The following is a 57671-nucleotide window of genomic DNA, read 5'->3' as shown; positions in this document are numbered from 1 at the left end:
GATCACCCCAACCTCCGCTTCGGCCGCCGGCACCGTCGACGCCGTCTCCGTCCAAGTGCAAGCCGCCTCGCCGGCCGACACTTTGATCGAGAAGCAGGCGGAGCACTTGCAAACCGAACAGGTAGAGAGCTATTGGAACAAGCTGATGAAAGAGTATGGCGGGTATTTTCCGGACAGCGCGACACCCAAATTCATGGACATGCTGGTACCAGGCAAACAAGGCTTCAGCTTCCGATCGGTTCTGACCGCTTTTGTCCGCTACTTCTTCCACGAGGTGCTGTACAATGGCAAGCTGCTCGCCTCCATCGTCGTTCTCACCGTGTTCAGCATGATCCTGGAGACGCTGCAGACCGCCTTCGAGCGCAATACGGTCAGCAAGATCGCCTATGCGATCTCCTACATGGTGCTGCTCCTGCTGGCGGTGAACAGCTTCAATGTCGCCATCGGCTATGCGAAGAACGCGATCGAGAGCATGATCCACTTCATGGTGGCCGTCATCCCGCTGCTCCTGGCGCTGCTCGCTTCGATGGGCAATGTCGTCACCGTTACGGTGATGCACCCGCTGATCATTTTTATGATCCACACGATCGGCACCCTGATCTACACGATCGTCTTCCCGCTCTTGTTCTTCTCGACGCTGCTGCATATCGTCAGCTCGGTGAACGACAAGTACAAGGTGACGAACCTCGCCAATCTGCTGCGCAACGTGAGCGTAGGGCTGCTCGGCGTAGTGGTCACGGTGTTCCTGGGGGTCATCTCCGTGCAAGGCGGGACGGGAGCCGTAACCGACGGGGTGACGCTCCGCACGGCCAAGTACATCACCGGCAACTTCGTACCGGTGGTAGGCCGGATGTTCTCGGATGCGTCCGACACCGTAATCGGCGCTTCGCTGTTGGTCAAAAATGCGGTCGGCATCGCTGGCGTCGTCATCATCGTCTTCCTGTGCGCATTCCCGGCGCTCAAAATTTTGACGCTCGCGCTCATCTACAACGTAGCGGGAGCGGCGCTGCAGCCGCTCGGCTCGAATCCGATCGTGTCGTGCCTGCAGACCATCGGGAAAAGTCTCGTGTACGTATTCGCGGCGCTCGCCGCCGTAGGCCTGATGTTTTTTCTGGCCATTACCATCATCATCACCGCCGCCAACATGACCGTCATGATGCGGTAGCGCGGAGAGGGAGGAGCGCCCGTGATCGCCTGGTTGAGCGACTGGCTGAAGCAGATCATCATCGTCATCCTGCTCGCCGCCTTCGTCGATCTGCTGCTCCCGAACAACGCCCTGCAGCGGTACGTGCGAACGGTACTCGGCCTGTTCATCCTGCTGACGCTCTTGTCCCCGCTCTTCACCTTGTTCCAGAAAAGCCTGGACACGCGCGCCATGCTCGCCTCCGTCGAGCAGCTGCCGGCCCTGATGGACGGCAAGGGCCAGACGGGAACCGCGGTCATGAAGCCGCTCGACGCGGTGCTGGAGGAAGCCGGCAAGCTCAAGGCGGCGAACGAGCAGCAGACGAAGGAGCTTGTGCAAGCCCGGGTGGCCGAAGAAGTGAAGAGCAGCCTGGAGACGGTCCCGGGGGTCAGAGTGAAAAGCGTGCAAGTCGACATTCAAACGGACAACAACGGAAAGCCTGAGCTTCGCATTGTACAGGCGATCCTTTATCCCATAGATGGGGCTGCAGGGACCGCTTCGGACCCGTCGCAGCACGCGAGCGGTACGCAAGGAAGGGGAATGGCGCCCGTGGCGCCGGTACAAATCCAAGTGCAAGTGGGCGTTACCGAAGCCGGGAATGCCGTGAGCTCCGCCTCCCGTCCCTTGACGGAAGCCGAACTGCAAGCAAAATCGCAACTATATGAGCTTCTGACGCAGCAATGGCAGTTGAAACGGAACCAAATTCAGTTGAACTACGAATCGGAGCAGCGGAAAGCGAGGTGAGCTCATGAAATGGTTGCAAACATTGGAAAAATGGGTCGGAGGCGGTCAGGGCGGAGGCAAACGCGTCACCGCACTGCGATGGCTGCTTTTGATCGGCTTGGTCGGCTTGGCCCTGATGCTCATGAACGGATTCCTGAACGTGAAACAGCTCGATCCGCTGCCGGAAGGCAGAGCGTCTCCTCCCCCCGACGCCCAGCAAACGTTCCTGAACAAGGATCCGAAGGATTCGGCCGGTTTCGGCGACTACGAGCACGCCTACGAATCCGCGATCCGGGACATCGTGCAGTCCATCGTCGGGGTCGGCGAAGCGCAAGTGATGGTTACGATCGAATCGACGGAAGAGAGAGTCGTCCAGACGAATACGAAGGATACGCAGCAAATGACGAACGAGAGGGACACGAACGGCGCGAGCCGCAATGTGACGGAAGTGACGCGCAGCGGTGAGGTTGTGCTGTACGAGCTGTCCGGGAATCAGACGCCGATCGTCGTGAAGATCATCAAACCGAAAATCCGGGGGGTCGTCGTCGTAGCGAGGGGCGCCGAGAACCTCACCGTCAAACAGATGGTTATAGAAGCCGTCAGCCGGGGCCTGGATGTGCCGCCTCATCGCATCTCCGTACTGCCCCGCAAGCAATGAGTCACCCCACAAAGTGACGTGGGCCTTCGGAGCTTAATCGCATTAGTCGTCCAAGCTCTTCCCATATCCCATACCATATTCTTAGGAGGAATGAAACAATGAACGCGAAACGCCAAACGGTCTGGTTAGTGTCGATGCTTAGCTTGATGGTAGTGTTGTCCGCTTACTATTTGTTCACCGAGGACGTGAAGGAAGTCGACGTAGCCGCGAGCCAGCTGCAGGGCAGCGAGATTAAGGTAGATACGACCGGCACGGCCGCCACGGGGGCGACCTCCCAGCCTACTTCCGCTCAAGTGTCCGGGACTAAGTCGGGTACGACGGGTACTACCGGCACGACAGGAACGACAGGAACGACTGGCACAACAGGCACAACAGGCACAACAGGCACAACAGGCACAACAGGTAAAACCGATGCGCAAATCATAAGCCAGGTGTCCACTACCGCCACTTCCGGCTCCGACTTTTTCAAAGCCCAAGCGATTAAGCGCAATGAAGAACTGAGCGTGCTCACCGAGAAATGGATGAACATCAGCCTCGATTCTAAAAAATCGACCGAAGAAGTGTCCCAAGCGCTGACCGAGCTCGAGAAGCTGCAAGATCAAGAAGCGCGCGTTTCCAATTTGGAAGATCTGCTCGGCAAAGACTTCAGCAACGCGCTCGTCCTGCAAGAGGGCAGCAAATGGAAGGTCGTCGTGCAAGCGGCTAAGCTCGAGAAGAGCCAAGGCGTCTCGATCGTCGATCTCGTGATGAAGGAATTGAACGTCGGTCCGGACAAAATCACGATTCAATACGTCAAGTAATAAGGGCCTCATTTAGCAATAAGACGTTGCTAGGGCTTCGGTCCGCCTATGGCCGAGGCCCTTCGCCGTTTTTAATTATCGACCGGATTTCCGTTTTCGGCAAAAGTTCCGACGGTTCATCAAAGGATTCGACATCGGGGATGTAGAATTGCATTAGGGCTGTCCTGCCCATGAGGGGGACCCGGAGCCTGAAGAATGCGATAATGGCAGTTCCCTCGGCGGCCGGTGTGAGGTATAATCATCTTTATGTGTTATTCACCGTTGTGATATAATACATTCATTGCTCGACACCGGGACATGTTTCCCAATTCTTGAAGGAGTGAAACTTGGAATGTTTAAACTGAGCGAAATAAAAGAATTGGTCAAACTGATCGATCAAACCTCCGTATCGGAGTTGGAAATCGAGAATGAGGGAACCCGTCTGTTTATTCGCAAGCCTGGGAAAACCGAATCGGTCGTCGTCACGCACGCCCCTACGGTACAACCTGTGTATACAGCGCCGACGGCAGCGGCTCCGCAGCCTGTGGCAGCTCCGGTACAAGCGGCCGCCCCGACGGCTCCGGCCGAGACTCCGTCCGATAAATCCACAGCCGACCTACATACGATCAAGTCTCCCATGGTCGGCACGTTCTATAAGGCGTCCGCCCCAGGCGCCGCTCCGTATGTCTCTATCGGGGACAAGGTAAGCGAGAAGACCGTAGTCTGCATTCTGGAAGCGATGAAGCTGATGAATCCGATCGACGCCGAGATCCGGGGCGAGATTGTCGACATCCTGGTGGAGGACGGTCAATTGGTTGAGTACAACCAACCCTTGTTCTTGGTGAAGCCGGAATAACTGGAGGGAATCGGGTAACATGAAGTTTCAGAAAATATTGATTGCGAACCGAGGCGAGATCGCCGTCCGCATCATTCGCGCTTGCCGCGAGCTCGGCATATACACCGTGGCGGTGTTCTCCGAGGCGGACCGCGAAGCGCTGCACGTTCGGATGGCGGACGAGGCGTATTGCATCGGTCCGACTCTTTCCAAGGAAAGCTACTTGAATTTCACGAATATCATGAGCGTGGCTACGCTGACCGAATCGGATGCGATCCACCCGGGCTACGGCTTCCTGGCCGAGAACGCGGATTTCGCCGAGATCTGCGAGTCGTGCAACATCACGTTCATCGGCCCGTCGCCTGACGCGATCAACCGGATGGGCGACAAGTCGGTAGCGAAACAGACGATGAAGGACGCGGGCGTCCCGATCATTCCGGGCTCCGACGGCCTAGTCGAAGACGTCGAGGAAGCGGTACGGATCGGCCGGGAGATCGGCTATCCGATCATTATTAAGGCGACCGCCGGCGGCGGAGGCAAGGGCATCCGCATCGCGGAAGACGAGGAAACGCTTATTCAGCAAATCACCCAAGCCCAGCAGGAAGCCGAAAAGGCATTCGGCAACTCCGGCGTGTACTTGGAGAAATATTTGACCGGCATGAAGCATGTGGAGATTCAGATCATCGCTGATAGGCACGGCAACGTCGTGCATCTGGGCGAGCGGGACTGCTCGATCCAGCGCCGCCGCCAGAAGCTGCTCGAGGAAGCGCCATGCCCGGTGCTGACCCCCGAGATTCGCCAGGCGATGGGTGAAGCCGCGGTACGCGCAGCCCGCGCGGTCGATTACTCCGGAGCGGGCACGCTTGAGTTCCTGCTTGGCCCGGACGGCCGATTCTATTTCATGGAGATGAACACGCGGATTCAGGTCGAGCATCCGGTCACCGAGATGATCACGGGCGTCGACTTGATCAAGGAAATGATCCGTGTGGCCGAAGGCGAGCCGCTGTCGATCACCCAACAGGATGTGAAGATCAATGGCTGGTCGATCGAATGCCGCATCAACGCCGAGGACCCGGAGCGCAATTTCATGCCGTCCGCCGGCCAGATCGGCTTCTACTTGCCGCCAGGAGGCCCCGGGGTCCGGGTTGACAGCGCCGCTTACCCGGGCTATACGATCTCCCCGCACTATGACTCGATGATCGCCAAGCTGATCGTCTGGGGCCATACGCGCGAGGAAGCGATCGACCGGATGCGGCGGGCGCTGGCCGAGTTCGTCGTGGAAGGCATCCATACGACGATTCCGTTCCATCTGAAGCTGCTCGACCACAACCTGTTCCATGCGGGGACGTTCGATATCAAGTTCCTGGAAGAGCACGATGTGAACGATCCGAACTCCTGAGCTCGATACAAAGCGTTTCCTCGCGATTTGTCATAAAATTTGTGAAATGGTATAGTAATGAAATAAGACAGGCATTAGAAGGTCCACGAAAGTTTCTGGGAGTCTTGAATCCGGGGTCCCCGGAAAGTAATAGGAATAATCTCAGAAGCTTTGCTTCACTTTCTGGGGAATAATTTGTTGGAGGTGGTATGATGAGTACAATGGCTGCTGCGGATTATGAGAAGACGGACATCGGCACGATTCAGATCGCTCCGGAAGTGATCGAAGTGATTGCGGGTCTGGCCACGATCGAAGTGCCCGGCGTTGCCGGCATGAGCGGAGGGTTCGCCGGCGGGATCGCCGAGCTGCTCGGCCGCAAAAATTTGGCCAAGGGCGTGAAGGTCGAGGTCGGTCAGCGCGAAGCTGCGGTTGACGTGAACATTATTATAGAGTTTGGCAATCGGATTCCGGAAGTGGCGGCGGAGATTCAGCGCAACGTGAAGCATGCGATCGAATCGATGACCGGGCTCCATGTTGTCGAAGTGAACGTGCATATCCACGATGTGCATTTCAAGACGGCCGCGAAACCGGAAGAAGAAGAGACGGCTTTGCAGCGAGTCAAATAATTCGCTTGTCCAGAGATGAGCTTAGTCCGTGCGCACACTCAAGCTCTGGCCAAGCGCTGCGAGAACCCCCTAACGACTGTCAGGGGGTTTACTCCATGCCGGGAAGGGGACAAGCATCGTGGTAAAAATTTTGGATCGGCTGCTCCTGTTTATCTATACGATCTTGGTGGGAGTTGGCCTCATCTACATACTGGTCGCAGCATTCGGCTTGGTTCCATTCGATACGGCGAGCGATGTTTTATACGATTTGTATTACGAGGGTTCCACAGCCTATCCGGTCATTGCGCTCAGCTTGTTCGCGCTGCTCGTGTCGTGCCGGTTTTTCTACGTAGCGGTTCGCCGGGGACGGTCCCAAGTGCCTTCGATCGATCAGCGGACCGACTTCGGCGACATTCGCATCTCGCTCGAGACGGTGGAGAACTTGTCGCTCAAGGCGGCGTCGCGCATCCGCGGGGTTAAGGATCTGAAAGCCCGGATCTCTGTTACGGACGCAGGCCTGGAGATCGTAATCCGGGCGCTCGTCGACGGAGAGAGCTCCATCCCCGATTTGTCGGAGGAAGTGCAGCGGGCCGTGAAGAGTCATCTCGAAGAGGTGACCGGCATTCCGGTCTCCCGGGTATCCGTGTTCGTGGCGAATGTGACGCAATCCACGACCTTTAAGAGCCGTGTCGAATAGGAGGGATCTTGTCCGTGCAAGACGAATGGTGGGTACGGCACAAGGGTAAGCTTGTCGGAGCGGCGGTCGGTCTGTTTCTCGCGATCATCTATTTGTTCTTCGGCTTCTGGGATATGCTGGTCGTGGCTTTTATCGTCACGGTTTGTCTGTATGTCGGGAAGATGATCGACGATCAGGAGCAGCTCCCGGACGTGGACGATTGGCTGCGCCGGATCGGCGATCAGTGGAGGAAGTTCCGGTAAATGGTTTTGTAAGGAAAACCCTTTGGATGGCGTTTTACGCATTTTTCGCACTTAGGGCGTGAGAAAAATGGTGGAGCGCGGTCCGTAGGGTTTTTCTTTTTTTTGAGCCGTTGTCACTTTGTGGGGGTTCTTGGCAGAGGTTGTTTGTGAGGATCTAGTTATTTTTGGTATACTAAAGCATAATGGATTGAATTCGTGTGTTGGAGGATTAGCATGAAGCGCAGATTGGCGAGAGAAATTGCCGTGCAGAGCTTGTTCCAGATGGAGATGAACGGAGTGTCGGCACAGGAAGCGATCGACACGATCGTCGAAGAGGCGGGCCGGGAGAACGAGACGGACTTGACGCTTACGGAGGGCGAGACGATCTCGACCGAGTACATTCATCAGCTCGTGGAAGGGACCGTGACCCATATGCGGGCGATCGACGAGGTGCTGACGGAGTATTTGAAGGGTTGGAAGATGGACCGGCTGTCCCGCGTAGACCGCCAGATATTACGGCTGGCCGCGTACGAGATGCTGCATGGGCAGGAAGTGCCGCCGAAGGTCGTCATTAACGAAGCGATCGAGCTGTCCAAGCATTTCGGTACGGAGGAGTCGGGCAAGTTCGTGAACGGCGTATTAGGCAAAATGATCAAGGAGCTGCCGCAGCTGCAAGGGCGGTAAGCGGCCTTGGATCGATCAACAGACTACGAGGGGGAACGTGTAGTGTCCGCGCAGATCATTAACGGAAAAGAAATCGTGGCAGACATTCGGGAAGGGCTGAAGCAGGAAGTCGAGGCGCTGATCGGCCAGGGGATTCGCCCGGGTCTAGCGGTTGTCCTCGTGGGCGAGGACCCGGCTTCCGCTGTGTACGTACGGAGCAAGGCCAAAGCCTGCGAGCAGGTCGGCATTCATTCCGAGGTGTACAAGCTGCCGGAGGAGACGTCCGAGCAAGAGCTGCTGTCGCTGATCGACAAGCTGAACCGAGACGCGAACATTAACGGCATTCTGGTGCAGCTGCCGCTGCCGAAGCACATCCATGAAGATGCCGTCATCGACGCCATCTCGATCGACAAGGACGTGGACGGGTTCCACCCGATCAGCGTGGGGAACCTCGTCATCGGCAAACCGAGCTTCCTGCCCTGCACACCGGCCGGGGTCATCGAGATTATCAAGCGTACCGGCGTGAGTATGGCAGGCAAGCGCGCAGTGGTCATCGGGCGCAGCAACATTGTAGGCAAGCCGATGTCGCTCCTGCTGCTGCGGGAGCATGCGACCGTGACGGTGTGCCATTCGCGCACGGCCGACATGGCGGCGATCGCGCGTGAGGCGGACATTCTCGTCGTCGCGATCGGCAAGGCGAAGTTCGTGAACCGCGACTTCGTGAAGCCGGGAGCGGTCGTTATCGATGTCGGCATTAACCGGCTGGAGGATGGCAAGCTGGCGGGCGACGTGGACTTCGACGATGTCGTCGACATCGCCGGCCACATTACGCCGGTGCCGGGCGTCGTCGGGCCGATGACGATCACCATGCTGCTGAAGAACACGGTCGAAGCGGCGAAGCGGGCAGCCGGGCGGAAGTAGTTTGGCTGGAGAGGCCCATGGAGACGGGAGGGGAACCGGGGTGGCCCAATCCATCTTATCGATCAAGGATTTGAACCGCTACATCAAGATGAAGCTGGAAGGCGATCAGGTGCTGCAGGACGTGTGGGTGAGGGGGGAGATCTCCAATTTCACCCACCATTCCAGCGGACACATGTACTTCACGCTCAAGGATCCGGACAGCCGGATCAAGAGCATCATGTTCGCCTCGCAGAATCAGAGACTCGGCTTCATCCCCCGGGAGGGGACGCGCGTCATCGCCCGGGGGAATATCTCGATCTACGAACGGGACGGGCAGTACCAGTTCTACGTCATGCAGATGCAGCCGGACGGCGTCGGCAACCTGTACTTGGCGTTCGAGCAGCTGAAGAAGAAGCTCGGCGACGAGGGGCTGTTCGCGGCGGAGCGCAAGCGGCCGATTCCGAAGTTCCCGCGCGCGGTAGGCGTCATCACTTCTCCGACGGGGGCGGCCGTGCGGGATATTATCATCACGCTGCAGCGACGTTATCCGTCGATCCCGATCCTGCTCTATCCTGCTATCGTGCAGGGGAACCAGGCGGCGCCTTCGGTCGTGCGCGGCATTGAGGCGATGAACCGGCTCGGCGAGGTCGACGTGCTCATCGTCGGCCGGGGCGGCGGGTCGCTCGAGGAGCTGTGGGCGTTCAACGAAGAGATCGTCGCCCGCGCCATTCGCGCCTCGCGCATCCCAGTGATCTCGGCCGTCGGCCATGAGACCGATTTCACGATCGCGGACTTCGCGGCGGACCTGCGTGCCGCCACCCCGACCGCGGCCGCCGAGCTGGCGGTGCCGCATCGGCTGGAGCTGCGGCAGCACCTGCAGCATTTGCGGCAGCGGCTGCACCAGGCGCAGCACGCGCGCCTGCGGGCGCTGCGCGAACGGCTCGCACGGCTCCAGCGGTCGCCCGTGCTCACGAACCCACGCCGGCAGCTCCAGGCGCCGGCGCAACGGCTCGATCGGCTGCGCGAGCAGCTCGCCTATCGCATCGCCGGGCAGCTCGCTCGGGGCCGGGAGAAGCGGATGCGCCTCGAGCGGGCGCTATCCGCGTTCAACCCGACCGAGCAGGCCATCTTCGCGCGCCGTCGGCTGCAGGCGACGCAGCGGCAGCTGCAGCAGGCGATGCAAGGCGCCTTCAAGGACAAGAAGACGGCATGGGCGGCGCAGATGCGCCACCTGGACGCGCTGAGCCCGCTCAAAGTCATGTCGCGGGGCTACAGCCTCGTGTACGACGAGAAGGAGAAGCGCCTGCTGAAGTCGATCAATCAAGTGCAATTGGGAGATATGGTCAAGATTACGCTCACGGACGGCAAGCTGGACTGCCACGTGTGGGGGATGGAGGAGATGCCGGATGTCAAAACCGAAGGATGACGCGGAGCTGAGCTTCGAGCAGGCGATGGAGAAGCTGGAGCAGATCGTGAGCCGGCTGGAGAACGGCGACGTGCCGCTCGAGCAAGGGATCGAGCTGTTCCAGGAGGGCATGCGGTTGTCGCATCTGTGCGGTCAGAAGCTCGAGCTGGTCGAGCGGAAGATCGAAACGCTCATGGAGGAGAACGGCACGTTGGTCAAAAAGCCGTTCCAGGGCGCTCAAGAAGACAAAGGGGAGCAGAACGGAGGATAGACCGCTTGAGCCCATTCACGATTCAAGATTACATCAAGACCCGGGCGGCTCGAATCGAGACCGAACTTACACGCTCGCTTCCGCGGGAATGGGACGTACCGCGCACGCTGCGCGAGGCGATGGACTACTCGCTTATGGCCGGAGGCAAGCGGCTGAGACCGATCCTCGTCCTCGCCGCCGCGGAAGCGCTCGTCGGCGAGGAGAAGGCGGAAGCTGCCATGCCGGTCGCTTGCGCGATCGAGATCATCCATACGTACTCGCTCATTCACGACGATCTGCCGGCGATGGACAACGACGACTATCGCCGCGGCCGCCTGACGAATCACAAGGTGTACGGCGAAGCGATGGCGATCCTCGCGGGGGACGGCCTGCTGACGCACGCGTTCTACAGCGTGGTCCAGGCGTCGCGCCTGCATGGGGTGCCCGCGAATCGCGTCCTCGCGATCGTCGAGGAGCTGTCCATGTTAGCGGGCGCGAACGGGATGGTCGGGGGCCAAGCCGCGGATATGCAGGGCGAGCAAGGCATCACGCAGCTCGAGGAGCTGGAGTATATCCACTTGCGCAAGACGAGCGACCTGATCGTGTTCTCGCTGCGCGCAGGCGGACTCGTCGGCGGCGCGACGCCCGAGCAGCTCACGGCGCTGCAGACGTTCGGCCAATCGATCGGACTCGCTTTCCAGATTCAAGACGACATCCTCGACCTGATCGGGGACGAGCAGAAGCTGGGCAAGCCCGTTAAGAGTGACGAGAAGCAGCAGAAGGTTACGTATCCGTATTTTATCGGGCTGGAGGCGTCCAAGCGAAAGGTCGAGGAGCTGACAGAACGGGGCAAAACGGCGCTGCTCGGGGCCGCACTCCCGCAGCCGGAGCGCCTGCTGGAGCTGGCCGATTACTTAGTGCATCGAGACTATTAAAGATCAGTCTTCCGAAACCCGGAAGGCTATTTTTTATTTTCACCCATAACAAGTTTAGTACAAGATATTGACAAGATATATACATTTGTTAGCTGATATGCGACAATGAAAATGTGAACCGGGGAGGGGTTTGCAATCCACTATTTTGTAAACGGTTACATATCTGGTAAAAAAGGAGGAATTGTAATGTTATTCGTTCAAAAACGCCGTACGCGCTTCATGCTCTGCATGGTGCTGCTGCTTGCCTTGCTCGTTCCGAGCGGGGCGGCATTCGCCTCGGGTAACCCATGGTACGACGACTATGTCGCTTACAACAATGTCCACGAGAACGACTACTACAACACTTCGGATTCCGCGTTTCTGGCTTGGGGCGAGAGCTATCTGATCAACAGTTACCTAGACATGTACGACTTGACGAAAAGCACCGCATGGCTCGATAAATTCAAGACCCACGCCGATACCATTCTCGCCAATGCGAGCGATTCGGACGGAGACGGTTACCTCGGCTGGACTACGGGCCGGTATTCCCCGCAGGCGATCGCGAATGGCGACTTTGAAACCGCAGGCTCCGACTCCTTGACGCCGGCTTCCTGGACCCGCTTCCAGTCCACCTCCTCGACCGCCTATCGGTCCAGCGCTTCAGGCGATTATGCCCCTCCCGGCACATGCAGCTCCGATACGTACGGCTTCGTGCTCAAGACGAACGGCACCTCCTGGCAAAAGCTGTATCAAGGCTTCAGCTACGTACCCAACACCAAATATCAGCTGACGTTGTCGGCTAAGACGAACGGCTCGGCCGCTATGGGAAGAGCGTATATCCACGACCGGACGACGAACACGATTCTGGCCAGCATCACGATCGACGACACGAGCTGGGGCTCTTACAAAGTCGATTTCACCACTCCGGCCGCCGGGCATACGCTCGAAGTATGGCTCGGGCATATGTCGTATACCGTAACCGGCGGGATCGCCTACTTCGACAATGTCGGGCTCGCCCCCAGCTATCCGTTCCTCGTGCACGACGGGATGATCGGACTGCCGATCGCTAAATTCGTGAAGCTGGTGAACGAGAATGCTACCGCTCTCTCCGCTTACGCAACTACGGCGAACACCTATCGGAGCTTCCTCGAGACGGAAGTCGTCCCCAAGTGGCAAACTTCCGCAAGTCAAGTCGGCAATACCTGGGTGGGCGTCTCCTCCACAACAGGCTATTACAAGGAATCGACCAAGATCGACGCCTTCGCGACTTCCACAACTTTAGACCCGCTTCCCTACAATCAATTTCTCATCTTCGCGCAAATGCTGAACACGCTCTACGATGTGAACGGGAACGTCGATTACCTCGATAAGGCGAAGAAAATGAACCAGTATTTCAAAAATTCCCTGACGGCGAATGGAACGGCCTACAACTGGAATTACGCGGGATATTCGACCTCCGTCGAGGACACGTCACATGGCAATATCGACGTCGACGCCTCCCTCGACATGTTCAACGACGATCTCATCTACAGCGGTACGGACATGGACAAATTCACCGATACGCTCACGGTCAAGATGTGGAACCAGTCGAACACGTCGCCGTCGCTGCACAATTATGTGAACGGGGGGCAAGGCTCGCTGTGCGCCGACGGGATCTATAAGACGGATATGCCAAGCTGGATCAAGCTCGCCCAGTTCGACAACCAGGCCTGGAAAATCGCAGCCTACCAGTTCGACGACAGCGGGTTCGCAGCGGATCGCCACCTTGAAGCGCTCGTGCTCGCCGGAATTATGAAGTGGGATCCGGTGAAGCTGGTCAACCAAAGCTTCGAGCTGAAGTCGAGTGGGGACGCCACCCTGCCGTCCCGTTGGACGCGAGTAGGTTCCACGAGTGCGACCGCGTACCTGGACAGTGCGAATAAGAAGTCCGGGACTTACGGCCTGACCCTGAAGTCCGACGGCTCGACCGCTCAGACGATCTACCAGCGATGGGATGAAGAGGTGGCATCGGCGAGCTACGTCGTCACCTTCGATGCCAAGGTTGACAGCTCCGGGGCCGGCGGCAAAGTGTGGATGTACGACGAAACGACGGGCACGACACTGGGGAGCGTGACGGTCAGCGGCACTTCGTGGCAGAGCTACACGTTCACCTTCACCGCTCCGAGCGTCAATACGGATATTCTGAAGCTGTATCTCGGCCACAACAATATCGCTGTGGCGAATGGACTCGCCTCGTTCGACAACGTGGCGATCAAACGTTCGGGCGATGCCTGGTAAGCAAGACCGCTGCGGCGGGTCAAGGGTGCTCATTCCATTGAGCATCCTTTTTCTTTTATGCTATAATGGATTCTGAATGCGAGTGGTGCAGTATTCTAGTCGGTCTCCCATTTCTGAAGGCGGGCCTAAAAATTCGCCAAAGGGCACATCGATGAAGTTCCTTGTGTTGGCTTCTGACGCCCAGTCGGGGGCTGATGCTGGGAGTTAAGGTTGAGGGGCGATCTGCAATGGCATGCGGGCGTTGACCCTTCTTCCGCGGAGGCCCAAGTGCGTGTTTCGTGAGCGCCAGCGTGCGCCGGGATACGGCTTGGGGTATGAACCTGCAATTGCGAGTCTCACCTGAATTTATTACTTATTCTAAGATGACTTGTATGCAGCGTAGCCTGCCTTGAGTGAGCCTTGGGGGGGTTAGGAGAGGGCCTCGACACCGAGCGATCGGGATGGGGGCAACAGTAGGAGTTCGCTGCTTTGGCCAAGGTGGCGCGCTCCCAATCCTAATGAAACCGGATTTGCAAAAGAGGCTAAGAAATGGATGCAGGACTGCCCGAGGAAAACTCCTAGACTGTTCGTATGATACGAGGCTTCTTGGGGATTATAGTGTGGACTGAGTGGTAATCCAGTCTGATGGCCGGCGACGCCAACAAGGCGAGCATAAAGGGAAACCGCCTTTTCGGCGACGGGAAGGTGCCTTGCCTGGGAAAACCTACTGGACCTAAGCCACAGCGTTTACTCAAGAAGCTGCCACTCCTTTACCTCCAAGCAGTACGATTGGGGCGTTAGCATTGAAGTTTTCTTTGAAAGGCTCCATGAGATGGAGTATTTTTATATTTGCGGTGACCTTCGCGCTGTCTTGTGCGATCAGCATTACCTCGACAACGCTGTTGGAGGGCTTCGCCTGGGGAGCCGGCATGTTGGTTGTGTTCGCCATCATTCTCGTCGGCATTTTCTTCGACATGATGGGTATCGCCGCGGCATCCGCAGTAGAGAAGCCGTTTCACGCCATGGCGGCGGAGCGGGTTCATGGTGCGCGCCATGCGATCTATATCGTACGCAACGCGGACAAATTCTCCAACTTCTGCAACGACGTGATCGGCGACATTGCCGGCGTCATTAGCGGCACAGCCAGCGCGCTGGTCGTGCTGAAGCTGGTCAATTCGATGTTTCAGGGCCACTCGGTCCTTTATACTATAGTGAGTGTGTTATTCACCGCGCTTGTGTCTGCGCTTACCGTAGGCGGCAAGGCGGTAGGGAAATCGTTCTCGATTCATTATGCCACGGAAATTGTTCTTGCGATCGGCAAGTTTTTCTATTTCCTCGAGCGCCGGTGTGGCATACGGCTATTCAATGGGCGCAAGAACAAGTCGAACGGAAAGCGGGGCTCTAAACGTGCTGCTAGATCAAATCAATAGTCCAACAGACCTGAAGAAGCTGAGCGTGGCTCAACTGGAACCACTGGCACAAGAAATTCGCGATTTTCTCATCGAGAAGCTGTCCAAAACCGGCGGGCATCTGGCTCCCAACCTGGGGGTCGTCGAGCTGACGCTGGCTTTGCATTACCTCTATGACAGTCCGAAGGACAAATTCATCTTCGATGTCGGTCACCAGGCCTATGTACATAAACTGCTGACCGGTCGCCGGGAGCAGTTCGACTCGCTTCGCCAGTACAAGGGGATGTGCGGGTTCGTAAAGCGCGCGGAGAGCGAGCATGACGTCTGGGAAGCCGGACACAGCAGCACGTCGCTGTCGGCAGCGATGGGGATGGCGATGGCCCGGGATTTCAAGGGCGAGCACAACAAGGTCGTGGCGGTTATCGGCGACGGCGCTCTGACCGGCGGGATGGCGCTGGAAGCGATGAACCATATCGGGCACGAGAAGAAAAACCTGATGGTCGTGCTGAACGACAACGAGATGTCCATCGCTCCGAATGTGGGAGCCCTTCACAATTATTTGAGCAAAATTCGTTCCGACGGCACTTATCTGAAGGTGAAGGAAGAAGTCGAGCATCTGCTCAAAAAAATTCCCGCCATCGGCGGCACGCTGGCCAAAACCGCGGAGCGGGTCAAAGATAGCCTGAAATACTTGCTCGTTCGAGGCGTGTTGTTCGAAGAGCTGGGCTTTACTTATCTGGGTCCGGTCGACGGCCATAACTTGCCTAAGCTGCTCGAGACGTTCCGCCAGGCCGACAAAGTGAACGGACCGGTGCTGGTGCATGTGTTGACGTTGAAAGGAAAGGGCTATTCGCCGGCCGAGGCCGATTCCCAGTCGTGGCACGGCGGCGGCCCGTACAAGATCGAGTCCGGCCAATTCATCAAGGCGGTAGGGCCTCCGATGTACACGGAGGTGTTCAGTCATGCCTTGATGGAGCTGGCGGAGCAGGATGAACGGATCGTGGCCGTGACCCCGGCGATGCCGGCGGGATCCGGGCTGCTGAAGTTCGGAGCGCGGTTCCCCGAGCGGATGATCGATGTCGGCATCGCCGAGCAGCACGCGGCTACGCTGTGCGCCTCGCTGGCGCTGCAAGGGCTGAAGCCGGTGTTTGCGGTGTATTCGACCTTCCTGCAGCGGGCGTACGATCAAGTGGTGCACGATATTTGCCGCCAAAACGCCAATGTGGTGTTCGCGATCGACCGGGCCGGCTTCGTCGGCGCGGACGGCGAGACGCATCAGGGCGTCTACGACATGGCGTTCCTGCGCAGCATTCCGAACATGGTCGTCATGATGCCGAAGGACGAGAACGAGCTGCGGCATATGATGAAGACGGCAGTCGAGTACAACGAAGGGCCGATTGCCGTGCGCTACCCGCGCTTAAGCGGCGTGGGCGTCGAGATGGAGCCGGAGATGCGGCCGATCCCGATCGGCTCCTGGGAAGTGGTCCGCGAGGGCGAAGGCTATGCCGTCTTGACGATGGGGCCGCTTCTGGAGATTGCGGAGGAAGCGGCGGAGCAGCTCAAGACCGAGGGCATCCAGCTACGCGTCATCAATGCGCGGTTTATCAAGCCGATCGACGAGGATATGCTGCTCCAGCTGTACAAAGAAGGCGCGAGCCTCGTGACGCTGGAAGAAGGCGCCATAATGGGCGGATTCGGCAGCGCGGTCATGGAGTTCTACTCTGCGCGCAATATTCACGGCATGAAGGTCAAGGCGATCGGCATTCCCGACTACTTCGTCGAGCACGGCAGCGTGAAGGAGCAGCGCCAGGAGACGGGCCTGACCGTCGAGCGGATCGTAACGGAAGTGAAGGCGCTTCTGACGCGCAGCAAGCGGGCGCGGGCTTAACGGCTTAAGCAGCGAGGTGCACGACGACGCGCAGGAAGAGGAGCGAGAGCGGCGATTATGGCAGCAGGCAGCAAGGAACGGTTGGACGTACTCTTGGTCGAGCAAGGGTACTACGATAGCAGGGAAAAAGCGAAGTCGGCCATAATGGCCGGCCTTGTTTTTGTTCAAGAGGAGCGGGTAGACAAGGCGGGTACGAAGGTAGACCGCTCCGCCAAGATCACGGTGAAGGGCGCGATCCACCCATACGTCAGCCGCGGCGGCCTGAAGCTGGAGAAAGCGCTGAAGGCATTCGGCCTCTCGCTTGAAGGCGCCGTTATGCTCGACATCGGCGCTTCGACGGGCGGCTTCACCGACTGCGCGCTGCAGCATGGGGCGTCGTACGTGTATGCGCTCGACGTCGGTTACAACCAGCTGGATTGGAAGCTGCGCAACGATCCGCGGGTGCAAGTGATGGAGCGGACGAACTTCCGCTTCGTGCAGCCGGCGGACCTGGCGGGCCCTCCGCCCACCTTCGCCAGCATCGACGTGTCGTTCATCTCGCTCCGCATCATTCTGCCGCCGCTGCACGCCATTCTGGCGGCGGACGGGGAAGCCGTCGCGCTGATCAAGCCGCAGTTCGAGGCGGGGCGCGACAAAGTCGGCAAGTCCGGCGTCGTGCGCGAGCCGGAGACGCACCGCGACGTGCTGCGGACGGTGCTCGCCTTCGCACGGGAGACGGGGTTCGGCGTGAAGGGGCTCACCTTCTCGCCGATCACGGGCGGGGAGGGGAACATCGAGTTCCTCGTTCACCTGGTGAACCGCCTCGACGCGCCGGGGTGCCTCGATGAGGCGGCGCTGCAGCCGCTCATCGACGAGATCGTGGAGACGGCTTCGGGGGCGTTTCGGTAGGACGAGCTCTCCGGATCGGACTCTCGACTCTTGCGGCCTACCGTGATATACTGAGCCTATATTGAACAAGCGTGAAGCACACGCTCTTTTCCTCCATCGTTGGAGGCGAAGAGCGTTTTTTGTTTTTGTGCGCCCCACAAATTTTCCGCCGCGAACAGGAATTTCCCCCGCCCGGCTAGAAGTACTAAGCGAGGTGAGCGGGAGTGCAGGCGAAAGATTCTTGGGTCATCTTATTGATATTGGCGGTCGCCGCCATCTGGCTATATATCCGGGTGAAGCGGCAGCAAGGGGATTTGCCCCTATACCGCTCCGTGCCGAGGCACGACGAGATTCTCGTCGCCTCCGAGGAAGCGCTGGAGCTGATCGAGGAAGCCGGCTACGGATGGATCGCCGGGAAGGTGAAAATTCCGATTACCGTTACCCTGGACGGGACGACGCTCGAGAGCCGTCTGTTCGCCGACGGGTTCGTCGAGAAGGACCGCCAATGGTTCGTGGTGAAATTCGCCAGAGAGAGGAAACCTATCGATATGACCGGCAGCGGCCTCCGCGAGCATCTGCTCGTCTACAGCTTGCTGTATCCGGAAGCCGCCGGCGTGCTTTATGTGGATGTGGCGGGCCGCTCCATACGCACCGTGCAATTCGAAATCGAACTATGATCGGGGGGATGGGCATGAAAGCCCAACGCCATTTTAAAATTCGCGATATCATTAGCAATCAAGCGATCGAGACGCAGGACGAGCTGGTCGATCAGCTCCGGAAAGCCGGCTTCCATGTGACGCAAGCGACCGTCTCCCGGGACATCAAGGAAATGCATCTCATCAAGGTCCCGATGGACGATGGCCGATACAAATATTCGATGCCCGCAGACCAGCGGTTTAATCCGATTCAGAAGCTGAAGCGGGCGCTCGTCGACCATTTCGTGCATATCGATTACACCGACAACCTCGTCGTGATGAAATGCTTGCCGGGGACAGCCAATACGATCGGGGCACTGATCGACAGCCTGGAGTGGCCGGAGATCATGGGGACGATTTGCGGAGACGACACGATCCTCATCATCTGCCGGACGAAGGAGCAGAGCGGCAAGGTCGTGGAACAATTTCTAGGCTTGCTGGGCACCTAGAAGGAGGAGGGGAACGCGCCATGTTAACGGAGTTGTCCATACGCAATTTGGCGGTCATCGAGGCCGTCTCGCTGACGTTTCATAGAGGCTTCCATGTGCTCACGGGGGAGACCGGCGCCGGCAAGTCGATCATTATCGATGCGCTAGGCCTCGTAGCGGGAGGACGCGGGGCGTCCGACCTTGTGCGGTACGGCTGCGAGAAGGCCGAGATCGAGGCCCAATTCGACGTGTCGCCGACGCACCCGGTGTGGGCGGTGTTCGAGCGGATCGGCATCGAGGCCTCTCCGGATGAGACGATCGTGGTCCGGCGCGAAATATCCGCGCAAGGCAAAAGCACGAGCCGCCTGAACGGCCAGCTCGTCAATCTGACGATGCTGCGCGAGGTGGGGGACTGCCTGGTCAACATTCACGGGCAGCACGAGCACCAGTCGCTGATGAAGCCGGAGGAGCACCTGCATTGGCTCGACATGTACGCCGCCGATCGGATCGGTGCGCTCAAGTCGCAGTACGAGGAAGCCTACGACCGGTACACCGAGCTGCGCAAGGAATGGGCGCAATTGGAGGATACCGGCAAGCGGGCGCTGCAGATGGCGGACTTGTACCGATTTCAAATCGAGGAAATTTCGGCGGCACAGCTAAAAATCGGCGAAGATGAATCGTTATTGGAAGAAAAGCGCAAGCTATCCAATGCAGAGAAGTGCTATCAGAGCGTAGCGGACGCTTACGACGCTTTATACGGCAGCAACAAGGGCGGCGCCCTCTCCGCCATCGGCAAGGCGATGCATCGCGTAGAGGATATCGCTTCGGTCGATGCCAATGTGCTTAAGCCCTTATTGGAACAAATCCAAACCGCGTTTTATCAGCTCGAGGACGCCGCCTTCCAGCTGCGGGATTACCGGGATAACGTCGAGTTCAATCCGGCCCGCCTGGACGAGATCGAGACCCGGCTCGACTTGATCTCCACGCTGCGGCGCAAGTACGGAGATACCGTTGCCGATATTTTGGCATACCTACAATCGATTCAGGTCGAGATGGACGTGCTCGATAATAAGGAAGAGAAGCGGGAGGCGCTCCGCCAGGCGGCCGAGAAGCAGCGCGAGCGGCTGATGCAGCTGGGCGAGCAGCTGTCGGAGGCCCGACGCGCGGCGAGCGAGCAGCTAGCCCGGGAGATCGAGCAGGAGCTCAAGGGCTTACATATGGAACGGACGCGGTTCGAGGTTCAGCTGGAACGGCTGGAGGGAGGCAAGGCGACCCGCGAAGGGCTGGACAAGGTCGAATTCCTGATCGCCGCCAATCCCGGAGAGCCTCTGCGGCCGATGGCGAAGATCGCCTCCGGCGGCGAGCTGTCGCGGATCATGCTGGCGATGAAGGCGATCTTCTCGCGCCTCGACCGCATCCCCGTGCTCGTCTTCGACGAGGTCGACACGGGCGTGAGCGGACGGGCGGCACAGGCGATCGCCGAGAAGATGTCGTTCCTGTCGCGCCATTGCCAAGTATTCTCCATCACCCACTTGCCCCAAGTGGCTTGCATGGCGGATGCCCATTACGCGATTCATAAGACGGTGGACGGGGAGCGTACATTCACCCGGGTGACCGATCTGCAGCCGCAGGAGCGCATTCGGGAGCTGGCCCGGATGCTCGGCGGCGTAGAGGTGACCGAGACGACGCTGAGTCACGCCCGAGAGATGATCGAGCTCGCGAATGAAAAGAAAATGAGCGCCAACGCAAGCTAAATGAAGGAACGGTGGGATCATTTTCAGTTATAAATCCATTTGGCCGGGGATACCTTATAAGTACGCCAAAAGCATCTTTAGTCAGGCAGCAAAGGGGAGCGTGATAGAAGTTGGGTTCCGGCAAAACGAAAAGAGTCTTGGGTCTTATGCTCGTCTTCATCGTTTGTTTAGGTTGTATTTCCACCCCATTTCAAAATTTCGCTTCGTTTCCCGATGAGCTTCGGCTGTTCTCCGGTCAAGACAGGGAGCTCCATCTCTCGATGCCCGTCCATGCTCAGGTAACGGTCAATCCGGATATTGTCAAAGTAAACGGAGAAGCCAGGCAATCGTTCCAGGTTGATCTGAACAAGCCGATCTCGCTCCATTCCGATCAGAGCGGCGCCACGGAGATGAAGCTGAAGCTGTTCGGCAAAATCCCGCTCAAAACCGTCAAGGTCAACGTCGTTCCGGATCTGAAGGTGATTCCCGGCGGACAGACGATCGGCGTGAAAATCAAGTCGGACGGGATTATGGTCGTAGGCCACCACCTCGTCGCTGCGGCGGAAGACAAGAAGACGTCGCCGGGAGAAGAGGCCAAAATTCAAGTAGGCGATCTGATCGTCAAAATCGACGACACGCCGATCAAGGATGTCTCCAAGGTCGCGGAAATCGTAAGGAAGGCGGGGGAACAGAACAAGCCGCTTCATCTGACGATCATGCGAAACGGACAAGCCGTGAACATCTCGATACAGCCTACTTATGATATTTATGATAAATCGTATCGGCTCGGCTTATACATCCGGGATTCCGCTGCGGGGGTAGGCACTTTGACGTTTTACGCACCGGATCAAGGCGTTTATGGCGCGCTGGGACACGTCATCACCGACATGGACACGCAAACGCCGATTCCGATCGGAGACGGCCAAATCGTCCATTCGAACGTAACCTCGATCTCCAAAAGCCAAAACGGAGAGCCGGGCGAGAAGCGGGCTACATTTACCGACGACAGCAAGGTGTTGGGCAACATTACGAAAAACACACCCTTCGGCATCTTCGGCAAAATGTACAATTCGCCCGAACACAGCCTTCACAAGGAGCCGATTCCGGTGGCGTTCGCCGAAGAGGTCAAGGAAGGGCCGGCCCACATTTACACCGTGGTCAACGGGCAGAAGGTCGAGAAGTTCGATATTGAAGTCGTCCATGTGACGAAGCAGGATTTCCCGGCAACGAAGGGCATGGTGATCAAAATTACCGACCAGCGTTTGCTGGACAAAACCGGCGGTATTGTGCAAGGGATGAGCGGCAGTCCGATTATCCAAAACGGCAAAATGATCGGGGCTGTCACCCACGTATTCGTGAATGATCCTTCCTCCGGGTACGGCTGCTTTATCGAATGGATGCTTCAAGACGCTGGTATCGTGCTGAAACCGAGCGTATCCTCGAATCTTAAGGCGAGCTAGAGGCCTTAAGATTTTTTCTCTTACGGGGCACGGAAGAAAAATGCTGAGGCGTGTCGAAATGTGCAAGTTCATGGAATAAATTATTAATTATAAAATAAAATGCGTAAAAAATAAACAAAAATAATTTTCGACAGAAGGAAAATCGGTGCGCTTGTCGAAATCCTATAACTAAGAAACACGAAACCATATTGCCCATGGATTAAGGAGGATATGAAGTTGCAGAAAATCGAAGTATTGCTCGCAGACGATAACCGAGAATTCACCAACTTACTTTCAGAATTTATCTCCGAACAAGACGATATGGTGGTTGCCGGTGTAGCTTACAACGGAAATGAAGTTTTGAAGTATATGGAACAGCATAAGAAAGTGCCGGACGTCCTTATTCTCGATATCATTATGCCGCATTTGGACGGCCTCGGGGTATTGGAGAAGCTGCGCGAGATGAACTTGAATCCGCAGCCGAAGATCATTATGCTGACCGCCTTCGGGCAGGAGAACATCACGCAAAAGGCCGTTCAGTTGGGCGCCTCCTATTACATTTTGAAACCGTTTGATATGGATATATTGACGAATCGGATTCGCCAGCTCGTATCGAACAGCTCGCAGACCGTTACTTCCTCGAGTTCGCCGATGCGGACGAACGTGGTGCCGATCACGAAGGGCAAGAACCTGGACGCGAACATCACGACCATCATTCACGAGATCGGGGTGCCGGCGCACATCAAGGGCTACCAGTACCTGCGCGAGGCGATCACGATGGTGTACAACAACATCGAGATTCTCGGGGCGATCACCAAAACGCTCTATCCGGCCATTGCCGAAAAGTACAAAACGACGCCTAGCCGCGTCGAACGCGCCATCCGTCACGCGATTGAAGTCGCTTGGACGCGCGGCAACATCGACAGCATCAGCCACCTGTTCGGCTATACGATCAACATCAGCAAGTCGAAGCCGACCAACAGCGAGTTCATCGCGATGGTGGCCGACAAGCTGCGGATCGAGCATAAGGTGAGCTAATATCCGAACGATCGAAGAGGGGCGCTATGCGCCCCTCTTCCTTTAATCCAAATACAAATTGTCGACGTAATAGTCGTCTCCCGTGCCGGCCGTAGATCCGCTCATGAAGCGAACCCGGTCGATCGTCGCGAACGTGTTCCATTTGCCGATGCTGCCCTTCAGCACGTCATTGACATAGATGTTGGCCCGCGTCGTGCTGACGGCTTCGATCTTTAGCTTGTTCCACGCGCTGAAGGTGACGGTGCCCGCCCCGGCGCCGGGCAAAACCGTCCAGGAAACGCCGTTATACCAGGCAATCGAGCCATTAGCCTGGATATTGACGTGAAACACGCTGTGCGCATTGTCGTTGGCGCCGCTATTCAAGCTGATGATGTTGCCGGACGGCGAAGCCACGGGTCGAATCATCGCTTCAAATGTTTTGTAGGACTTGGCGGTGGTCGTCTTCACTACGTTGGTCAGAACGGAAGCGGATGTATCGTAGATGCGCAGCGCCTTCGTGCCCGCATAAACCGGACTATTGACGACGGTCGCATTGCCTCCGACAACCGTAAAGCCGGCTGGCGCGTTCCCTGCCGCATCGCTCTCGAAGCCGTTCATCGGAATGGCGGACCGGACGACATCGATATACTTGCCGATGATTCCCGTGCGGGTCGTGTTGTCCGAGATGAGCAGCAGCTTGTTGGCTGCCACTTCCCGAACGCCGGTGTAATTGGAAGCGGTAGCCGCGAACGTGCCGGTAGTCAGGAACCCCCAGGAATAACCGCTCCCATCCAATGAGAACAGTAGCTTGGTGATCGGCCGGCCAAAGCTGAGCACGAGCGTTCCGTTGTCCATCATTGTGAGGTCGGGATCGACGCTGTACGTATCGGCGGCATCGACCCCCGGCAGCGTCGTCGGGGTGCTCCAGGTCAGGCCGTTATCCGTTGAACGCGTGTGGTACAGCGGATTGCCCGTTCCGCTGCCAACCCGCATCACGATGAGCAGCGACCCGTCCGCGGCGCGAATCGACACCGGCTCGCAGTAGCCTTCCGGACCGACCGTCGTGCTGTACGCGACTGTGGTGACTACGCTCCAGTTCGCGCCTCCGTCCGTGGACTTCACCCACAGCACCCGGTACTTGGTATCCGTGGCGTACTTCCCATACATCGTGCCTTGAATGGAGCCGTCCGGCATCAGGAGCAAGTTGCGATGAAACTGGAACCCACCCCAATTCGCGCTGTTCGAAGCTTGGTCTTGAGGAAAGGCGACGTTGCCCGTGAATGCCGTCCAGGTTGCGCCATTGTCGCTCGAGATCGAATAGAAGGCGGTCGAATTGCGCGCGTTCACCCGCTGGGTCACATAATTCATCCCCATTAAGTTCCCGTTCGCCAACCGAAGGATACTAGTCAGATAGAAGGCCGTATTTTGCACGTAAGTCGGCCATGTGGCCCCGTTGTCCGATGACACTCGGATCGCGTCCGTCGTTGGATAGAGAACGGCATCCGGATGCTGGCTGAAGGTTGCGAACACACGGTTGTTCTCGTGGAATAGGAACGGGAGATGCCGGGTGGCGGTACCGCCGTTTTCCACGTTGAATTGGGTTCCTAGGGTAATGCTGAGCGTTTCCGGCGCGGCCAAGGCGGGTTGGCCGAATAGGAGCAGGGCGAGGAACAGCAGGCTGCCGCTCAGGAGACGCCGCATCGGTCTCGTTTGGATCATATCATTATCATCATCCTTTCGTTGTTTAAGCCCGTTACGTGACGACCAGCCACGCGGCTTACCCTTTGGATGTATACGTGCCCGTCGAATGCTTTATGCTGTTGCAAAGGGACTCAGGCTCTGGCGAAAGGCGTCGGCATAAAGCCGGGATGCGTCGCCCGCACGTCCGGATGGGAGAGGCTCATGAATTTATTCATGGGCCTTCCCGATTGTCTTCCAACATGTTTTGCGCTTCCCAAACATAAATTAGATACGACTTTAGGGGAGAGCGGAGTGTCGAGTCATGCCTACTTATCCACCTATATTGAAGCATGGCGATACAGTTGGAATTGTAACATTGGGAAGCCCTCTCGGTTCAAACACAATCAATAATAGAATTTCCGTCTTACAAAGGATGGGGTTTCAGGTTGTTCTAGGCGACTATGTATATTCGGTTAATGGTTATCTGGCAGGAACAGATGAACAAAGAGCATCCGACCTGATGAGGATGTTCGTGAATAAACAGGTGAATATGATTTTACCCACTAGAGGAGGAGTCGGAGTTGCTGGAATTCTTCCCTACTTGGACTACGGGACGATCTCCGCTAATCCTAAAATATTGACGGGCTATAGTGACATTTCCGTATTAATGAACACCTTGTATCAATTTTCTAATTTAGTTACCTTTTCCAGTTTACTTCTTATTGATTTCAGAGTAACTACTCCAGCTTATAATTTTAACCAATTTTTTGAAGCGACTTCTACATTGTCGGCTCCAAGAAGGATCCAAAACCCACCAACTATGTCGCTTATAAGTAAAGTTCCCGGCAATGTGACCGGGCCTATTGTTGGGGGTAACCTTACTTCAATAATAGACACATTAGGAACTCCATACGAGATGGATACGAGTGGGAAAATTTTGTTCCTTGAAGAGACTCACGAACCCATTAACAAAGTGTATAGAATGATCAATCATTTAAAATTAGCGGGAAAATTCGAGGATTGTATTGGGATTGTAATGGGAGAGTGTACAGGCTGCCAAAATGCTTACGGAAAATCGTACGATGATTTAATAGACGAAGTAATAGCTCCAATAGGTAAGCCGCTCATGACCAATTTATCTTCTGCTCATGGCGTTTATAAAGCCGCTGTCCCTATTGGAGCTACCGTGAATCTTAACACGTATATTAATACATTGACCGTTCTTGAACCGACCGTTACTGTATAAGGCGTTTAGCACCCCAATAATGCTGTTCATAGTAGGGAACTCCAAATAAGTCGGATATTTTCACTTCACGAGTACCCATTGTTCCGGCGTGCAGCATTTTGTTATTTCCAATGTAAATTCCCACATGCGACACTCCGGGTTGGTACGTGTCACTCAGGAAGATCAAGTCGCCTTTTCGTAATTGATCCGCTGGAACGAATGTTCCTAGATCGCTCTGCATGGAAGACGAATGAGGTAACTCGATTCCAATCTCTTGGAAAACAAATTGAGTAAATCCGGAACAGTCAAAAGCTTGATCGGGAAGGTCGCCTCCAAAAACATACGGAACTCCAAGCTGTGTCTTTCCTTTGGCAATGATGGCGTCCGCTTTGGCTTCCCAATCCGACGTCCGATCATTTGGAATGTTTATGGTCAATCCCTTGTAAATATTGGATGGATCGACTTTTGGATTCACAGCCATTAAACTGGACAGACTTACACCATATTTCTGGGCAATGATCCATAAGGTATCGCTTTCATTTGCGGTATATTTGTCATATGTAGCTGCCGATGCAGAACCCGAAAAAAGAATGCTTAAAGTTAACGCGGAACTCAAAATAATCGATTTTTTCATTTTAGCCTCCCGTGTTGTATAGATTTTGACGAAATGCCTATTGTAAACATAGCATCCTGATTCAGTCACGGGAACACGCAAAATAATGGCAGTAAGCGAGGCATCGAAGCCGACGAATCAATTAGCGCCCCTACTCCGTTATGTATCGCGGATAGTGGCGCTATTTCATAACGTATGTTTATCTAAAGGTTCGGACTTGTCTCACACAAGCAATAGCACTTTGCCCATGCTGTTCCGGCTCTCGACCCATTGATGGGCGAGCGCAGCCTCGCTCAGAGGGAATCTGCGCCCGATCTTGATGTCGAGCTGTCCGCTCTCCAGGAGACGGAACACGTGCTTCGCCGGCTCCTGAAGCAGCTCGGGCCGCTCCCGGCGGGTCGTACCCAGGCTGAAGCCGAGCATGGAGCGGCAGCTCGCGTGCAAGTCTTGGGTGCTCACCTGCCCATAGCTGCCGCTGGAATTGCCGAACATGACCAACCGGCCGTAAGGGGCCAGGCACGCCATGCTCTTCGATGTGATCTCTCCGGCGATCGAGTCCAAGACGATCTGGACACCCCGGCCGTCGGTGATGTCGTTCACCCTGGCGGCGAAGTCCGTCGTCTCGTAGCAGATGACATGATCCGCTCCGGCCTGGAGTGCCATGTCCACCTTGCTCTCGCTGCCGACGGTGCCGATCACCCGCCCGGCGCCGAGCGCCTTGGCTACCTGGATGGCCGTCGTGCCTACGCCGCCGGCCGCGGAGTGGACGAGCACCGTCTCGCCGGGCTCCATGCGGGCCACGTCGGCTAGCAGCTTGTAGGAGAGGAACGACACGATGCCGCAGGCGCCCGCCGTCTCCATGTCTAGGCTGTCGGGAAGGGCGAAGGTAAGATTCTCGTCGGCCACGATATATTCCGCATACGAGCCCTCGTGAGGAAAGGCGAGCACGCGCTGCCCGACTGCGAGCGAGGTGACCTCGTCGCCCACGCGTTCGACGATGCCCGCGGCCTCAAGCCCTAGCAGCAGCGGCAGGCGCCCGCCCTTGCCCTTGTTGCCGTATCGGGCTTTGATATCGGCATAATTGACGCATGTGGCATGGACCCGGATCAGCACTTGCTTCGCTTGAATCGAGGGGATCTCCACGTCAACCAGCTTCATGTGCTCCGGGGAGCCATAGTTCTCGAGCATGACCGCTTTCATCCCGCACCTCCTGAGTTTCAATGTGTAAAACTCAATTTCACAAATATGTTTATTGTCATTTTATCGTGACTGCTCATCGAAATCCAGCCTTGAGGTGAGGGCTTAAATGATTCATTGCTTTCCTGTTGCCTGGTATGTATAATGTTTACAATTTCTAGGTTAAGGTGGAGTACATGGGATATGCGATTGTACTTGAAGAGGAGGAACCTTATGCCGAACACTTTTTTTATCTCCGACCACCATTTTGGGCACCAAGGCATTATTGCTTTCGAAGGGCGGCCTTTCGCCGACGTCGAGGAGATGACCGAGGTGATGGTCGCCCGGTGGAATTCGGTAGTGAGCGAGCAAGACCGTGTGTTTCACTTGGGCGACTTCTCGTTCCTGGGGCAGGAGAAGACCTCAGCGATCGTCAGCCGGCTGAACGGGTACAAGACGCTCATTATGGGCAACCATGACCGCGGGCGTTCGAGGGCGTGGTGGCTCGCCGCCGGATTCGACGAGGTGAGCGAGTATCCGATCATCTACAAAGACTTCTTCTTCCTGTCGCACGAGCCGATGTACATGAACAAGCATATGCCTTACGTCAATGTACACGGGCACATCCATGGGCAGAAGTACGAGGGAAAGCAGCATTTCAACGTCTCCGTGGAGCATTGGGCGTACACGCCGATTCCATTCGAGCAGATCCGGGATGCCGTTGTCGTAAGCGAGGAGCAGGGAGGGTGAGCCCCACCCTTCCTTCAATTAAAGGATTGACACCTCTGCGAGGGCGTGCTATGATAGTTCTCACTTGCCACGCAGGTCCGTAGCTCAATGGCAGAGCAACCGGCTCTTAACCGGTAGGTTGTGGGTTCGACCCCCACCGGGCCTATAGCGCATGGGAACCCCCGTCGAGATCGTTCGACGGGGGTTTCTGTTGTAGGGTGAGCACCCACACTTTTTAACAACGGGCCTCATAAGTTATGGTGTGCATTTGTTGCATAGCCTGTCTCTTCTCTAGCGACCCTCTTTACGGGGTCGTTTTTTTGATTATACCAAAGTAATCGTTTTTAAATGGTGCATGTTCCATAAGACCACCTTGCCGTCCGCTTGGATGAGCTCCGCCATCTGCTGATCGACGGACCCGATCAATCCGGTTTTTTCGCAGTGCTCGCCAAGATCGAGGATGACGAGACTCCCTTCGAGCTTTTTGCATTGTTCGGCGAACGTTCGGGACAAGGGGACGGGAATCGAGCCCGAGAGCAAGGATGAAGGGGGGAGTGTATAAGGGGCCGACTCGGACGGATAAGGAATCAACCATTTCAAGTGATTCATGGAGACGTACATCGCCTTGTACACGGGGGAGTAGAAGACGAAGTAATCATTCATGATGCTCGTAAAGTAGCCGTGAAACGACTTGTTGCCAGCGATGAAAATCTCCACGAATCGGCCTTTGGCATGATTCAGCAGTTTCCGGAAGGAGAACCCGTCCGTTCCCAGGAAGGGCTCCGGCATGGCATAGACCGACTCGGCCGTGGACGTTCGGGCTTCTTGTAAACTCTGGATATGAATCAAAGGAATATAGTAAAATCGCTGTTCCTGTTGGAGGACGATTAGATCCAAGCCCGCATCGGCGAATCGGCCTGTAAGACGATGGTTGCCGGAGATGGCGACATCGACTTGCCGATCCAGCAAAGCATGAAGGGGCGTGCTCATGAGAATACCTCCTGTACACGATACTGTTTCGCATAAAACCTAGAACAACCAATAGACCCAGTAGGCCAGAATGAACAAAGTAAAAATGGTTGTGATAGGGATGACAACCGAAGTCACTTTCAAGTACTGCCCCCAGCTAATTTTCACGTTGCCCTTCTTCAGCAAATGCATCCACATTAAGGTGGCGAGCGTTCCGATAGGCAGTAACAGCGATCCGACGTCGCTGCCGATGACACTGGCCAAGTAAGCGATTTTCAACGTCAAGGGGTCCAAATCCATATTCGTCAAGGTCAGCGTTCCGACCATCAAGGCCGGATGGTTATTGAACAAGTTGGATAACACGGAGACCAGCACCCCCATCATCACACTGGCATGAACGATATCCTGGGAAACGAGGGGCTTAAAAATATGAATGAGCGTTTGCGTTAACCCGATATTGTGCAGCCCATAAATGATGACATACATACTGAACGCAAAGACGAGAATATACCACGGCGTTTTCTTCAACATATCGAGCGGTGTGATTTTGAGCGCAAACCATCGCCAGGCCAACAGCGCAATGGAGCCGAGTATCGCCATCGCCGGGACGGGAAAATGCACATACGAGGCGGCGAACAGGCTCAGTCGTACGCCAAAGACGAAGAGCAGGATGTTGCGCATGAACTTGCCGCGCTTCTCGATGGGGATGAGCGCCGTGCTTTCTTGCAGCGGATGCGCCTTCTTGTCGATCGGAGCATTCCAAGATCCCGAAGGGGCGGCCGGCAGGTGGCGCGGCAGGGCGCGATAAAAGCACACAAACAGCAGGCCGGCCAGAACGAGTAGCCCCACCGAAGCCGGCACGAACATCATGGCGGTGTGCATGTACAAGTCCATGTGCACGATTTTGAGGGCGATCAGATTCACGATGTTGCTCACGCCGATCGGTGCGCTGGAGGCGGTCGCGATTAAGGCGCCGGACAGCAAGTAAGGGATCTTTTGATGGGTTTTCAGCCCTAGATTGCGAAGGAGCATCAATAAGATGGGTGTCGTGATCAAGATGCTGCCATCGTTGTTGACGAACAGCGTCATTAAGAAACAAAGGAGATTGGTGTACCAAAACAAGCGAATGCCGGACCCCCGGGCTCGTACGAGCAGCTTTTCGGCGGCCCAGTGGAAAAACCCGAAGCTCTCCAAAACGATCGCCATCACGATCGTAGCCATAATGGTGATCGCCGCCCCGCCGATCGTCGTCGTGATGGTGCCTAAATCCGAATAGGACACGCTTCCGCTGAGCAATACGACGATGGCGCCTATGGTGGCGGGGATCGCCTCGTTCACGTTCGGGCGCCAAAAAATAAACGAAATCGTGAGCAAAAAGGTAAGGACAGTAAGAAGAATCGTAACGTCGTGCATCTGCATCCAACCCTCTTTTCTAGTAACAAGGTGCCTGCTCTTTCTAGCGACATTTCCAGTCGGCAATCGAATCATAATAGGTTGCTTGCCGGGATGCGTATCCCTCCTCTCCAAATGTCTTACTGATTCAATTGCATACTGCATTTATACGCCTTTGGGACAAAGGGGGTACTAGGACCTTTCCCTAAACTCTAGTAAAATCAACAAAATGCTAGGATTGATACTTACCTCGCATGCACAACTGTCTCTACAGGACATTTGTCGGCGTACAAAAAAAGAACCCGGCCTAGACAGGCAGGGTTCTGGCGGGGTTCTAGGGCAGGCTCGCTTCGGGCTCGCGCCGGTCGAGCCTACCGGGCTTTGGCCCCCTCCTGGATCGAGGCGACCAGGCTGTTCACGTACCGGCCGATGCGCGCGCTGATCTCGGCCCGCATGAAATCCTTCGTCATGACGAGCTCGTCGTCATGACTGCGGCACGTGTACCGGTAGTGCAGCTCGGTGTCGTCCTTCGCGTCCTCGTAGACGCGAATCTCGCTCTCGAGCAGCTGCTGGCGGGACTTGCGCATGTCCTCGCGAATCGTCTTCGCCAGGACGTGCGCGGCGGCGGCGTACAAGCCCTTCAGCGTCTCCGAGGACCGCTCGATCTCGGCGCGCCGCTTCTCGACGATGCCGAGCGCCACGGGCAGCAGAATGTAGTCCCGGATCATGTCCAGATCCCGCTTCGTCGGGAGCTCGGATGGGAGGGAGGGCTTGCCGTTCGAGGGGCGGAGCGACTGCTCGCGATGCTGCGGCAGCATCATGCGGCTCGATTCCCACAGCCCGTTGCCTTGGAGCTTTTTGCTCATTTGTAGTGGCCCCCAATCTTATGCGAGCGCTCCGACGCCTGGCCGGCGCTCGTGAAGGACGATGCCCGGGCGATGGCGAAGTTGCCGTACCGGTCCTTGATCCGGTCGGTCGCCTCGTCCAGCGCCCGGGACTTGACGAGGTCCTCGAACAGCGTCAGCTGATAGCCCTTGTCCTCGACCAGGCTCGTCAGCGTGACCCCGATACGGCGCACCGGCATCCGGTCCCAGTGCCGGTAGAACAGCGTCTTCGCCGCCTGGAACACGGCGTTCGTGTTATGGGTCGGATCCGGCATCTTCATCTGGCGGGAGAAGCCGGTCGGCGACTCGAACGGGCTGCACATGCAGCTGACGGCCACGACCCGGCCCATATAGCCCTTGCGCCGGCTGTCGCGGCACACCTCCTCGCACAGCTCGAGCAGGATCGTCTCCACCTCGGCATGGTCCGAGTAGTCGCGGGGGAGCGTCATCATATGGCCGACCGACTTGGGCTGCGCGGTGAACGTCCCGGGCGTGACGGGAGAGTCGTCGATGCCGTTGGCCGTGCGCCACATGACCTCGGCGTGAATGTCGCTTTGCTTCCCGAAGCGGGCCCGGAACCGCTCCTTCAGCACGGGCAGCGGCGTGCGGGCGATATCGCCGATCGTGAACATGCCGAGCCGGGCGAAGTGGGCCGTCATGCGGGAGCCGACGCCGAACATTTTGTTCACGGGCTCGGGCCATAGCTTCTCGGCGACGTCGGCCTTCGGCAGGGCGAAGATGCCGCTCTCGTTCTTCTTCGCCCAGATATCGGTGGCGATCTTCGCCAGAATTTTGTTCGAGCTGATGCCGATCCGGACCCATACGCCGGTCTGGCTGAGCACCTTCTGCTGAATGGAGCGCGCGATCGCCTCGGCGCCGCCGAAGAACGACAGGCTCGCGGTCACGTCGAGGAACTGCTCGTCGATGCTGAAGATCTCCACGAGATCGGTGAATTCCTTGTAGATCTCGGTGATCATCAGGGAGACGTCGATGTAATGCTGCATCCGGGGCCGCATGACGACGAGCTCCGGGCACTTCGCCAGCGCCTGGCCGAGCCGTTCGGCGGTCGAGACGCCGTATCGCTTGGCGATCGGACACGCGGCCAGAATGATGCCCGAGCGGCGGGCCGGATCGCCCGCCACCGCGACGGGCTTATCCTTGCAGCCGGGATGATCGGCTTTCTCCACGCTGGCGTAGAAGCTCTGGCAGTCCGCCAGCATAATGACGCGTTCGCGTTTTCCGCTCATAATCCGCCCTTCCCCCCTGTATGCATCAGCAAGGTCATCAGTTCGGCCTTGATCAAGCTGCGAAGCATATTGAATTGGTGCACATAGCCGCGAATCTGGTACTCCACGTGGATGCCCTTCACATTCGCCTCCGTGCTCAGAATGCGGATGTCCCGCTGCCTCAGCTCCTGCTTCGCGGTCTGCAAGTGCCGGAACAGCGCGGTCTCCACCTCCTTCAGGTAATAGAGGAGATGGTTGTAGACGATCTTGTCGCGGTACGCGGCCAATTCCTCCGCATCGCGGGCCAGCATATCGAGCAGAATCGGCATCAGCGTATACCGCTTGATCAGCTGAATGTCGTCTTCGGTTTCCATCCTCAAGTTCGGTTGCATCCTCACCACCACCAAAATGCGAACATATATTCCTATTCCTTATTATATATCGAACGTATGTTCTTTATGCAAGGTGTATTTCTTGGAAAATGACGAATTCGCGGAAAGCGGCGGGAAATCTGAAAAACCGGGCGAGTAGGGGGAGGGCGATGAGAAAGAGTCACAAAAATTTTTGTATAAAAGTTCACAAAAAAGATACAAGTTATAGACAAATTGTGACATACATTTACAGTCGGTTCGTTCTATAATACGGATTGTGTGTTGTGGAAGATGACGAACGGAGAGATGAACGAGCATGTCAGAACAGGATGTTATTGAGCATTTGCGCACGAAACTTGTGAACTTGGCGATGGAAAAAGGCACGTTTCTGGACGAGCATGTGCTGGAGCTGAGCCAGTTACTGGATCGGTATCTGGTGTTTCATCTGAGAAGACAAAAGAAGCGTCGCATTTCTTGACGGAGCAGGCGGCGACCCCTCACCAAATCGAGTACCGGGCCATAGTCTATGGTAAGTCGACACTCGGAACTGGAGAGATCGCGAGATGGCAAATGCACGACAACCCGCTCATGCGAGCAGGCCTCCCCTTTACCTTCACGGAGGAGGGCGGTTTGCGCGACCCGGATTTTTGACCGGAGGCATCGGCTGGCTGCCTTGGCTGACCTGGCCGTTCCTGCTGAAGCCGGGTTATTACTCGCCTTACTATATCACGGACTACCTGGATTATCTGCAGGACTACCCTGTAAATCCGTACAATTACTACTACTCGTATTCGTACTATCCGCCGCAGGGCGCCCCACAGGAGGCACAGACGGGCGGTACGCAACAGAACGACGATGAGAGTCGAGCTTGACACGACAGTCCCTGCCGGGAAGGCGGGGATTTTTTTGTGAGGATTTTGTGTCTCCGAACGTCTCGCGATGCATGCGGCGGCGCCGCTTGTCCCATACTAACAGGAAAGCGTGGCGTCCGGATTTCCGCGGGATCCGGACGGGAGCGGAGTGTGAGTGCGGATGCGGACAGGAATCGATTCTAATTGGGCGGTAACGGGCACGGTACGAGTGGGCACGAGGACGAAGGAGCTGCTGCAGACGATCGATCGGGGAGCGATAGCCGCGATTCGGCATGAGGACCTGGACCGGCTGGCGGCGCAAGGGCTGGCCGATGCCCGGGTTCGGGCGGTGTTGAACGGGGCCCGCACCGTATCCGGGTTGTACCCGCACGAGGGTGCGAAGCCTCTTCTCGAGCGGGGCATCCCGGTGTTCGATATCCCGGAGGACGTCTTCGACCTGCTCGAGGACGGGATGCGCGTTCAGGTGCTGGGGGAGACGATCGAGGTGAACGGGAACGCGTACGCGTGCACGCCGGTCACGCAGGAGACGCTCGCCGCAGCCGTCCGGGCTTCGTCGGAACGATGGCACGAGACGTGCCTGCGTTTCATTGACAATACGCTCACCCATGCGGCCCAGGAAAAGGAAGCGGTGCTGCAGCCGCTGCAAGTGCCGCGGCTGAGGACGCGCTTCCAGGGGCGTCCGGCGGTCGTCGTGGTGCGGGGGTCCGACTACCTGGAGGACCTGCGCAGCCTGCAGCCGTACATCGAGCGGGTGCGACCCGTGCTAGTCGGCGTCGATGGGGGCGCGGACGCGCTGATCGCGGCCGGCTGGCGGCCGCACTGCATCGTCGGCGACATGGACAGCGTGTCCGACCGGGGGCTGCGCTCGGGAGCGGAGCTCATCGTACACGCTTACGCGAACGGCTATGCGCCGGGCTGGAAGCGGGTGCGCCAGCTCGGGCTGCACGCGCACCAGCTGTTCGCGCCGGGTACGAGCGAGGACATGGCGATGCTGCTCGCCTACGAGCAGGAGGCGGAGGCGATCGTCTCCGTAGGCGCCCACAGCCATATCGCCGATTTCCTGTCCAAGGGGCGGGCCGGCATGGCCAGCACGCTCCTCGTCCGGATGAAGATCGGCGACAGGCTGATCGACGCCAAAGGCGTAAGCCGTCTTTTCCCGGCGCCGGCGTCGCTGGAGACGGCACGCAAGACGGGACGCGGACGGGAGCAGCAGGCGTATGTATAACGGGCGGAAAGGCGTAGACGCGCCTAGGATGCAAAGGGCGGATGACGCGGGGAGGCAGTTAGCACAGGAGCGGCCCGTCGCGCTGTCGATCGTCGTTCCGGCGTGGAACGAGGCGGAGCGCCTCGGCGCCACGCTCCAGGCGCTGCGCTGCATGGCGGACGCGTGCAGCGAGGCGCTGTTCGCCGGGCGGGCCGAGCTCGTCGTCGTGGACGACGGCAGCGAGGACGGCACGCTCGCCGTGGCGCGGCCGCTCGCCGACGCCGCGCTGCGCCACAGCCGGCGCCGCGGCAAAGGCGCCGCCCTGCGCACCAGCGTCCAGGCGAGCCGCGGCGCCGTGCTGCTGTTCGCGGACGCCGATCTCGGCGAGTCCGCGGCGCACTTGGCCCGCCTGCTGGAGCCGCTCGCGGCCGGGCAGGCGGACATGGTCGTCGCCCGCTTCCCGGCCGCGGGCCGGCGGGGCGGCTTCGGCCTCGTGAAGCGGCTCGCCGCGGGCGGCATCCGCCGGCTGAGCGGCTACGAGGCCGCGGCGCCGCTGTCCGGGCAGCGCGCCGTGCGGCGCGAGCTGCTGGAGCGGATCGGACCGCTCGCCGCCGGATTCGGCATCGAGGTCGGCTTGACGATCGACGCGGTGAGGCTCGGCTACCGCGTGCAGGAGATCGAGCTGCCACTCCGCCATCGGGAGACGGGGCGCGATTGGCGCGGCTTCCTGCACCGCGGACGCCAGTTCTGGGCGGTGCTGCGCACGCTCGCGCTTCGATGGGATTCCAGGGAGATGAGCCTGAAGAGGTTGAAATGGTTTAAGAAGCTAAGGACTCGGGGTGGATGAAGGAGGATCGGCGATGGAGGTTGCCGCATGGAGCGGGATGTTAACGGCGCTGCTCGGCATGGGGGTGTGGCTGCTGCCGTACGTGACGAGGTTTCTGCTGGAGCACGGATTGACAGCGATCAACTATGAGGGCATCGGCATTCCGACCGGAAGCGGCCTGCTGCTTGTCCTTCTGCATGCGATCTGGCTGCTGCTGGTCTGGGTGCTCGTCTGGGTGCTCGTCGGGTTGTCCGGGATCGGGGCGACGGCGGGACAAGAGGCGGCTGACGCCCTTAGGCAGGCGATGCAGCTTCGATTGGACGCCTCGTCCTATGTGGCGGCGGTGCTGATCGTGGGCGGAGTCGGCTGGCTCGACGATACGGTAGGCGATCGCAAGGTCAAAGGCTGGGGAGGGCATTGGCGCCGATGGAGGCAGGATCATGTGCTGACGACCGGCGCGATCAAGGCGGCCGGGACGGGCCTCGCTGCGGTGCTGGCGGTGCTCGCGCGGGCGGGCCTTGAGCCGACCCCGGATGCGGGGACCGAGACTGCGATACACGGAATGTTAGGCGCGGGGGCGAGCCTGGGGGTGGCGGCGCTGCAGGTGCTGCTGCTTCTCCTGATGACGAATGCGCTGAATCTGCTCGATCTGCGGCCGGGACGGTGCCTCAAAGCGTTCCTCTCGATCGCCGCGATCTTGTTCATAGCGGGGGTGTCGGCCGGTGCGGCCGGGGATCGGCTCGGACTGGCGTCCGTGCCATTCATGCCGCTCCTCGCGCTCGTGCCGGCGGCGGCCGGAGCGCTCGTGCTGCTGCCCGGCGATCTGGGCGCGCGCCATATGCTCGGCGACGCCGGGGCGGGCGTGCTCGGCTTCGCGGCCGGGTACGCCGTGATCGGCTGCGCCCCGATATGGATGCAGGCGGGAGCCGTCGTGCTGCTGCTGGCGCTGCATGCCTACGCGGAGACGCGCTCTATCTCCGCCTGGATCGAGAAGCACCGTCTTACGCGCCTGCTGGACCGGTGGGGCCGCGCGTGAAGGCGGTTATTTGCGTTTGGCCTTGAAGCGGGGGGCGACATAATTGCGCTTCCGGTCGCGGAAGAAAATCCACCCCCCGATGAACGATACGCCGATGGCGAATAAGATCAGGCCAAGCACGAATTTGCCCCATAGGAACTGGTCCGTGCCATCCGCTCCGAATTGGGCGAAGAACGCGTCCTTCATCGCAAGGAAGCCGTACGTGGCCATGAAGCCGGGCACGATTAAGAGTAGAAGGGCGATGACCCGTTTAACTTTGTCTTGCATGCTTGTCGATTCCTCATTTCACAGTTCGTTCCGATAACCTTTTGTCCGTCCTCTATCATACCATAGAAGCATGGATAAATCCTCCGGGCGCCGCGTCGATTCGCAGGGGATGCAGGCCAAGAATCGATTTTTATCGCCTATCGCCCAAAACCACTATATTTCGACCTCCGATTAAGGGTACAATATAGGAACTATCATTCGCAAAAGGGAACCGGGGCAAGGCGAGTTCCTTGTTCGAGTAGTTATGGAGGAGGCACTTATGACGCGTACATACGACATTATCATATTAGGCGGAGGCATCGGCGGGTATTCGGCCGCTATTCGTGCTGCGCAGCTGGGGAAGTCTGTAGCCATCGTGGAAAAGGACAAGCTGGGGGGAACGTGCCTGCATCGCGGGTGCATCCCTAGCAAATCGTTGCTTCGCAGCGCGGAAGTATTCGCGACGATGCAGCGAAGCGAGGAGTTCGGCATCTCCGCAGAGGGCGTGACGTTGAGGTTCGCCAAGGTGCAGGAGCGCAAGCAGGCGGTCGTGGAGCAGATGTATAAAGGGCTGCAGTTTCTGATGAAAAAGCACAAAATCGACGTCATCGCCGGCATCGGCCGGGTCATCGGCCCGTCGATCTTCTCGCCGCGCAGCGGGGCGGTGGCGATCGAGCGGAATGACGGAGACGCCGAGACGCTCGTCCCGACGAACCTGATTATCGCGACCGGCTCGAGTCCGCGCCTGCTGCCGAATCTGGAGCCCGACGGGAAGCGCATTTTGACGAGCGACGAGGCGCTTGAGCTGGACGAGCTCCCCCGGTCGATCGTCATTATCGGCGGCGGGGTCATCGGCGTCGAGTGGGCTTCCATGCTGAGCGACTTCGGCGTTCAGGTAACGATCGTCGAGGCCGGCGGGCGGCTCGCCCCGACGGAGGACGAGGACGTCTCGCGCGAGCTAGAGCGGCTGTTCAAGAAGCGCGGCATCAAGGTGATGACGAATGCCGCCGTGTTGACCGACCGCGTGGAGCGGTCGGACGAAGGCGTGTCGCTCGCCGTACGCGTGCGCGAGCAAGAGGAGCGGCTCGACGCGGAAGCCGTGCTCGTCAGCGTCGGCCGGCAGGCGAACGCGAGCAGCCTGGGCCTGGAGAACACGGACGTCCGGGTCGAGGGCGGCTTTATTAAGGTCAACGATCACTTCCAGACGACGGAAGCGCACATTTATGCGGTCGGCGATGTGAACGGGGGCTTACAGCTCGCCCACGTCGCGGCGCACGAAGGCATCCTCGCGGCAGAGCATATCGCGGGGCCGGGCGCGGGAGAGGCAGGCATTGGAGCCGCGCACCGTTATGCGGCTCATCTCGTACCGCGCTGCATCTATGGCCGTCCCGAGATCGCTTCGGTCGGCTGGACGGAGAAGCAGGCGCGCGACCAAGGGTATAACGTGAAGGTCGGCAAATTCTCCTTCAAGGCGCTGGGCAAAGCCGTCGTGCTGGGCGAGTCCGACGGCTTCGTCAAAGTCGTGGCCGACGCGGCGACCGACGACTTGCTTGGGGTGCACATCATCGGCCCGCACGCGACCGATTCGATCGGCGAAGCGGCGGTGGCGCAGCTGCTGAATGCGGCCAACTGGGAGGTCGGACGGACGATTCACCCCCACCCGACGCTGTCCGAGGCGATCGGCGAAGCGATGCTGGCGGCGGACGGGCTCGCGATCAGCATTTAGCTAAGGGGTTGCGTGCGCATCGCAGCAATTCGTCGCTTTTTTCGGGCGGAGCAAAATTGTATTCATAATCAAAACCGTTTATAATACTCATATAAGGTCAACTCTTAAGACCAGGTACCAAAGGAGGCTGAACTCATGTCCGTTGGTCAATTAACGAAACATAGACAGCTCGGATTGTCGGATGAGCAGGCGATCCAGATATACCGCTACATGCTGACCGCCCGCAAGTTCGATGAACGGGCCCTCTTGCTGCAGCGCGCCGGGAAGATCAACTTCCACGTCTCCGGCATCGGCCAGGAAGCGGCGCAAGTCGGCGCCGCCTTCGCATTGGATCGGGAGAAGGACTATTTTATGCCCTATTATCGGGATTATGGGTTCGTCCTGTCGGTCGGCATGACACCGAATGAACTGATGCTGTCGCTCTTCGCCAAGGCGGATGACCCGAACAGCGGCGGCCGTCAGATGCCGGGGCATTTCAGCCATCGCCGGCTGCGTATCGTGACCGGCTCGAGCCCGGTGACGACCCAGGTGCCGCATGCCGTAGGCTTCGCGCTCGCCTCCAAGATGAAGGGGGAGGAGTCGGTCAGCTTCGTCACGTTCGGGGAAGGCTCCAGCAATCAGGGCGACTTTCATGAAGGCTGCAATTTCGCCGGAGTTCACAAGCTTCCGGTTATCCTCATGTGCGAGAACAACCAGTATTCGATCTCGGTGCCGCTGCATCGGCAAGTCGCCGGGAGAGTGGCGGATCGTGCGATCGGCTATGGATTTCCGGGCGTTCGCGTAGACGGCAACGACGTGCTCGAGGTCTACCGCGTCACCCAAGAAGCGCGCAAGCGCGCCATCCGCGGGGAAGGACCGACGCTGATCGAAGCGGTCATGTACCGGTTGTCGCCGCACTCGACTTCGGACAACGATCTGGCGTACCGGACGAAGGAAGAAGTCGATCTGCACTGGCAGCAGGATGGGCTCCCGCGCTATAAGAACTATTTGATCGAGGCGGGCATCTGGAGCGAGGAGCAGGATGCGGAGCTCGTCGCTTCCGTTCAGCAGGAGATTAAGGTGGCTACCGAATTCGGCGACAAGGCCCCGTTCCCGGCTCCGGAAGACTTGTACCGTCACGTCTATGCGGAAGGGGAGGGAGTGTAACGATGCCTGTCGTTAATTACGTAACCGCGATCCGCGAGGCGATGAACGAGGAGATGGCGCGCGACGACAATGTCTTCATTCTGGGGGAGGATGTGGGCTATAAAGGCGGCGTGTTCACGACGTCGAAGGGGCTGCTCGAACGTTACGGCGAACAGCGGGTGCTCGATACGCCGCTCGCGGAATCGGCGATCGCCGGTGTGGCGATCGGGGCCGCGATGTACGGCATGCGTCCGATCGCGGAGATGCAGTATGCGGATTTCATGCTGCCGGCTACGAACCAGATCATCAGCGAAGCGGCGAAGATCCGGTATCGCTCCAACAACGACTGGTCTTGTCCGGTCGTCATCCGGGCCCCGTTCGGCGGCGGCATCTTCGGCGGCTTGTACCATTCGCAATGCCCGGAGTCGGTGTTCTTCGGGACCCCGGGGCTGAAGATCGTCGCTCCGTCCACCCCGTATGATGCCAAGGGGCTGCTCAAGGCGGCGATTCGCGACCCCGATCCGGTCATTTACTTCGAGCATAAGAAATGCTACCAATCGGTCGAGGGCGAAGTTCCCGAGCAAGACTACATCGTGCCGATCGGCAAAGCGGACGTGAAGCGGGACGGGTCCGACATCACCATCATCACGTACGGGCTGACGGTGCACTTCGCGCTGGAAGCGGCCGCCGAGCTGGAGCGGGAAGGCATCGAGGCGCTCGTGCTCGACCTGCGGACGCTGCAGCCGCTCGACACGGACGCGATTCTGCGGGCCGCCGCGAAGACCGGCAAGGTGCTCGTGCTGCATGAGGACAACAAGACCGGCGGCGTAGGCGCGGAGATATCCGCGATCATCTCGGAGGAGCTGCTGTTCGAGCTCGACGCGCCGATCATGCGGCTGTGCAGTCCGGACGTGCCGGCGATGCCGATCAGTCCGACGCTGGAGAAGCATTATATGCTGAACAAGGATAAAGTGAAAGAAGCGATGAAAAAGCTGGCTTTATTCTAGGAGGAAGCGGGGAACCCAATCATGAACAGATCTACGAAAGCCGGGACGGAAATCTTGCTTCCGCAGCTGGCCGAGTCGCTCGTCTCCGCGACGATCGGCAAGTGGCTGAAGCAGCCTGGCGACAAGATTGAAGAATATGAGCCGATCTGCGAGCTCATTACCGATAAGGTCAACGCCGAGCTGCCCTCCACCGTAGAGGGAACGCTTGTAGAGATCATCGCGCAGGAGGGCGAGACCGTGCCGGTCGGCGCGGTCGTCTGTATCGTCGCCGAGACCGGCTCGGCGGCGGCCGAGCGTGCGACGGAGCCGAGCCGCGCTGACGGCGCGGACTCGAGCCAAGCCGGCGGCACAGGCGTCGGCCGTGCGCCGGCGAGCGTCGCGCAGCCTGCGGCCGATGCGGACGCGCCGATGCGGCACCGCTACTCGCCGGCCGTGCAGCAGCTCGCCGCGCAGCACGGCGTCGATCTGACGCGGATCGCGGGCACCGGGCTCGGCGGCCGCATCACGCGCAAGGACGTGCTCCATGCGATCGAACACGGCGTACCTGCCGCGCCCGCCGCATCGCAAGCGGTGCCTGTACCGGCCCCGTCGGCGCCTGCAGTCCCGACTGTCCCGGCCGACCTGAGCAAAGTGCCGGTGCCGGTCCGTTCCACCGGCCTGCACTTGAGCGAGAGCCCTCCTATCCCGAACGTCGAGGTCGAGGGGCAGCGGCGGGACGACCGAAACGAGTACATCATCGACGTCACCCCGATCCGCAATACGATCGCGACGCGCATGCGCCAGAGCGTAGCGGAGATTCCGCATGCCTGGACGATGATCGAGGTCGATGTGACGAACCTCGTGCTGCTCCGCAACAAGGTGAAGGACGAGTTCAAGAAGCAGGAAGGCGTGAACCTGACCTATCTGGCTTTCGTGTTGAAGGCGGTCGTCAATGCGATCAAGGATTACCCGATCATGAACTCGGTCTGGGCGGTCGACAAAATCATCGTGAAGCGGGACATCAACATTGCGCTCGCGGTCGGGACCGAAGATTCCGTCATCACGCCGGTCATCAAGAAGGCGGATCAAAAAAATATCGCCGGGCTGGCCAAAGAAATCGACGAGCTGTCGCGCAAGGCGCGCGCCGGGAAGCTGATGCTGGATGACGTGCAGGGCGGGACGATTACGGTGAACAATACGGGATCGTTCGGGTCGATTTTGTCCTATCCGATCATCAACTACCCGCAGGCGGCGAATCTCACGTTCGAATCGATCGTGAAGCGGCCGGTCGTCATTCAGGATATGATTGCGGTGCGTTCCATGGCGAATATGTGTTTGTCGCTGGACCATCGGATTTTGGACGGCGTCATTTGCGGAAGGTTTTTGCAGAGAGTGAAGGAGAATTTGGAAGGGTACACGCTGGATACGAAATTGTATTGATTCGTCAGAGGAACATGCCCGGCTGCACCCGTCGAGACCGACACGTGCAGCCTTGCTGCTTCAGTCTATCATTGCAGGAACATGTCCACCGTGAAGAGAATAACGGAAGAGAACATCGCGATCAACATGACGTAGACCATCGTTTTGACTAACCATTTGGGAAACAACGGCATTCAACTCCTTATTCAGGCCATACTAGTTACATAGGACATCTGTACATATTGTACCTTAATCGAAGGGCAGGAGAAAAGGACATGATTAATCAAAATCGGTTGGTCGAGCAATTTCTCGAGCTTGTGCGCATCGACAGCGAGACGAAGTATGAGCAGGAAATCAGCGCTTACTTGAAGAAGAAGTTCGCTTCCCTCGGCCTGTCCGTGTACGAGGACGATACGGCGGCTGTGACCGGGCACGGATCCGGGAACCTGATTCTGACGCTTCCCGCCTCGGAGGGAGGAGAAGGCATCCCTACGATTTTCTTCACTTGCCATATGGATACCGTGACGCCGGGCAAGGGGATCAAGCCGCAGATCGACTCCGACGGTTATATCCGCAGCGACGGGACGACGATCCTCGGCAGCGACGACAAAGCCGGCGTAGCGGCGATCTTCGAGTCGATCCAAGTGCTGAAGGAGCAGAACATCCGGCACGGCAAAATTCAGTACGTGATTACTGCTGGGGAAGAATCCGGCCTGCTCGGCGCCCGTGCGATGGCGGCGAACCCGCCCAAAGAGCTCGTAGCGGAGTTCGGGTATGCGATCGATTCGAGCGGCCATATCGGAGAAATCGCCGTGGCGGCGCCGTCCCAGTCCAAGATTCACATCACGTTCTATGGCAAAGCCGCACACGCCGGCGTCAATCCCGAGGATGGCATCAGCGCGATTCAGGTCGCGAGCCGTGCCGTCTCCAAAATGCCGTTGGGCCGCATCGACAGCGAGACGACAGCGAACATCGGCCGTTTCGCCGGCGGCGGGGCGACGAATATCGTCTGCGAGCTCGTGGAGCTCGACGCGGAAGCGCGGAGCCTCGTGCCCGACAAGCTGGAGCGCCAAGTCGAAGCGATGCGGCGAGCGAGCGAGGCGGCTGCCGCGGAGATGGGGGCGCGGTGCGAGTTCAAGTCCGAGATCATTTACCCCGGATATAAGTACGATGAGACCGCACCCGTGGTCAAGCTGGCGCTGAAGGCCATTGAAAAGATCGGCCGCAAGGGCTCGACGTTCCACACCGGCGGCGGCAGCGACGCCAACATGTTCAACGGGATGGGCATTCCGACCGTGAACCTCGCGGTTGGCTACGAGTACATTCACACGACGAAGGAACAGATCGCGATCTCGGAGCTGACCGGCGCGGCTGAGCTTGTGGTGGCGATTGTGAAGGAGACGGCGGCGGGGGCTTAGGGACTCGCGGCCAAAAATAGACAGCCGACTCCAATAGGAGTCGGCTGTTGCCATTTCAGAACAATTACATTTCAGCGGGCGGTTCCCAGATGAACCGTCCCGTATGATCGATATAGCGGCTGGTCGTTTCTTTTCCATTCATTATGGACACGCTTGCTATCCCATTTTCGAATGGGTAAGCGTAACGAAAACTCGGTTGAATGACCCAATCGCCCTTCGTGTTGATGTACCCGTTTTTTTTGGCTGCACCCAAACTGCTGGCTGCAGCAACACCTTCACGAAAATAGTCGGCATTTTCAAACTGAGGCGGGATGACCATGGTGCCTTTGGTATCTATGTACCCCCACGCTCCTCCGTCCGGGGTAGCCATTTTTACGGCGGCCAAGCCCTCCGTGAATTCTCTTGCATCCATATATTTCGCCTCTAGAACGAGCTTTCCGCTAGCATCGATAAATCCCCAAGATGACTTGGGATCGGCGCTCGTTTTTACTGGAGCGAGGCCATGACTGAAGGTTCTAGCCTTCAAGTACTGAAACGGAATGACCTGCTTTCCAGTGGTATCAATATACCCCCAGTTTTTTCGATCCTTGGTGACGGCCGCCAATCCTTCGTTGAAACCTTGCGACTGCGTAATATCCCATGCATATTGCTGGGGTATAACTTCCTTGCCCGTTAAATCCACAAATCCGATTTTATATTCGTCCAGATGAGTGTGAATAGTCATGACAGCAGCCATCCCATCATGAAAGGGAGAAGCCAAGCTGTAGGCGATTCCAGTAAGCGCAGTTCCGGTTTTGTCGATAAATAAAGTATTGGCGGACAGCGAGCCGTTCACGATCGAGACTGGAGCAAGGCCTTGAGAGAATGGATAGGCTGCCCTGTATGTGGGCTCCAATGCAACCTTGCCAGATAAGTCGATATAACCATGCAGCCAAGTCTTCTGTTCATGTATACCAATCACCGCCATCCCGTCTGAGAATGGCTCGGCCGCATCATATTGAGGAGAGACTATCATATGTCCCACTCGATCTATATAGCCGTACTTGTTATTAACCTGCACCGGCCATAGCATTTTGGGCGCGGCCGTGGACTGGGTGTTTTTGGCTTCCTCCAGCAGTTTGGTCAATGCCGGGGATGCTTGCATCTCTATGGCAAGCTCTAGAGGTGTCCGATTACTGGAATCCTTGGCCGAAGTTAGTGCCTGTGCATTTAGTAAGGCTGTCACAACTTCGACTTGATTCAGCTGAACGGCTTCATGAAGCGGGTAGTCGCCGGACAAGCTCTTGGAATTCGGGTCTGCCCCGGTTTGAAGCAGATCCGGCACTAAGGCAGGCAGTTTGGCAATCGCTAGCTCCAGTACCGACTGATTAGCAACGTTTGTGTAATTGGCATATGCTCCGAGCTTCAAATAGGCTTTGGCCTGGAGCAAGTCTTGTTTTGCAATGGAAAGGAGTAGCTTCTCCTCAAGAGTTGTTGACACGGCGATGGTCCGGGTAGTGTCATCCCACTCGATGATACCATTGAGACTCTCAACTACAAAACGAAGCGGGATGAATGTATTTCCATCAATAATCACCGGAGCATAGTCCAACGTATAAGGTTTATTGTTGACTTGTGCCTCAAGGCTTCCAATCTGCAGCTTGATGTCAAAATTGGCGTTATGGCCTTCGATAGACTTATAGCTTTCCTCCCAATTAATGATTAATCCCAGCTTCTCGAAAATCGGACGAAACGGCACGAACGTAGTTCCCTCCCTAATGAATGGGGGCAGCTCCATCTTAAGCTGATGTCGATTCACGAACACCTGGATAGGGGCTGCATCTTCCGCATAAATCGGACTGGCGCATAATAGTGTTGCGGTTAGAGCAAGGGCAAGGGCCTTTTTCAACATAGCTGCAACTCCTTTCATTTCCAACTACTTCGCGCATGGGATTCGACAGAAATCGTCAGAATTCCTTCTTTATTTGTATTTTTCTGATTTGGTGAAGGATTTTTATGGGAAATGCAGAAGAATAAGACGAGCAGTATGGACTGTATAAGATAGGCATAAAGAACCAGATGAATTGAAAAGGCAAACTCGTCGAAAGGCGAGGACGCAAAGCCACGGGCCTAATCCTGAAAGAAGCTGGAATGGTCGCCGGGTTGCCGAGTTTGTTTGGTTTTTTGCTGTATTAATAGGTGAATTCATTAAGAAGGGGCGAATTATCAATGGGTAAGCAATGGAGATTTAAATTCGGTGCAGCCTGTATGGCTTTAACGTTAATGGTTAGTGCCGGATTCGGAGGCATAGGGATCGGGCATGCAGAGGCCGAGGGGGCCCGGCTTACTGAGGAGTTGGATCAAGTTTTGCCTTTCCAGCTGTATAAGTATGGTAAGCCGATACAGAATCAGGCCATTCTCCGAACAGACGGTGCCTACGTATGGAAATGGATGAACCGAGGAAACGGGTTGCAAGGATTGATGACCGACGGGAAAGGGACTTTCTATTATTACGATGACAGCAATATTGTGCATGCTGTGAACAGCGAAAATGAGGAATTATGGATGTCGGAGCCATTCCAAAGTAAAATCATCAGGATGAATCTTTCTGGTAATGGGAATATCATTGTACAAATATCCGGAAATAACTCGACATTCAGAGTTATAGATTCCAAGATGGAGCCTGTTACGACGAAACAACTCGTCCTTCTCAATCGTTTCGGTCAAATCCTGCTTGATCAGACGGTTTTAGAGCCACCTACTTTATCGACAATGCCTGCTTTTGTCGGAGACCAAATCGTTGCCCTTACGGAGGCAGGAGTCGTCAGTTATGACCGGGAGGGTCGAATCCAGTGGAAGTACACAGACCGAATCAAGTTCGAAGGCAGTGGCCAAAGTATCAGAACGAATTTGCTCAGTATTAGGGTATATCCTAGCATTCAGATGGCGGCTCTGTTAACCACGGACGGGGAGTATATCACGATCGATCTCCAAAACGGCAAGCTTCGATCGGTTGAAAAAGCAACGGAACAAACTCTCCGCTATAAGGGAACGAACCGTGTTGTCATTCAGAATGACAAGGGATTGTATTTGGACGGGGAGAAGTGGCTCACCGAAAGCGAGCTGCTGGCTGCATTCGACTCGAGAGCAGCAGTCCCTGCATCAACTGTGCGCAGTATAAACATGCCCGGGGGAAGCTATTCCGTAGTCCCCCAGGAAAACGCTCTTGTTGTGCGGGATTTAGAGGGACAAGTTCGCTACACATACACCTTCCCAGACACGCGATTCACAGTTCCTCGCAATCTAGTATGGAATGAGTCAGGTGATGCCTATTTTAGCGATAGCGGCGGCAATCTTTATGGCCTGGACGCGGAAGGGAACGAGCAATTCCGTTTTATTCGCAACGAGAACAACCTTACGGTCAGTACGCTGGCTCCAGCTCCGGATGGGGGAGTTCTGGGTATTATGGACGGAGTTGGGTTATTCCGTATCTCCCCTGCGGGGATTGGCATTCAAGTGAATGGGGAAGATGTCGCGTTCACCCAGTCACCCTATATTCATGGAGGTACAACGATGGTTCCGTTTCGTCCGGTGTTTGAGAAGTTGGGACTCGATGTGGGCTGGGATGAATGGACCCAGACCGTTCGGGGCACTAAGGCAGGAGTTGACATCCGTTTGCAATTAGGGAGTACGGAAGCGACGGTGGATAATCAACGCACGGAGCTGTCAGTCGCTCCCATGTTGCGGGATGGAACGACATTCGTACCACTTCGCTTCATTGGAGAAGCTCTTCATCTGCAAGTGGAGTGGGACGGCGTGGAGCGTCAGGTGCGGATCGGCAAACCGGATGTGTTGGCTCAGCAGCTTATCGTCCGCTTCCTGAAGCATCTAAGACAAGGGGACGAGCATAAGGCGACGCAAGACTTGTTGGATTCGAGCCGACCTATCGCCGTTCGTGTTCCAGTGCTAGCGCCTTACTTCATAAACACACAATGGAGAAGCGACATTCAATCGATATCGGCGACCTTACAGCCTGACGGCTCCTACTTGGTGAAGACCAGTCAGCGGGACCGGAGTTTCGGCAACAACCTGATCAAGGATATTTTTCAGAACCATTGGTATCAGGTGAAATGGTCGGAACGTGGCGGATGGAAGCTGGACAATTCGGATTTGTTCCAGCGGGGGACGCTGTTTTAGACTGTTGCAGACATAATTAACTGTTGCGCCTGCTACTCTGTTAGTAGAGAGGGGGTGCGGAAATGACCATCATGTGGGCAATAGGGACTGTTGTGACCGTCGAAGAGAATCATCCAGGAGTCCAGGAGCTTCAAGTGCAGATGAGCAACGGGAATTTGGAAGGGGCGGTGCATTTTCCTGGGGAGACGGGGATGATTCGAGTACGAGCGGGAGTTCGAGTTGTACTGAATGTCACTGCGGAGAGGCTGAAGCTGGGCAGCGGCGGAATGCACTTCGTTCACCACGTGCTGGAGCATAAGGGAATGGTTGAACTAGATACCATACCGCAGGCAGAAGGCCACATCATGAAGCTGCGGTATACGCCGCAGCAGCGGGCGGTGCTCGCTGTAGAAGAGGCGGCCAGCCCGCACCACGAGCTGTTCCGGGGCCGGCCTCAGCTGGACGGCCTGCCCGTGCTGATCGGCGAGCTGCACAGCATGCTGCCGATCGCCTGCGCTTGGCTGATGGCCGAGCGCGGCACTGGCGTTGGCGTTGGTGGCCTCCGGCTCTCCTACGTCATGACGGACGGCGGCGCGCTGCCGCTCGCTTACAGCCGGCATGCCGCCGCGCTGACCGCCTGCGGCTGGCTCGCCGGCACGGTCACGTACGGCCACGCCTACGGCGGCACCCATGAAGCCGTGAACAAGTTCACGGCGCTGCTCACCGCCCGGCACGTGCACCGGGCGGACATCGCGATCGCGACGATGGGTCCCGGCATCGTCGGCACGGGCACCCGTCTCGGCCACACGGCGACCGAGACGGCCGAGCTCGTGCACGCCACGCTGGCGCTCGGTGGGCGGGCGATCGTCGTGCCGCGGCTCGGCTTCGCGGACGCGCGGGAGCGGCATCGCGGGCTCTGCGCGCACACGCTGGCGGCGCTCGGCGACCTGTGCCTCGCGCCGGCGACGCTGCCGCTTCCAGCGGAGCTGCCGCCGGAAGCGCGCGCCTGCATCCACCGCCAAATCGCCGAGGCGGATTTGGCGAGCATGCATTACATCCCCGTCGTCCCGGGGATGGATCCTGTCGCCATCGCGCAGCGGATGGCGGCCTATCCCCTCCCCATCACCACGATGGGGAGGCGGTTCGAGGACGACCCGGCCTACTGGGCCGGGGTTTGCGCGGCGGCGGAGTATGCCCGGCTCCTCCTCGAGACCGAGCAGGCGCTGAACCTCGCGCCTGATGGCAAGGAGGGCGGCACCTCTTATACTGGAGCATAGCAGGATTTGACAACGGATCCTCCTACTACTCATGAAAAAAGCAGGTGCCACCTCATGGTAAAAACGAACAACAACAAAACCCTCATCCTGATCGGGCTCCTCCTCGGACTCGTGTTCTCGGAATTGGATCAGACGGTCGTCTCGACCGCGCTGCCTACGATTATCCGGGACCTTCACGGCTTGTCGCTCTTCGGATGGGTAGCCGGCATCTACATGCTGGCGATTACGATCTTCATGCCGATCTTCGGCAAATTGGCCGACCTGTACGGCCGCAAGCGCATCTATATGAGCTGTGTCGCCTTGTTCATGCTGGGCTCCGTCATTTGCGGCTTCGCCGACTCGATGACGGTGCTGCTCGTCGGTCGAGGCATCCAGGGTATCGGCGCCGGCGGACTCATGCCGCTCGCGATGATCATCATCGGGGACACGTTCCCGCTGGAGCAGCGGGCCAAGGTGCAGAGCATGGTTGGGCCCATGCTGATTTTGCCGCAGCTGCTCGGCCCCACCGTAGGCGGGTATTTCGTCAGCCATATCAATTGGCATTGGATTTTCCTGATCAATCTCCCGGTTGGCCTGATCGCGGCGCTGATCGTAGGCAAGGGCCTGCGCGAATCCGTCGCCGAGGAGAAGAAAACGATCGATTGGGCCGGAGCGTCGATGCTCGTGCTGTCGATCCTCTCCTTGCTGCTCGCTCCCGTGCTGATCGATGTGGCCGATTATACTTGGTCCTCGCCTGTCGTCATCGGACTGCTCGTCCTATCGGCCCTCCTGATCGCCTTGTTCATCCGCATCGAGCTTAAGGCGAAGGAGCCGATCATCCCGCTTCAACTGTTCCGCCATCGCTCCGTGGTCGTTCTGTCGTTCATCGTGTTCGTGACGATGCTCGGCGTCATGGGGGGCATGTCCGGTTTCCCGTTCTTTGCTCAAAATGTGATGGGCTTATCGCCGACCGCCTCGGGGTACTTGTCGCTCGGCTTCATGGCAGGCGCGATCCCGGCGAGCATCGTGTGCGGCTTCCTGATCACGAAGGTGCCCTACAAGCGGTTGTTCCTAGTATCGTTCGCTCTTCCGATCGTCGCCTATTTCCTGCTGTCGCGAATCGACGTTGGGACGACGGTACTGTATATCCTTATCGCGTTCTTCATTATGGGACTGGGGATCGGCGTGTTGTTCGGCAGCGACAATCTGATCGTACAAGAATCGGTGGCGAAAGAGCACGCCGGCGTCGGCATTGCGACCGTACAGCTGTTCCAATCGCTAGGGGCCACGCTCGGATTCAGCATCTTCGGCAGCCTCCTCTCGCGGAACATTCATTCGGGCATCACCGATTTGTCCGGTGAATTCCCGGAGGGCACGTCGGAGACGATCATCAACGGCGGGATGCCGGCTGGTTTGTCTTCGGAGCTGACGCTGCAGATCAAGAGCGTCTTCGCGGAAGCGTTCCAGCACATGTTCCTGATCGGCGTGTTCTTCGCGATCGCTGCGTTCGTCATTTGCTGGTTCCTGCGGAAGGAAGTGCTGGCCACCCGCCAGGAAGCGCAGGAGGCTGTAGCGGTTCAAGCTTAACCTTCCGTATGGCCGCCTAGTCGAGAAGATCGATTAGGTGGCTTTTTTGCGTCAAAGGACTTTAGTGAAGTGCAACCCTTCACTAACCCTCATTGCCATGGCTTCTACGGATTGTTACAATAAATACGAACAAGAATTCGCTTTTGGGAGGCGCGGTGCGATGTCCGAAGGAAAGGATAAGATTGGGCAAAAACGGGAGCAAGACAAATTCTTGATCCGGGAACAACCCTACACGTACGAGGACTATGCAGCACTGCCCGATACCGAAAACGCGCGTTACGAGTTGGCAGACGGCAGGCTAGAATTGATGTCGAGTCCGACGCCGCTGCATCAGTCGGTGATTTTGCAGCTCGTCTTTGCGGTTAAGCAAACTTGCGGGAAAGAGTACATTTTGTTGCAAGACGTAGATCTTCTAATCTCCCATACCGAAGTTCGCAGGCCCGATCTCTCAATCATCCGAAAAAACCGCAAAGAGATCATTACCAAGCAGGGGATTACCGCTACTCCCGACATCGTGATCGAGATTCTATCACCTTCTTCCGCCAAGACGGATAAAATCAGCAAAGCTAAGTCATATGCCGGCTTCCTTGTTCCGGAATATTGGATCATTGATCCGCTCAATGGAATATTGGAGCAACATGTTCTGGACGGCAACAAAAAATATCGACTGGTGAACTTGTTCAAAGAAGACGAAGGGATAGAATCGGACCAATTGCCCTGTGCGACATTTACGATGAATGAATTGCTAAGCGAGGCTTCTGAGCTGTCGCTTGAATAACGAGCTAAGAAAGCTGGACGTGGGGTTCGGCGAGGTGTACGATATTACGGGAGTGCCGCAAGGCAAAATCCGTTATTGCGAGGAAAAGGGTATGTTTCGCAGAGCGCGGAGAAGAGCGAAGCTAGGCCCCAAAAGGTTCCACTACCCAGGCCCGGCACCTAGCCGTCCCGCCTATTAGGCTCGTCCCGCACTACCGCTTCCGCCGACGCTCAATCGGATGGGACAGTCCAGCAAGCAACGACGCGAGCGTCCGCTCTCCGCTTGGAGTGTCTTTCGCCAGCTTGCGCAAGTAATGCCGCACTTCCCAGCCCTTGCCTACGATACGAATCTGGTCTTGCGTCAAATAGGTCTTCATGATCTTGTCCCCTCTCTTAATCTTGCAATCGGTTAGTTATAGTCCAACGTATGCGAGAATTGGACAAGTTATGCGCAGTCAACTATGATTAGTCCCAACCCACTTAGGAGATGAACCTGATGAATGACAAGTATAAAGAAACTACGATCGGAACCGAACCGATCTTCCAGGGAAGAGTCATCTCCCTGCAGGTGGATACGGTAGCTTTGCCGAACGGTGAGACGGCGAAGCGGGAGATCGTGAAGCATCCCGGAGCGGTGGCCGTGCTGGCGATCCATGAGGGCCGCATGATCGTCGTGGAGCAGTACCGCAAGCCGCTCGAGCGGAGCTTGGTCGAGATCCCGGCTGGCAAGCTCGAGCCGGGCGAGGATCCGCTCGAAGCCGCGAAGCGCGAGCTGGAGGAGGAGACCGGCTTCCGCTGCGACACGCTGAAGCCGATCTTCTCCTTCTACACGTCCCCGGGCTTCGCGGACGAGATCCTGCACGTGTACTTCGCCGAGCAGCTTGTGCCGGGCGAGGTGCGCTTAGACGAGGACGAGTTCCTCGACATCGAATTTCTCACGCTGGAGGCGGCGCAACAATACATCGCGGAAGGCCGCATCCGCGATGCGAAGACGGTGGCTGCCGTGTACGCTTGGCAGGCGTATCAATTGACGGGACGCATCTAATATGGCGGCCTCCGATAACACCAACAATACCGCGAACTCAACCCGCAACTACTTCGCGGACTTGCATATCCATATCGGCCGCACCGAATCGGGACAGCCGGTCAAAATCAGCGGCAGCAAAGACTTGACGTTCTATAACATCGCCCGTGAGGCGTCCGAGCGGAAGGGCATCGAGATCGTCGGCATCATCGACTGCCAGTCGCCGGCCGTCCAGCAAGAGATCGAGGACTATCTCGACAAGGGAGAGATGGAGGAGCGGCCCGGAGGCGGCATCCGATACCGGGAGACGACGGTACTGCTAGGAAGCGAGATCGAGGTGAAGGATCCCGGACACGGGGCCGCTCACCTGCTCGCGTATATGCCGACGCTGGAGGCGATGCGGCAGTTCACGCGCTGGATGGCCGGCCGCATGAAGAACGTCGGACTCAGCTCCCAGCGCATCTACGTGACGGCACGCGAGCTGCAGCGCGAAGTCGTGGACCGGGGCGGCCTTCTGATCCCGGCGCACGTGTTCACGCCCTACAAAAGCGTCTACGGCAGCGCCGCCTCCCGCATGGCGGACCTGCTCGACATGCAGCACGTCGCCGCCGTGGAGCTCGGGCTCAGCGCCGACACGGAGATGGCGAGCCGGATCTCGGAGCTCGACACTCTGCCGTTCGTGACAAATTCGGACGCTCACTCGCTAGCCAAGATCGGCCGCGAGTACAACGTATTCGGCTTGAACGAGCCGACATTCGACGAGTTCCGACTAGCGCTCACCGGACAGCAAGGGCGTGGCATCGTAGCCAATTATGGGCTGAACCCGCATCTCGGCAAGTATCACCGCACCTACTGCGCCTCCTGTGAGACGGTTCTGGACGCCCGGCATCCTCACGGGGAGCGGTGTCCGCTCTGCGGGCACACGAAGTTCGTGCGCGGGGTCATGGACCGCATCCTGGATATCGCCGACCGTCAGGAGCCCGTAATCTCTCCGAACCGGCCGCCTTACCAGTACCAAGTGCCGCTGGAGTTTCTGCCGGGCCTCGGACCGAAGAAGCTGAATGCGTTGCTCGACCGCTTCGGCACCGAGATGAACATCCTGCATCGCGTGCCCGAGCCGGAGCTCATCGAGGCGGCGGGTCCCGACATCGCCCGACTCATTCTGCTCGCCCGCACCCGTCAATTAGCAGTCGAAGCCGGTGGCGGAGGACGCTACGGCAAGGTGGCGGCGAAAACGACGGACCCGAGTCTCCCCTGAGCCAATTTCCCGAAGCTGCAGCAGCACGAACGCCAGCATGTCCGCTTTTCTACGATGGCTCAGTCATAGTTTCCCCGCTAGTTTCATATACCTGCTAAGAGGGTGAAATTGGGTATAAAGGAGACTGAACATGAGCTGGAACAACCGGATGCGCTCGGATCTGAAGGAACATTTGTCGCTGTACGTCTTCGTCTCCGTCTTGCTCGTCATGGGGGTCGTGTTCGGGGCTTTGATGGTGAACGCCTTGTCGGCGGAGCAGAAGCAGGAGCTGAGCCGCCACCTGAGCAGCTTCGTGCAGATGATCAACCAAGGGACGGATATGGGGGGCCAAGCCTCGTTCAAACAAGCGTTCTTCATGCATCTGAAGTGGATCCTGCTCATCTGGATGCTGGGTTTGTCGATCGTCGGCCTGCCGTTTATATTTTTGCTCGATTTTCTGAAAGGCGTGCTGGTGGGCTTCTCCGTCGGGGTGCTGGTGGGGGAGATGTCCTGGAAGGGCATGCTGTTCGCGCTCGTCTCGGTCGCTCCGCAGAATCTGATCATCATCCCGGCCATTATGGTGTGCAGCGTGTCGGCGATCTCGTTCTCCATCTACTTGATCAAGAACCGGTTCCTGCAGAAGAAAGGCGCCCTCTACCAGCCGTTCGTCCGGTTCTCGTCGGTGACGCTCGGCATGATCGCGCTCCTGTTCGGGGTGTCTCTGTTCGAGGCTTACTTGTCCCCCGCGCTTATGCAGTGGGTGACCCCCATGCTGAGCGCTCTTGCGGAATAGGCCAAATCCTCCTATAATGAAAGCATGCTCGAAAACCGGCCACAATGCTCTAAGGGGGAGGAGTATGGAAGCACGAATCGATAAAATCAAGCAGCAGCTGCAATCCCAGGGCTACAAGCTGACACCCCAGCGCGAAGCGACGGTTCGAGTGTTGCTTGAGAACGAAGAGGACCACCTCAGCGCAGAAGACGTGTTCATGCTCGTCAAGGACAAGGCCCCGGAGATCGGCCTCGCGACCGTCTATCGGACGTTGGAGCTGCTTAGCGAACTGCACGTAGTGGAGAAGATGAACTTTGGTGACGGTGTCGCCCGGTATGATCTTCGCAATGACAGCGCCCACCACCACCATCATCACTTGATTTGCGTCCAATGCGGCGCCGTGGATGAGATTATGGAGGACTGGCTGGGACCGCTGGAGGAACGGCTCGCGACGGAGTATAACTTCCGTGTGCTGGACCATCGATTGGATTTCCAAGGCATCTGTCATCGCTGCAACGAGAAGAGCAACCCGGAGCAAGATTGACAGGACGCCCGGTATATGTGGAACCGAAAGCCTTATTCCCGAAGCACCGGGGATAAGGCTTTTTTGCATGACGGCCAAGAAGTAAAAGTCCTCCATTTTCGGGGAGCAGCATAATATTCCTGCCGGAAGAGAACCTAGAACCGTGGAGCGAACGCTTGCGCCGACGCATAGGATGCAGCAAGCGAGAACATGGCTTCCTACCAGGTATGAGAGAGGTGGCGCATGGGATGGACAGGACGAATCGTTATGTCATCGGGGTGCCGAAAGAGATCAAGAACAACGAGAACCGGGTCGCGCTGACGCCGGCCGGGGCCCACATGTTGACGCTCGCCGGCCATGAGGTCGTCGTGGAGCGGCTGGCCGGCACCGGCAGCGGATTTCTCGATGAAGAATACGCCCAAGCGGGAGCGGTCATCTCGGAAACGGCGGCCGACGTATGGGGACGCGCGGATATGATCATAAAAGTCAAGGAGCCGATCGCGGAGGAGTTCGAATATTTCCGGGAAGGGCAGCTGCTGTTTACGTATCTGCACTTGGCGGCGGCGCCGACACTGGCGGGCGAGCTGGTGCGGCGCGGAGTCACCGGGATCGCCTATGAGACGATTCAGGCGGCGAACGGCAGCTTGCCGCTGCTTACTCCGATGAGCGAGGTCGCGGGCCGGATGGCGGTGCAGGTGGGTGCGCAGTTCCTGGAGAAGCCCTATGGGGGGCGCGGCATTTTGCTCGGTGGGGTGCCCGGGGTACCGCCAGGTGTAGTAGTCATTCTCGGCGGTGGCATCGTCGGCACGAATGCGGCCAAGATGGCGCTCGGGCTCGGAGCCGACGTCGTCATCGTGGAGCGGAGCGCCGACCGGATGCGGGCGATCGACGATATATTCGGCGGACGGGTGAGAACGCTCATGTCCAACTCGCTGAACATCGCGAATGCGGTCCAGAAGGCCGATCTGCTCATCGGCGCGGTGCTCATCCCAGGCGCACGTGCGCCGAAGCTCGTCACAGAGGCGATGGTCAGCCAGATGAAGAAGGGTGCGGTCATCGTGGACGTGGCGGTCGACCAGGGCGGCACGATCGAGACCGTGGACCGAGTGACGACGCACAGCGATCCGACGTATGAGAAGCATGGCGTGATCCACTACGCGGTCGCGAATATGCCGGGGGCGGTGCCGCGTACGTCGACGTTTGCCTTGACCAATGTGACGTTCGGGTATGCGCTGGAGCTCGCGAACAAAGGCTTCGACCGCGCGGTGCAAGACAACGTGTCGCTGCGCTCGGGCGTCAATACGTTCGGCGGCCATGTGACGCACCCGGCTGTCGCCGAAGCGGTTGGGCTGCCGTATCACCCGCTTCCGGTCTAGCAATCAGCGTTAATCAATCCCGGAGGCCCCGCAAAGTATCAGGAGTTATCTGCGAAGGCACACTTCACTTTGTAGGGTTACGAGCATATTACGGCTAGTCCGAACATACGCTTACCCTAGACTGGACGAACCGGGACAAGGAGGGAACGAGGATGATCTTATCCGTACGCAAATGGATGACCAGGCTGAAGTTCACGCTGCTGTTTTTAGTGCTGACCTTGGCGGTTTATTATGTATTCCAATGGATATCGGCCTGGATCGAGCCTGCGGGACGGTACAAGGAGCCCACGGGCAAGGCCGTCAAAGTGTTCCAGCACGAAACCGGCTACGGCGATTCCTCGACCTCCTTGGCCGACCGGTTGATGTTCTTTTATTGGTACGGAGAGTAAGGCCCCACTTCCGAACGCAAGCAGGAGTTTGCCCTCTCGATGTGGAACGTATAGAGTGCAGACACTATGGCTACGGAAGGATCGGATCTCGATGAAGCAGCAAGTGCTCCCTTTCATTCACTATTTGACCGTCGAGAAAAGACTGGCCCGCAATACGCTCGAATCGTATGAGCGAGACTTGATGAAGTACATGGACTATTTGAGCGAAACCGGTGTGCCCTCGGCGCTGCAGGCGACCCAGACGAACATCCAGCTGTATGTCCAGCAGCTTCGCGGACAAGGCCGTGCAATCGCTTCCGTCTCGAGGAGCCTCGTCTCGCTGCGGTCGTTCTACCATTACTTGTATCGCGAACGGCTGATCCCGGCCGATCCGACGATCGGGCTGGAGGCGCCGAAGACGCAGAAGAAGCTTCCGCGCGTCATTACGGTACAGGACGTGGAGGCGCTGCTCGAGTCGCCGGATACGAAGACGCCGTCCGGCATTCGGGACAAGGCGATGCTGGAGCTGCTCTATGCGACCGGGATTCGCG

At 57.7% G+C, this 57671-nt stretch carries 57 protein-coding genes, 1 tRNA gene and 1 riboswitch (1 of these 59 running past the window's edge); of the genes, 47 read left to right on the top strand and 11 right to left on the bottom strand.

The features are described from left to right. From spoIIIAE to spo0A, 23 genes are all read left to right on the top strand, one after another. Positions 1-1165, top strand: the 3' portion of a protein-coding gene (gene spoIIIAE, locus ACI5FR_RS30575; protein WP_405461556.1) for a stage III sporulation protein AE. 98 nt of this gene lie to the left of the window's left edge; the window shows 1165 of its 1263 coding nt (coding positions 99-1263); its start codon lies beyond the left edge, outside the window; its stop codon occupies positions 1163-1165. 21 nt (positions 1166-1186) lie between these two features. Continuing rightward, positions 1187-1927, top strand: a complete 741-nt coding sequence (gene spoIIIAF, locus ACI5FR_RS30570; RefSeq protein ID WP_405461554.1) for a stage III sporulation protein AF — start codon at positions 1187-1189, stop codon at positions 1925-1927. A gap of 4 nt (positions 1928-1931) precedes the next feature. Further along, on the top strand, positions 1932-2564 hold the full coding sequence (spoIIIAG, locus tag ACI5FR_RS30565) for a stage III sporulation protein AG (protein WP_405461552.1): 633 nt from the start codon (positions 1932-1934) through the stop codon (positions 2562-2564). A gap of 98 nt (positions 2565-2662) precedes the next feature. Continuing rightward, complete coding sequence (locus tag ACI5FR_RS30560; protein WP_405461550.1) at positions 2663-3364, top strand: SpoIIIAH-like family protein; 702 nt, start codon at positions 2663-2665, stop codon at positions 3362-3364. Positions 3365-3695: 331 nt separating this feature from the next. After that, positions 3696-4199 (top strand): acetyl-CoA carboxylase biotin carboxyl carrier protein, encoded by a 504-nt coding sequence (accB, locus tag ACI5FR_RS30555; protein WP_405461548.1) that lies wholly within the window; start codon positions 3696-3698, stop codon positions 4197-4199. A gap of 19 nt (positions 4200-4218) precedes the next feature. Beyond that, the gene (gene accC / locus ACI5FR_RS30550) at positions 4219-5577 is read left to right on the top strand and encodes an acetyl-CoA carboxylase biotin carboxylase subunit (protein WP_405461546.1); all 1359 of its coding nucleotides are present in this window, start codon (positions 4219-4221) and stop codon (positions 5575-5577) included. Between the two features lie 191 nt (positions 5578-5768). Continuing rightward, positions 5769-6182 carry an Asp23/Gls24 family envelope stress response protein gene (locus tag ACI5FR_RS30545; RefSeq protein ID WP_405461544.1) on the top strand — a complete coding sequence of 138 codons (414 nt, stop codon included), beginning with the start codon at positions 5769-5771 and terminating at the stop codon, positions 6180-6182. A gap of 118 nt (positions 6183-6300) precedes the next feature. Beyond that, on the top strand, positions 6301-6858 hold the full coding sequence (amaP, locus tag ACI5FR_RS30540; protein ID WP_405461542.1) for an alkaline shock response membrane anchor protein AmaP: 558 nt from the start codon (positions 6301-6303) through the stop codon (positions 6856-6858). Positions 6859-6872: 14 nt separating this feature from the next. Beyond that, positions 6873-7100 (top strand): DUF2273 domain-containing protein, encoded by a 228-nt coding sequence (locus tag ACI5FR_RS30535; RefSeq protein ID WP_405461540.1) that lies wholly within the window; start codon positions 6873-6875, stop codon positions 7098-7100. A 213-nt stretch (positions 7101-7313) separates the two neighbouring features. Further along, on the top strand, positions 7314-7763 hold the full coding sequence (nusB, locus tag ACI5FR_RS30530) for a transcription antitermination factor NusB (RefSeq protein ID WP_405461538.1): 450 nt from the start codon (positions 7314-7316) through the stop codon (positions 7761-7763). 42 nt (positions 7764-7805) lie between these two features. After that, a complete protein-coding gene (gene folD / locus ACI5FR_RS30525; protein ID WP_405461585.1) occupies positions 7806-8663 on the top strand; it encodes a bifunctional methylenetetrahydrofolate dehydrogenase/methenyltetrahydrofolate cyclohydrolase FolD in 858 nt (285 codons plus the stop codon). A gap of 40 nt (positions 8664-8703) precedes the next feature. Beyond that, on the top strand, positions 8704-10068 hold the full coding sequence (gene xseA, locus ACI5FR_RS30520; RefSeq protein ID WP_405461536.1) for an exodeoxyribonuclease VII large subunit: 1365 nt from the start codon (positions 8704-8706) through the stop codon (positions 10066-10068). Then, on the top strand, positions 10049-10318 hold the full coding sequence (xseB, locus tag ACI5FR_RS30515) for an exodeoxyribonuclease VII small subunit (protein ID WP_405461534.1): 270 nt from the start codon (positions 10049-10051) through the stop codon (positions 10316-10318). Before xseA ends, xseB begins: the two co-directional genes overlap by 20 nt. 5 nt (positions 10319-10323) lie before the next feature. Further along, positions 10324-11232 carry a polyprenyl synthetase family protein gene (locus tag ACI5FR_RS30510; protein WP_405461532.1) on the top strand — a complete coding sequence of 303 codons (909 nt, stop codon included), beginning with the start codon at positions 10324-10326 and terminating at the stop codon, positions 11230-11232. A gap of 186 nt (positions 11233-11418) precedes the next feature. Beyond that, positions 11419-13488: a hypothetical protein gene (locus tag ACI5FR_RS30505; RefSeq protein WP_405461530.1), complete on the top strand. Its 2070-nt coding sequence runs from the start codon at positions 11419-11421 to the stop codon at positions 13486-13488. Positions 13489-14294: 806 nt separating this feature from the next. Beyond that, positions 14295-14897, top strand: coding sequence for a hypothetical protein (locus ACI5FR_RS30500; RefSeq protein ID WP_405461528.1), 603 nt, complete (start codon positions 14295-14297; stop codon positions 14895-14897). Further along, a complete protein-coding gene (gene dxs, locus ACI5FR_RS30495) occupies positions 14875-16764 on the top strand; it encodes a 1-deoxy-D-xylulose-5-phosphate synthase (RefSeq protein ID WP_405461526.1) in 1890 nt (629 codons plus the stop codon). Before ACI5FR_RS30500 ends, dxs begins: the two co-directional genes overlap by 23 nt. 57 nt (positions 16765-16821) lie before the next feature. Further along, entirely contained in the window at positions 16822-17652 is an 831-nt protein-coding gene (locus tag ACI5FR_RS30490; RefSeq protein ID WP_405461524.1) for a TlyA family RNA methyltransferase, read from the top strand. A gap of 203 nt (positions 17653-17855) precedes the next feature. Beyond that, a complete protein-coding gene (locus ACI5FR_RS30485) occupies positions 17856-18308 on the top strand; it encodes a hypothetical protein (RefSeq protein ID WP_405461522.1) in 453 nt (150 codons plus the stop codon). A 14-nt stretch (positions 18309-18322) separates the two neighbouring features. Further along, the gene (gene ahrC, locus ACI5FR_RS30480) at positions 18323-18775 is read left to right on the top strand and encodes a transcriptional regulator AhrC/ArgR (protein WP_405461520.1); all 453 of its coding nucleotides are present in this window, start codon (positions 18323-18325) and stop codon (positions 18773-18775) included. Positions 18776-18795: 20 nt separating this feature from the next. After that, entirely contained in the window at positions 18796-20508 is a 1713-nt protein-coding gene (gene recN / locus ACI5FR_RS30475; RefSeq protein ID WP_405461517.1) for a DNA repair protein RecN, read from the top strand. Between the two features lie 110 nt (positions 20509-20618). Continuing rightward, complete coding sequence (gene spoIVB, locus ACI5FR_RS30470) at positions 20619-21947, top strand: SpoIVB peptidase (protein WP_405461515.1); 1329 nt, start codon at positions 20619-20621, stop codon at positions 21945-21947. Positions 21948-22163: 216 nt separating this feature from the next. After that, positions 22164-22964, top strand: coding sequence for a sporulation transcription factor Spo0A (gene spo0A / locus ACI5FR_RS30465; RefSeq protein WP_405461513.1), 801 nt, complete (start codon positions 22164-22166; stop codon positions 22962-22964). A gap of 42 nt (positions 22965-23006) precedes the next feature. Here the strand turns inward: spo0A and ACI5FR_RS30460 are convergent, their stop codons facing one another. Continuing rightward, positions 23007-24662 carry a sialidase family protein gene (locus tag ACI5FR_RS30460; protein WP_405461511.1) on the bottom strand — a complete coding sequence of 552 codons (1656 nt, stop codon included), beginning with the start codon at positions 24660-24662 and terminating at the stop codon, positions 23007-23009. Between the two features lie 283 nt (positions 24663-24945). Here ACI5FR_RS30460 and ACI5FR_RS30455 point away from each other — a divergent pair, with 283 nt between their 5' ends. Next, a complete protein-coding gene (locus ACI5FR_RS30455; RefSeq protein ID WP_405461509.1) occupies positions 24946-25869 on the top strand; it encodes a S66 peptidase family protein in 924 nt (307 codons plus the stop codon). Here the strand turns inward: ACI5FR_RS30455 and ACI5FR_RS30450 are convergent. Next, on the bottom strand, positions 25859-26482 hold the full coding sequence (locus ACI5FR_RS30450; protein ID WP_405461507.1) for a C40 family peptidase: 624 nt from the start codon (positions 26480-26482) through the stop codon (positions 25859-25861). The two genes, ACI5FR_RS30455 and ACI5FR_RS30450, sit on opposite strands and share 11 nt — an antisense overlap. Before the next feature lie 201 nt (positions 26483-26683). Beyond that, positions 26684-27661 (bottom strand): quinone oxidoreductase family protein, encoded by a 978-nt coding sequence (locus ACI5FR_RS30445; protein WP_405461505.1) that lies wholly within the window; start codon positions 27659-27661, stop codon positions 26684-26686. A 210-nt stretch (positions 27662-27871) separates the two neighbouring features. Between ACI5FR_RS30445 and ACI5FR_RS30440 the strand changes: the two genes are divergently transcribed. After that, complete coding sequence (locus ACI5FR_RS30440; RefSeq protein WP_405461503.1) at positions 27872-28387, top strand: phosphoesterase; 516 nt, start codon at positions 27872-27874, stop codon at positions 28385-28387. A 73-nt stretch (positions 28388-28460) separates the two neighbouring features. Beyond that, positions 28461-28532 (top strand) — tRNA-Lys (locus tag ACI5FR_RS30435). 158 nt (positions 28533-28690) lie between these two features. Here ACI5FR_RS30435 and ACI5FR_RS30430 read toward each other — a convergent pair. From ACI5FR_RS30430 to ACI5FR_RS30410, 5 genes are all read right to left on the bottom strand, one after another. Next, a complete protein-coding gene (locus tag ACI5FR_RS30430; RefSeq protein WP_405461501.1) occupies positions 28691-29356 on the bottom strand; it encodes a DUF2642 domain-containing protein in 666 nt (221 codons plus the stop codon). A gap of 39 nt (positions 29357-29395) precedes the next feature. Further along, the gene (locus ACI5FR_RS30425; RefSeq protein ID WP_405461583.1) at positions 29396-30748 is read right to left on the bottom strand and encodes an arsenic transporter; all 1353 of its coding nucleotides are present in this window, start codon (positions 30746-30748) and stop codon (positions 29396-29398) included. A gap of 350 nt (positions 30749-31098) precedes the next feature. Then, positions 31099-31593 (bottom strand): YhjD family protein, encoded by a 495-nt coding sequence (locus ACI5FR_RS30420; protein ID WP_405461499.1) that lies wholly within the window; start codon positions 31591-31593, stop codon positions 31099-31101. Beyond that, complete coding sequence (locus ACI5FR_RS30415) at positions 31590-32858, bottom strand: DNA polymerase IV (RefSeq protein ID WP_405461497.1); 1269 nt, start codon at positions 32856-32858, stop codon at positions 31590-31592. The genes ACI5FR_RS30420 and ACI5FR_RS30415 overlap by 4 nt, the downstream gene beginning before the upstream one ends. Then, on the bottom strand, positions 32855-33211 hold the full coding sequence (locus ACI5FR_RS30410) for a YhjD family protein (protein WP_483875164.1): 357 nt from the start codon (positions 33209-33211) through the stop codon (positions 32855-32857). Before ACI5FR_RS30410 ends, ACI5FR_RS30415 begins: the two co-directional genes overlap by 4 nt. A 340-nt stretch (positions 33212-33551) precedes the next feature. On the opposite strand from ACI5FR_RS30410, the gene ACI5FR_RS30405 reads away from it, so the two are divergent. From ACI5FR_RS30405 to ACI5FR_RS30385, 5 genes are all read left to right on the top strand, one after another. Beyond that, positions 33552-33686 (top strand): aspartyl-phosphate phosphatase Spo0E family protein, encoded by a 135-nt coding sequence (locus tag ACI5FR_RS30405; RefSeq protein ID WP_405461493.1) that lies wholly within the window; start codon positions 33552-33554, stop codon positions 33684-33686. An 85-nt stretch (positions 33687-33771) separates the two neighbouring features. Next, a complete protein-coding gene (locus ACI5FR_RS30400) occupies positions 33772-34080 on the top strand; it encodes a hypothetical protein (RefSeq protein WP_405461492.1) in 309 nt (102 codons plus the stop codon). A 160-nt stretch (positions 34081-34240) separates the two neighbouring features. Beyond that, positions 34241-35305, top strand: coding sequence for a putative cytokinetic ring protein SteA (gene steA / locus ACI5FR_RS30395; RefSeq protein ID WP_405461490.1), 1065 nt, complete (start codon positions 34241-34243; stop codon positions 35303-35305). Further along, positions 35298-36131: a glycosyltransferase family 2 protein gene (locus ACI5FR_RS30390; protein ID WP_405461489.1), complete on the top strand. Its 834-nt coding sequence runs from the start codon at positions 35298-35300 to the stop codon at positions 36129-36131. Before steA ends, ACI5FR_RS30390 begins: the two co-directional genes overlap by 8 nt. A gap of 13 nt (positions 36132-36144) precedes the next feature. Beyond that, positions 36145-37146, top strand: a complete 1002-nt coding sequence (locus ACI5FR_RS30385; protein WP_405461487.1) for a hypothetical protein — start codon at positions 36145-36147, stop codon at positions 37144-37146. 6 nt (positions 37147-37152) lie between these two features. On the opposite strand, the gene ACI5FR_RS30380 is transcribed toward ACI5FR_RS30385, so the two are convergent. Beyond that, a complete protein-coding gene (locus ACI5FR_RS30380) occupies positions 37153-37413 on the bottom strand; it encodes a DUF2627 domain-containing protein (protein ID WP_405461485.1) in 261 nt (86 codons plus the stop codon). A 259-nt stretch (positions 37414-37672) separates the two neighbouring features. Between ACI5FR_RS30380 and lpdA the strand changes: the two genes are divergently transcribed. The 5 genes from lpdA (at position 37673) to ACI5FR_RS30355 (ending at position 44066) form a co-directional block, all read left to right on the top strand. Beyond that, positions 37673-39118 (top strand): dihydrolipoyl dehydrogenase, encoded by a 1446-nt coding sequence (gene lpdA, locus ACI5FR_RS30375; RefSeq protein ID WP_405461483.1) that lies wholly within the window; start codon positions 37673-37675, stop codon positions 39116-39118. A 135-nt stretch (positions 39119-39253) separates the two neighbouring features. Continuing rightward, the gene (locus ACI5FR_RS30370) at positions 39254-40264 is read left to right on the top strand and encodes a thiamine pyrophosphate-dependent dehydrogenase E1 component subunit alpha (RefSeq protein ID WP_405461481.1); all 1011 of its coding nucleotides are present in this window, start codon (positions 39254-39256) and stop codon (positions 40262-40264) included. A gap of 2 nt (positions 40265-40266) precedes the next feature. Continuing rightward, complete coding sequence (locus tag ACI5FR_RS30365; protein WP_405461479.1) at positions 40267-41250, top strand: alpha-ketoacid dehydrogenase subunit beta; 984 nt, start codon at positions 40267-40269, stop codon at positions 41248-41250. 21 nt (positions 41251-41271) lie between these two features. After that, complete coding sequence (locus tag ACI5FR_RS30360; RefSeq protein WP_405461478.1) at positions 41272-42669, top strand: dihydrolipoamide acetyltransferase family protein; 1398 nt, start codon at positions 41272-41274, stop codon at positions 42667-42669. Between the two features lie 254 nt (positions 42670-42923). After that, positions 42924-44066: a M20/M25/M40 family metallo-hydrolase gene (locus ACI5FR_RS30355; protein WP_405461476.1), complete on the top strand. Its 1143-nt coding sequence runs from the start codon at positions 42924-42926 to the stop codon at positions 44064-44066. Positions 44067-44130: 64 nt separating this feature from the next. Here the strand turns inward: ACI5FR_RS30355 and ACI5FR_RS30350 are convergent, their stop codons facing one another. Next, a complete protein-coding gene (locus tag ACI5FR_RS30350; RefSeq protein ID WP_405461475.1) occupies positions 44131-45957 on the bottom strand; it encodes a WG repeat-containing protein in 1827 nt (608 codons plus the stop codon). Between the two features lie 169 nt (positions 45958-46126). Continuing rightward, positions 46127-46216, top strand: a riboswitch (cyclic di-GMP riboswitch). Positions 46217-46274: 58 nt separating this feature from the next. Here ACI5FR_RS30350 and ACI5FR_RS30345 point away from each other — a divergent pair. The 4 genes from ACI5FR_RS30345 (at position 46275) to ACI5FR_RS30330 (ending at position 51842) form a co-directional block, all read left to right on the top strand. Then, complete coding sequence (locus ACI5FR_RS30345) at positions 46275-48242, top strand: stalk domain-containing protein (protein ID WP_405461473.1); 1968 nt, start codon at positions 46275-46277, stop codon at positions 48240-48242. 62 nt (positions 48243-48304) lie between these two features. After that, the gene (locus ACI5FR_RS30340; RefSeq protein WP_405461471.1) at positions 48305-49498 is read left to right on the top strand and encodes a DUF3866 family protein; all 1194 of its coding nucleotides are present in this window, start codon (positions 48305-48307) and stop codon (positions 49496-49498) included. Between the two features lie 54 nt (positions 49499-49552). Beyond that, a complete protein-coding gene (locus tag ACI5FR_RS30335; protein WP_405461470.1) occupies positions 49553-51064 on the top strand; it encodes an MDR family MFS transporter in 1512 nt (503 codons plus the stop codon). Between the two features lie 160 nt (positions 51065-51224). Beyond that, complete coding sequence (locus tag ACI5FR_RS30330; protein ID WP_405461469.1) at positions 51225-51842, top strand: Uma2 family endonuclease; 618 nt, start codon at positions 51225-51227, stop codon at positions 51840-51842. Between the two features lie 190 nt (positions 51843-52032). On the opposite strand, the gene mciZ is transcribed toward ACI5FR_RS30330, so the two are convergent. Beyond that, positions 52033-52197 carry a Z-ring formation inhibitor MciZ gene (gene mciZ / locus ACI5FR_RS30325; RefSeq protein ID WP_405461467.1) on the bottom strand — a complete coding sequence of 55 codons (165 nt, stop codon included), beginning with the start codon at positions 52195-52197 and terminating at the stop codon, positions 52033-52035. Between the two features lie 119 nt (positions 52198-52316). Between mciZ and ACI5FR_RS30320 the strand changes: the two genes are divergently transcribed. The 7 genes from ACI5FR_RS30320 to ACI5FR_RS30290 form a co-directional block, all read left to right on the top strand. Beyond that, positions 52317-52865: an NUDIX hydrolase gene (locus ACI5FR_RS30320; protein ID WP_405461465.1), complete on the top strand. Its 549-nt coding sequence runs from the start codon at positions 52317-52319 to the stop codon at positions 52863-52865. Between the two features lies 1 nt (position 52866). Further along, the gene (locus ACI5FR_RS30315) at positions 52867-54102 is read left to right on the top strand and encodes an endonuclease Q family protein (RefSeq protein ID WP_405461463.1); all 1236 of its coding nucleotides are present in this window, start codon (positions 52867-52869) and stop codon (positions 54100-54102) included. A gap of 130 nt (positions 54103-54232) precedes the next feature. Continuing rightward, positions 54233-54874, top strand: a complete 642-nt coding sequence (gene spoIIM / locus ACI5FR_RS30310; RefSeq protein ID WP_405461461.1) for a stage II sporulation protein M — start codon at positions 54233-54235, stop codon at positions 54872-54874. Positions 54875-54938: 64 nt separating this feature from the next. Beyond that, positions 54939-55397, top strand: a complete 459-nt coding sequence (fur, locus tag ACI5FR_RS30305; protein ID WP_405461460.1) for a ferric iron uptake transcriptional regulator — start codon at positions 54939-54941, stop codon at positions 55395-55397. Positions 55398-55624: 227 nt separating this feature from the next. Then, a complete protein-coding gene (gene ald, locus ACI5FR_RS30300; protein ID WP_405461458.1) occupies positions 55625-56752 on the top strand; it encodes an alanine dehydrogenase in 1128 nt (375 codons plus the stop codon). A gap of 152 nt (positions 56753-56904) precedes the next feature. Further along, positions 56905-57141, top strand: a complete 237-nt coding sequence (locus ACI5FR_RS30295; RefSeq protein ID WP_405461456.1) for a DUF4227 family protein — start codon at positions 56905-56907, stop codon at positions 57139-57141. 91 nt (positions 57142-57232) lie between these two features. Next, a partial coding sequence (locus ACI5FR_RS30290; protein ID WP_405461455.1) for a site-specific integrase occupies positions 57233-57671 on the top strand: 439 nt, incomplete at its 3' end.

This window comes from Paenibacillus sp. HJGM_3, from assembly GCF_045062745.1.
Taxonomy (GTDB): Bacteria; Bacillota; Bacilli; order Paenibacillales; family NBRC-103111; genus Paenibacillus_AA.
Note: the sequence above shows the minus strand (reverse complement) of the source record. Positions and strands in the feature narration are given on the sequence as shown.

What these genes read in the sequence shown, in the direction of transcription:
- ACI5FR_RS30455 (WP_405461509.1), top strand. Translation starts at nt 24,946, where the DNA reads ATGCCTACTTATCCACCTATATTGAAGCATGGCGATACAGTTGGAATT.
- ACI5FR_RS30505 (WP_405461530.1), top strand. Translation starts at nt 11,419, where the DNA reads ATGTTATTCGTTCAAAAACGCCGTACGCGCTTCATGCTCTGCATGGTG.
- ACI5FR_RS30415 (WP_405461497.1), bottom strand. Translation starts at nt 32,858, where the DNA reads ATGAGCGGAAAACGCGAACGCGTCATTATGCTGGCGGACTGCCAGAGC.
- ACI5FR_RS30320 (WP_405461465.1), top strand. Translation starts at nt 52,317, where the DNA reads ATGAATGACAAGTATAAAGAAACTACGATCGGAACCGAACCGATCTTC.
- ACI5FR_RS30400 (WP_405461492.1), top strand. Translation starts at nt 33,772, where the DNA reads ATGGCAAATGCACGACAACCCGCTCATGCGAGCAGGCCTCCCCTTTAC.
- ACI5FR_RS30340 (WP_405461471.1), top strand. Translation starts at nt 48,305, where the DNA reads ATGACCATCATGTGGGCAATAGGGACTGTTGTGACCGTCGAAGAGAAT.
- ACI5FR_RS30315 (WP_405461463.1), top strand. Translation starts at nt 52,867, where the DNA reads ATGGCGGCCTCCGATAACACCAACAATACCGCGAACTCAACCCGCAAC.
- ald (WP_405461458.1), top strand. Translation starts at nt 55,625, where the DNA reads ATGGACAGGACGAATCGTTATGTCATCGGGGTGCCGAAAGAGATCAAG.
- fur (WP_405461460.1), top strand. Translation starts at nt 54,939, where the DNA reads ATGGAAGCACGAATCGATAAAATCAAGCAGCAGCTGCAATCCCAGGGC.
- ACI5FR_RS30370 (WP_405461481.1), top strand. Translation starts at nt 39,254, where the DNA reads ATGTCCGTTGGTCAATTAACGAAACATAGACAGCTCGGATTGTCGGAT.
- ACI5FR_RS30365 (WP_405461479.1), top strand. Translation starts at nt 40,267, where the DNA reads ATGCCTGTCGTTAATTACGTAACCGCGATCCGCGAGGCGATGAACGAG.
- ACI5FR_RS30380 (WP_405461485.1), bottom strand. Translation starts at nt 37,413, where the DNA reads ATGCAAGACAAAGTTAAACGGGTCATCGCCCTTCTACTCTTAATCGTG.
- ACI5FR_RS30500 (WP_405461528.1), top strand. Translation starts at nt 14,295, where the DNA reads ATGAGATGGAGTATTTTTATATTTGCGGTGACCTTCGCGCTGTCTTGT.
- ACI5FR_RS30330 (WP_405461469.1), top strand. Translation starts at nt 51,225, where the DNA reads ATGTCCGAAGGAAAGGATAAGATTGGGCAAAAACGGGAGCAAGACAAA.
- ACI5FR_RS30420 (WP_405461499.1), bottom strand. Translation starts at nt 31,593, where the DNA reads ATGAGCAAAAAGCTCCAAGGCAACGGGCTGTGGGAATCGAGCCGCATG.
- ACI5FR_RS30410 (WP_483875164.1), bottom strand. Translation starts at nt 33,211, where the DNA reads ATGGAAACCGAAGACGACATTCAGCTGATCAAGCGGTATACGCTGATG.
- ahrC (WP_405461520.1), top strand. Translation starts at nt 18,323, where the DNA reads ATGAAAGCCCAACGCCATTTTAAAATTCGCGATATCATTAGCAATCAA.
- steA (WP_405461490.1), top strand. Translation starts at nt 34,241, where the DNA reads ATGCGGACAGGAATCGATTCTAATTGGGCGGTAACGGGCACGGTACGA.
- xseB (WP_405461534.1), top strand. Translation starts at nt 10,049, where the DNA reads ATGTCAAAACCGAAGGATGACGCGGAGCTGAGCTTCGAGCAGGCGATG.
- ACI5FR_RS30440 (WP_405461503.1), top strand. Translation starts at nt 27,872, where the DNA reads ATGCCGAACACTTTTTTTATCTCCGACCACCATTTTGGGCACCAAGGC.
- ACI5FR_RS30545 (WP_405461544.1), top strand. Translation starts at nt 5,769, where the DNA reads ATGAGTACAATGGCTGCTGCGGATTATGAGAAGACGGACATCGGCACG.
- ACI5FR_RS30295 (WP_405461456.1), top strand. Translation starts at nt 56,905, where the DNA reads ATGATCTTATCCGTACGCAAATGGATGACCAGGCTGAAGTTCACGCTG.
- ACI5FR_RS30355 (WP_405461476.1), top strand. Translation starts at nt 42,924, where the DNA reads ATGATTAATCAAAATCGGTTGGTCGAGCAATTTCTCGAGCTTGTGCGC.
- ACI5FR_RS30490 (WP_405461524.1), top strand. Translation starts at nt 16,822, where the DNA reads ATGGCAGCAGGCAGCAAGGAACGGTTGGACGTACTCTTGGTCGAGCAA.
- ACI5FR_RS30360 (WP_405461478.1), top strand. Translation starts at nt 41,272, where the DNA reads ATGAACAGATCTACGAAAGCCGGGACGGAAATCTTGCTTCCGCAGCTG.
- ACI5FR_RS30385 (WP_405461487.1), top strand. Translation starts at nt 36,145, where the DNA reads ATGGAGGTTGCCGCATGGAGCGGGATGTTAACGGCGCTGCTCGGCATG.
- accB (WP_405461548.1), top strand. Translation starts at nt 3,696, where the DNA reads ATGTTTAAACTGAGCGAAATAAAAGAATTGGTCAAACTGATCGATCAA.
- ACI5FR_RS30445 (WP_405461505.1), bottom strand. Translation starts at nt 27,661, where the DNA reads ATGAAAGCGGTCATGCTCGAGAACTATGGCTCCCCGGAGCACATGAAG.
- ACI5FR_RS30390 (WP_405461489.1), top strand. Translation starts at nt 35,298, where the DNA reads ATGTATAACGGGCGGAAAGGCGTAGACGCGCCTAGGATGCAAAGGGCG.
- recN (WP_405461517.1), top strand. Translation starts at nt 18,796, where the DNA reads ATGTTAACGGAGTTGTCCATACGCAATTTGGCGGTCATCGAGGCCGTC.
- ACI5FR_RS30350 (WP_405461475.1), bottom strand. Translation starts at nt 45,957, where the DNA reads ATGTTGAAAAAGGCCCTTGCCCTTGCTCTAACCGCAACACTATTATGC.
- ACI5FR_RS30425 (WP_405461583.1), bottom strand. Translation starts at nt 30,748, where the DNA reads ATGCACGACGTTACGATTCTTCTTACTGTCCTTACCTTTTTGCTCACG.
- ACI5FR_RS30450 (WP_405461507.1), bottom strand. Translation starts at nt 26,482, where the DNA reads ATGAAAAAATCGATTATTTTGAGTTCCGCGTTAACTTTAAGCATTCTT.
- ACI5FR_RS30430 (WP_405461501.1), bottom strand. Translation starts at nt 29,356, where the DNA reads ATGAGCACGCCCCTTCATGCTTTGCTGGATCGGCAAGTCGATGTCGCC.
- ACI5FR_RS30460 (WP_405461511.1), bottom strand. Translation starts at nt 24,662, where the DNA reads ATGATCCAAACGAGACCGATGCGGCGTCTCCTGAGCGGCAGCCTGCTG.
- lpdA (WP_405461483.1), top strand. Translation starts at nt 37,673, where the DNA reads ATGACGCGTACATACGACATTATCATATTAGGCGGAGGCATCGGCGGG.
- spoIIIAG (WP_405461552.1), top strand. Translation starts at nt 1,932, where the DNA reads ATGAAATGGTTGCAAACATTGGAAAAATGGGTCGGAGGCGGTCAGGGC.
- mciZ (WP_405461467.1), bottom strand. Translation starts at nt 52,197, where the DNA reads ATGAAGACCTATTTGACGCAAGACCAGATTCGTATCGTAGGCAAGGGC.
- ACI5FR_RS30560 (WP_405461550.1), top strand. Translation starts at nt 2,663, where the DNA reads ATGAACGCGAAACGCCAAACGGTCTGGTTAGTGTCGATGCTTAGCTTG.
- ACI5FR_RS30345 (WP_405461473.1), top strand. Translation starts at nt 46,275, where the DNA reads ATGGGTAAGCAATGGAGATTTAAATTCGGTGCAGCCTGTATGGCTTTA.
- ACI5FR_RS30335 (WP_405461470.1), top strand. Translation starts at nt 49,553, where the DNA reads ATGGTAAAAACGAACAACAACAAAACCCTCATCCTGATCGGGCTCCTC.
- nusB (WP_405461538.1), top strand. Translation starts at nt 7,314, where the DNA reads ATGAAGCGCAGATTGGCGAGAGAAATTGCCGTGCAGAGCTTGTTCCAG.
- spoIIM (WP_405461461.1), top strand. Translation starts at nt 54,233, where the DNA reads ATGAGCTGGAACAACCGGATGCGCTCGGATCTGAAGGAACATTTGTCG.
- accC (WP_405461546.1), top strand. Translation starts at nt 4,219, where the DNA reads ATGAAGTTTCAGAAAATATTGATTGCGAACCGAGGCGAGATCGCCGTC.